Annotated in this window: 47 protein-coding genes and 1 CRISPR repeat array (2 of these 48 only partly in view); of the genes, 24 read left to right on the top strand and 23 right to left on the bottom strand. The window is 38.9% G+C overall.

All coding sequences use genetic code 11. The features are described from left to right. Positions 1-152, bottom strand: partial view of an alanine dehydrogenase gene (gene ald / locus ACE1B6_RS05620; protein WP_413256263.1) — the beginning only. The gene continues 934 nt to the left of window position 1, outside the view; 152 of the gene's 1,086 nt are visible here — the first part of the coding sequence; the start codon lies at positions 150-152; its stop codon lies beyond the left edge, outside the window. A 143-nt stretch (positions 153-295) separates the two neighbouring features. Here ald and ACE1B6_RS05615 point away from each other — a divergent pair, with 143 nt between their 5' ends. The 5 genes from ACE1B6_RS05615 to ACE1B6_RS05595 all read left to right on the top strand — a co-directional run bounded on the left by ACE1B6_RS05615 (position 296) and on the right by ACE1B6_RS05595 (position 3,871). Further along, positions 296-487, top strand: a complete 192-nt coding sequence (locus ACE1B6_RS05615) for a hypothetical protein (RefSeq protein WP_413256262.1) — start codon at positions 296-298, stop codon at positions 485-487. A 263-nt stretch (positions 488-750) separates the two neighbouring features. Next, positions 751-984, top strand: coding sequence for a hypothetical protein (locus tag ACE1B6_RS05610; protein WP_413256261.1), 234 nt, complete (start codon positions 751-753; stop codon positions 982-984). Between the two features lie 69 nt (positions 985-1,053). After that, positions 1,054-1,503, top strand: a complete 450-nt coding sequence (locus ACE1B6_RS05605; RefSeq protein ID WP_413256260.1) for a heavy metal-responsive transcriptional regulator — start codon at positions 1,054-1,056, stop codon at positions 1,501-1,503. Then, on the top strand, positions 1,481-2,602 hold the full coding sequence (locus ACE1B6_RS05600) for a WD40 repeat domain-containing protein (protein ID WP_413256259.1): 1,122 nt from the start codon (positions 1,481-1,483) through the stop codon (positions 2,600-2,602). Before ACE1B6_RS05605 ends, ACE1B6_RS05600 begins: the two co-directional genes overlap by 23 nt. Before the next feature lie 459 nt (positions 2,603-3,061). Further along, positions 3,062-3,871, top strand: a complete 810-nt coding sequence (locus ACE1B6_RS05595) for an SDR family oxidoreductase (RefSeq protein WP_413256258.1) — start codon at positions 3,062-3,064, stop codon at positions 3,869-3,871. 6 nt (positions 3,872-3,877) lie between these two features. On the opposite strand, the gene ACE1B6_RS05590 is transcribed toward ACE1B6_RS05595, so the two are convergent. Both ACE1B6_RS05590 and ACE1B6_RS05585 read right to left on the bottom strand, forming a co-directional pair. Further along, on the bottom strand, positions 3,878-8,608 hold the full coding sequence (locus ACE1B6_RS05590; RefSeq protein WP_413256257.1) for a PAS domain S-box protein: 4,731 nt from the start codon (positions 8,606-8,608) through the stop codon (positions 3,878-3,880). 105 nt (positions 8,609-8,713) lie between these two features. After that, positions 8,714-11,014 (bottom strand): response regulator, encoded by a 2,301-nt coding sequence (locus ACE1B6_RS05585; protein ID WP_413256256.1) that lies wholly within the window; start codon positions 11,012-11,014, stop codon positions 8,714-8,716. Positions 11,015-11,079: 65 nt separating this feature from the next. Here ACE1B6_RS05585 and ACE1B6_RS05580 point away from each other — a divergent pair, with 65 nt between their 5' ends. Then, positions 11,080-12,081 (top strand): S66 peptidase family protein, encoded by a 1,002-nt coding sequence (locus ACE1B6_RS05580; protein WP_413256255.1) that lies wholly within the window; start codon positions 11,080-11,082, stop codon positions 12,079-12,081. Positions 12,082-12,256: 175 nt separating this feature from the next. Here ACE1B6_RS05580 and ACE1B6_RS05575 read toward each other — a convergent pair whose 3' ends face one another. Then, positions 12,257-13,483: an RNA-guided endonuclease InsQ/TnpB family protein gene (locus ACE1B6_RS05575; protein WP_413256254.1), complete on the bottom strand. Its 1,227-nt coding sequence runs from the start codon at positions 13,481-13,483 to the stop codon at positions 12,257-12,259. A gap of 55 nt (positions 13,484-13,538) precedes the next feature. Here ACE1B6_RS05575 and ACE1B6_RS05570 point away from each other — a divergent pair, with 55 nt between their 5' ends. Beyond that, complete coding sequence (locus tag ACE1B6_RS05570) at positions 13,539-13,706, top strand: hypothetical protein (protein ID WP_413256253.1); 168 nt, start codon at positions 13,539-13,541, stop codon at positions 13,704-13,706. A gap of 16 nt (positions 13,707-13,722) precedes the next feature. Here the strand turns inward: ACE1B6_RS05570 and ACE1B6_RS05565 are convergent, their stop codons facing one another. Beyond that, on the bottom strand, positions 13,723-14,223 hold the full coding sequence (locus ACE1B6_RS05565; RefSeq protein WP_413256252.1) for a universal stress protein: 501 nt from the start codon (positions 14,221-14,223) through the stop codon (positions 13,723-13,725). 256 nt (positions 14,224-14,479) lie between these two features. Between ACE1B6_RS05565 and hemE the strand changes: the two genes are divergently transcribed. The 3 genes from hemE to ACE1B6_RS05550 all read left to right on the top strand — a co-directional run bounded on the left by hemE (position 14,480) and on the right by ACE1B6_RS05550 (position 18,833). Beyond that, complete coding sequence (gene hemE, locus ACE1B6_RS05560; RefSeq protein ID WP_413256251.1) at positions 14,480-15,544, top strand: uroporphyrinogen decarboxylase; 1,065 nt, start codon at positions 14,480-14,482, stop codon at positions 15,542-15,544. Positions 15,545-15,599: 55 nt separating this feature from the next. Then, the gene (locus tag ACE1B6_RS05555; RefSeq protein ID WP_413256250.1) at positions 15,600-17,159 is read left to right on the top strand and encodes an NAD-dependent epimerase/dehydratase family protein; all 1,560 of its coding nucleotides are present in this window, start codon (positions 15,600-15,602) and stop codon (positions 17,157-17,159) included. Between the two features lie 93 nt (positions 17,160-17,252). Further along, a complete protein-coding gene (locus ACE1B6_RS05550) occupies positions 17,253-18,833 on the top strand; it encodes a B12-binding domain-containing radical SAM protein (protein ID WP_413256249.1) in 1,581 nt (526 codons plus the stop codon). Positions 18,834-18,943: 110 nt separating this feature from the next. On the opposite strand, the gene petL is transcribed toward ACE1B6_RS05550, so the two are convergent. After that, complete coding sequence (petL, locus tag ACE1B6_RS05545; protein WP_073593173.1) at positions 18,944-19,036, bottom strand: cytochrome b6-f complex subunit PetL; 93 nt, start codon at positions 19,034-19,036, stop codon at positions 18,944-18,946. A 34-nt stretch (positions 19,037-19,070) separates the two neighbouring features. Between petL and aroB the strand changes: the two genes are divergently transcribed. Next, complete coding sequence (aroB, locus tag ACE1B6_RS05540; protein WP_413256248.1) at positions 19,071-20,180, top strand: 3-dehydroquinate synthase; 1,110 nt, start codon at positions 19,071-19,073, stop codon at positions 20,178-20,180. Between the two features lie 28 nt (positions 20,181-20,208). On the opposite strand, the gene ACE1B6_RS05535 is transcribed toward aroB, so the two are convergent. Then, positions 20,209-21,477: a GGDEF domain-containing protein gene (locus ACE1B6_RS05535; RefSeq protein WP_413256247.1), complete on the bottom strand. Its 1,269-nt coding sequence runs from the start codon at positions 21,475-21,477 to the stop codon at positions 20,209-20,211. Between the two features lie 308 nt (positions 21,478-21,785). Here ACE1B6_RS05535 and ACE1B6_RS05530 point away from each other — a divergent pair, with 308 nt between their 5' ends. The 3 genes from ACE1B6_RS05530 (at position 21,786) to ACE1B6_RS05520 (ending at position 25,574) form a co-directional block, all read left to right on the top strand. Continuing rightward, entirely contained in the window at positions 21,786-22,562 is a 777-nt protein-coding gene (locus ACE1B6_RS05530; RefSeq protein WP_459562976.1) for a class I SAM-dependent methyltransferase, read from the top strand. Positions 22,563-22,639: 77 nt separating this feature from the next. Then, positions 22,640-22,975: a cupin domain-containing protein gene (locus ACE1B6_RS05525; RefSeq protein ID WP_413256245.1), complete on the top strand. Its 336-nt coding sequence runs from the start codon at positions 22,640-22,642 to the stop codon at positions 22,973-22,975. Positions 22,976-23,264: 289 nt separating this feature from the next. Beyond that, positions 23,265-25,574, top strand: a complete 2,310-nt coding sequence (locus ACE1B6_RS05520) for a nitric-oxide reductase large subunit (protein WP_413256244.1) — start codon at positions 23,265-23,267, stop codon at positions 25,572-25,574. A gap of 105 nt (positions 25,575-25,679) precedes the next feature. Further along, positions 25,680-28,709: a CRISPR direct-repeat array (repeat unit 37 nt; unit sequence GTTTCAATCCCTGAAAGGGATTAATTGAAATTGCAAT). A gap of 256 nt (positions 28,710-28,965) precedes the next feature. Here the strand turns inward: ACE1B6_RS05520 and ACE1B6_RS05515 are convergent. The 5 genes from ACE1B6_RS05515 to ACE1B6_RS05495 form a co-directional block, all read right to left on the bottom strand. Next, positions 28,966-30,159, bottom strand: coding sequence for an adenylate/guanylate cyclase domain-containing protein (locus tag ACE1B6_RS05515; RefSeq protein ID WP_413256243.1), 1,194 nt, complete (start codon positions 30,157-30,159; stop codon positions 28,966-28,968). Between the two features lie 6 nt (positions 30,160-30,165). Further along, positions 30,166-30,507 (bottom strand): slr1659 superfamily regulator, encoded by a 342-nt coding sequence (locus ACE1B6_RS05510; RefSeq protein ID WP_413256308.1) that lies wholly within the window; start codon positions 30,505-30,507, stop codon positions 30,166-30,168. Positions 30,508-30,603: 96 nt separating this feature from the next. Next, positions 30,604-31,194, bottom strand: coding sequence for a slr1658 family protein (locus ACE1B6_RS05505; protein WP_413256242.1), 591 nt, complete (start codon positions 31,192-31,194; stop codon positions 30,604-30,606). A gap of 190 nt (positions 31,195-31,384) precedes the next feature. Then, positions 31,385-32,338 (bottom strand): GTPase Era, encoded by a 954-nt coding sequence (gene era / locus ACE1B6_RS05500; protein WP_413256241.1) that lies wholly within the window; start codon positions 32,336-32,338, stop codon positions 31,385-31,387. A 45-nt stretch (positions 32,339-32,383) separates the two neighbouring features. Continuing rightward, positions 32,384-35,113 carry an EAL domain-containing protein gene (locus tag ACE1B6_RS05495; RefSeq protein ID WP_413256240.1) on the bottom strand — a complete coding sequence of 910 codons (2,730 nt, stop codon included), beginning with the start codon at positions 35,111-35,113 and terminating at the stop codon, positions 32,384-32,386. A gap of 337 nt (positions 35,114-35,450) precedes the next feature. Here ACE1B6_RS05495 and ACE1B6_RS05490 point away from each other — a divergent pair, with 337 nt between their 5' ends. Beyond that, on the top strand, positions 35,451-36,806 hold the full coding sequence (locus ACE1B6_RS05490) for an FAD-binding oxidoreductase (protein ID WP_413256239.1): 1,356 nt from the start codon (positions 35,451-35,453) through the stop codon (positions 36,804-36,806). A gap of 65 nt (positions 36,807-36,871) precedes the next feature. Further along, positions 36,872-37,381, top strand: a complete 510-nt coding sequence (uraD, locus tag ACE1B6_RS05485; protein ID WP_413256238.1) for a 2-oxo-4-hydroxy-4-carboxy-5-ureidoimidazoline decarboxylase — start codon at positions 36,872-36,874, stop codon at positions 37,379-37,381. A gap of 275 nt (positions 37,382-37,656) precedes the next feature. On the opposite strand, the gene ACE1B6_RS05480 is transcribed toward uraD, so the two are convergent. After that, entirely contained in the window at positions 37,657-39,555 is a 1,899-nt protein-coding gene (locus tag ACE1B6_RS05480) for a S9 family peptidase (RefSeq protein WP_413256237.1), read from the bottom strand. Positions 39,556-39,758: 203 nt separating this feature from the next. Here ACE1B6_RS05480 and ACE1B6_RS05475 point away from each other — a divergent pair, with 203 nt between their 5' ends. After that, the gene (locus tag ACE1B6_RS05475; RefSeq protein WP_413256236.1) at positions 39,759-40,511 is read left to right on the top strand and encodes a tetratricopeptide repeat protein; all 753 of its coding nucleotides are present in this window, start codon (positions 39,759-39,761) and stop codon (positions 40,509-40,511) included. A 135-nt stretch (positions 40,512-40,646) separates the two neighbouring features. Beyond that, positions 40,647-41,294, top strand: coding sequence for a class I SAM-dependent methyltransferase (locus ACE1B6_RS05470; RefSeq protein WP_413256235.1), 648 nt, complete (start codon positions 40,647-40,649; stop codon positions 41,292-41,294). Between the two features lie 67 nt (positions 41,295-41,361). Here ACE1B6_RS05470 and ACE1B6_RS05465 read toward each other — a convergent pair whose 3' ends face one another. Together ACE1B6_RS05465 and ACE1B6_RS05460 are read right to left on the bottom strand one after the other, a co-directional pair. Next, complete coding sequence (locus ACE1B6_RS05465) at positions 41,362-42,210, bottom strand: 3'(2'),5'-bisphosphate nucleotidase CysQ family protein (protein ID WP_459562975.1); 849 nt, start codon at positions 42,208-42,210, stop codon at positions 41,362-41,364. A 375-nt stretch (positions 42,211-42,585) separates the two neighbouring features. Beyond that, entirely contained in the window at positions 42,586-43,449 is an 864-nt protein-coding gene (locus ACE1B6_RS05460; protein WP_413256233.1) for a sugar kinase, read from the bottom strand. Between the two features lie 238 nt (positions 43,450-43,687). Between ACE1B6_RS05460 and ACE1B6_RS05455 the strand changes: the two genes are divergently transcribed. Together ACE1B6_RS05455 and rsmI are read left to right on the top strand one after the other, a co-directional pair. Further along, complete coding sequence (locus ACE1B6_RS05455) at positions 43,688-45,985, top strand: bifunctional diguanylate cyclase/phosphodiesterase (protein WP_413256232.1); 2,298 nt, start codon at positions 43,688-43,690, stop codon at positions 45,983-45,985. After that, positions 45,948-46,796, top strand: coding sequence for a 16S rRNA (cytidine(1402)-2'-O)-methyltransferase (rsmI, locus tag ACE1B6_RS05450; protein ID WP_413256231.1), 849 nt, complete (start codon positions 45,948-45,950; stop codon positions 46,794-46,796). Before ACE1B6_RS05455 ends, rsmI begins: the two co-directional genes overlap by 38 nt. 8 nt (positions 46,797-46,804) lie before the next feature. Here rsmI and ACE1B6_RS05445 read toward each other — a convergent pair whose 3' ends face one another. Beyond that, positions 46,805-47,854, bottom strand: a complete 1,050-nt coding sequence (locus tag ACE1B6_RS05445; RefSeq protein ID WP_413256230.1) for a hypothetical protein — start codon at positions 47,852-47,854, stop codon at positions 46,805-46,807. Positions 47,855-48,119: 265 nt separating this feature from the next. Between ACE1B6_RS05445 and ACE1B6_RS05440 the strand changes: the two genes are divergently transcribed. Together ACE1B6_RS05440 and ACE1B6_RS05435 are read left to right on the top strand one after the other, a co-directional pair. After that, positions 48,120-48,446 carry a lipopolysaccharide assembly protein LapA domain-containing protein gene (locus tag ACE1B6_RS05440; protein ID WP_413256229.1) on the top strand — a complete coding sequence of 109 codons (327 nt, stop codon included), beginning with the start codon at positions 48,120-48,122 and terminating at the stop codon, positions 48,444-48,446. Positions 48,447-48,568: 122 nt separating this feature from the next. Next, entirely contained in the window at positions 48,569-49,141 is a 573-nt protein-coding gene (locus ACE1B6_RS05435) for a hypothetical protein (RefSeq protein ID WP_413256228.1), read from the top strand. Positions 49,142-49,308: 167 nt separating this feature from the next. Here ACE1B6_RS05435 and ACE1B6_RS05430 read toward each other — a convergent pair whose 3' ends face one another. Both ACE1B6_RS05430 and ACE1B6_RS05425 read right to left on the bottom strand, forming a co-directional pair. Further along, positions 49,309-50,145: a lysophospholipid acyltransferase family protein gene (locus tag ACE1B6_RS05430; RefSeq protein WP_413256227.1), complete on the bottom strand. Its 837-nt coding sequence runs from the start codon at positions 50,143-50,145 to the stop codon at positions 49,309-49,311. Between the two features lie 6 nt (positions 50,146-50,151). Next, positions 50,152-50,697 carry a thermonuclease family protein gene (locus tag ACE1B6_RS05425; protein WP_413256226.1) on the bottom strand — a complete coding sequence of 182 codons (546 nt, stop codon included), beginning with the start codon at positions 50,695-50,697 and terminating at the stop codon, positions 50,152-50,154. 117 nt (positions 50,698-50,814) lie between these two features. On the opposite strand from ACE1B6_RS05425, the gene ACE1B6_RS05420 reads away from it, so the two are divergent. Next, a complete protein-coding gene (locus ACE1B6_RS05420) occupies positions 50,815-51,690 on the top strand; it encodes an SDR family oxidoreductase (protein WP_413256225.1) in 876 nt (291 codons plus the stop codon). A gap of 3 nt (positions 51,691-51,693) precedes the next feature. On the opposite strand, the gene ACE1B6_RS05415 is transcribed toward ACE1B6_RS05420, so the two are convergent. The 5 genes from ACE1B6_RS05415 to ACE1B6_RS05395 form a co-directional block, all read right to left on the bottom strand. Beyond that, entirely contained in the window at positions 51,694-52,296 is a 603-nt protein-coding gene (locus tag ACE1B6_RS05415) for a GDSL-type esterase/lipase family protein (protein WP_413256224.1), read from the bottom strand. Between the two features lie 133 nt (positions 52,297-52,429). Further along, positions 52,430-52,825, bottom strand: coding sequence for a hypothetical protein (locus tag ACE1B6_RS05410; protein WP_413256223.1), 396 nt, complete (start codon positions 52,823-52,825; stop codon positions 52,430-52,432). A gap of 238 nt (positions 52,826-53,063) precedes the next feature. Next, positions 53,064-55,991: a DNA polymerase I gene (gene polA / locus ACE1B6_RS05405; RefSeq protein WP_413256222.1), complete on the bottom strand. Its 2,928-nt coding sequence runs from the start codon at positions 55,989-55,991 to the stop codon at positions 53,064-53,066. Positions 55,992-56,059: 68 nt separating this feature from the next. Beyond that, a complete protein-coding gene (locus ACE1B6_RS05400) occupies positions 56,060-56,851 on the bottom strand; it encodes a PD-(D/E)XK nuclease family protein (RefSeq protein ID WP_413256221.1) in 792 nt (263 codons plus the stop codon). A 23-nt stretch (positions 56,852-56,874) separates the two neighbouring features. After that, the gene (locus ACE1B6_RS05395; protein ID WP_413256220.1) at positions 56,875-57,459 is read right to left on the bottom strand and encodes a PAP/fibrillin family protein; all 585 of its coding nucleotides are present in this window, start codon (positions 57,457-57,459) and stop codon (positions 56,875-56,877) included. 121 nt (positions 57,460-57,580) lie between these two features. On the opposite strand from ACE1B6_RS05395, the gene ACE1B6_RS05390 reads away from it, so the two are divergent. After that, a protein-coding gene (locus tag ACE1B6_RS05390; RefSeq protein WP_413256219.1) for a DUF3134 domain-containing protein crosses the window boundary here: on the top strand, positions 57,581-57,671 show its 5' portion. It continues 161 nt past the right edge of the window; only the first 91 of its 252 coding nucleotides appear in the window; it begins with the start codon at positions 57,581-57,583; its stop codon lies off the right edge, out of view.

Below are 57,671 nucleotides of genomic sequence, written 5' to 3'. Positions count from 1 at the left end.
ATGTATTTTTCATCCTCAAAACCCGCACCCGCACCCGCTTGCGTCTCGACAAAAATTTCATGACCTGCTTCATGTAGCACTCGCACGCTACTGGGACTTAAACCGACGCGAAATTCCTGATCTTTTGTTTCCTTGGGAACGCCAATTTCCATTGCTACCTCTAAACTGACCCATGTTCTTAGCTTAAATCTAAGACCAAAGATCTTTCTCATCGATCGCGGAAATTTGCTAGTTATTTTGGTCTATGCTAGAAATGTAAAGATTTGTTAATAAGCGAGAGAAGGTTTGACAGTTTATGGCTAGAGGTCTTGATTCCGCAACACAACCACAACCAACCACAACTCCTAGATTGGAGGAGCCCAAATTTGGTTTTAATGAATATGCAGAACGCTTGAATGGACGAGCCGCGATGATTGGTTTTGCTCTGACTTTGCTGATCGAGTACGTCACAGGTCAGGGGTTATTATCTTGGTTAGGGCTGTATTAAAGTCAAAATTGTGATTTTTTCTGAAGTTTTCCTGAAGAATATGCTTTCTTGAAGCAAAAGTAATGGAGCATGAAGTTGGGGTGTAGGAAAGAGTAATTTTTGCTATTCCCCGACTTCATGCGAGTGAGGGATAGGAAGCGGAATAGTAAAACGCTAAGATTGAAGCAAAAGTAGATTACATAGTTGACTGATTACTTATGATGAATGCTGCTTACGTAAGGTTTTTGAGGTCAGCCTACCGCAGAGAACCGATTGTTAGTTTTATGATTACTATTGGAGCGGTGGATGCGGTGATTGGCGGGCTTGGCGATCGCGTATCCTTGCTAACTTTTGGTATGGGTATGGTAGCCTTAGCGATCGTGTTACGTTGGTTTATGGTTCAGCGTCGTCCAGCGGAAATTGCCAACGAAGCACCGCAAATTTATCTTCCACCTACTCCTTCCCAATCTCAGTTGCCTAACTTAAATATGCCGAACAAAAAACGCCCCCCACGCTGATCGAAGCAGGAGAACAGAAGAGAGAGTTTTTTCCTCAAATTTCCTAGATATTTTTATTGACCTAAAAGCATGATGAGAACTGTTTTAGGCAAACTGTACAAAATCGGAGAAGTAGCGTCCTTTAGTGGATTACCAGTAAAAACTATTCGTTATTACGAAGAACTTGGTTTACTATCGCCAGTAGTGACTCGTGCTACCTCTGGATACCGACTGTTTGATTCTCAAGTACTGAAGCGACTGGACTTTATTAAACGTGCTCAGTCTTTGGGAATGAGTTTAAAAGAGATCCAGGAATTTCTGGAAATTCACGATCGCGGTGAGTTACCCTGTCATGAAGTTAAGCAACATATTCATGCGAAACTACAAGCGATCGATCGACAAATCGCTGCTTTGGAGACTTTGCGATCGGAATTACAAGAACTTCTTTCTGGTTGGAAAGACCCAAAATCTGAAATTATAGATGAGATAATTTGCCCTAATATTCAATCACATTTGGATGAAAATTCCGAACATTGTTAGTAAAATTTTTCCCGTAGGATGTGCAGTTTTAGCTAGTCTTAGCTGTTACACAATTTTTCCCAATATCAGTCAGGCAAATATTAATACTATTGCCCAAAAACTGCCTCCTCCTCCTAATCCAGAATTTCCTGATGTACCTTTACCAAACACAGAAAGCACTTGGCAAAGAGTCAGACTTTTACATAATATTAAAGCTCATTGGGGGCCAATTTACGCTCTTACTTTCAGTCCTGATGGTAAATATCTTGCCAGTGGTGGCACTGATATTGATACCAAAATTCGCTTGTGGAATCCCATCAAGGGTAATAAAATTCGCACAATTAGTGCCCATAGTAATCGGGTTCTAGCATTAGCAATTACTCCCGATAATCTTACTATTGCTAGCGGTAGTGAAGATGCGACTTTAAATATTTGGAGTTTAAAAAATGGCAAGCTAAGCCGTAGTTTAACCCATGAATTTAGTAATATTTTATCTTTAGCTATTACTCCCGATGGACAAACTTTAGTCAGTGGGGGTTTGGATGGAATAAAATTAATTGATTTAAAAACCGAAAGGTTACTTTATAATCGCGTCCCCTTATCACAACCAATAGTTTACGCTGTGGCAATTAGTCCGAATGGGCAAATTTTGGCAACCGGAGGTAGGGATACAACTATTCAATTGTGGAATATTCAAACTAGTCAATTTTTGGGTAGTATTCCCGGACATCGTGGCGCAATTACTTCTTTAGCTTTTTCACCAGATAGTAATATTTTGGTGAGTAGCAGTTACGACCATACAATTAAAGTTTGGAACTTGGCAAATCGTCAATCTTTGACGCTTGTTGGTCATCAAAATATTGTTAATTCTGTTTCGGTGCATTCTGACGGACGGACTTTAGCGAGTGCGGGTAGGGATGGAGTGAGAATTTGGGATTTACAAAGTGGACAACAGATTCGATCGATTATGATTGATACGGATTGGGTACAAACTGTCGCTTTTAGTCCTGATGGTAATTTTCTGGCAACTGGCGCTTTTGATGGCAAACTCAAGATTTGGGAAGGAATAAATCAGAATTTTCCTGTAGAAGTGGGACAAAAAAAAGCGGGAGGAAATTAATTTTCCCTCCCGGAGCGTTTTTCTGATTTGATTTTTGTTTTTGATTTGGTTTTTGGTCTTCGGACTGTTCTTTGAGTTTCTTGCGTAACATCTGTTGTTGTTTCTTCAGTTGTCTCGCTCTCGCTGAACCACCTTTACCTTTGTTGTTTCTTCCCTCTTTGCGGGGAGATTCCCAACGCTTGAGTTGTCGAGCCATTTTGGTTGCCTATGATTTAGTTTTGTGTAATCTACACATTATAACAATTTTTAGGGGGATGGGGCGATCGGATGATTGAAACCCACATTCCGCAGATATGATGGACTACTAAGCTGTTACGCATTTAAATCACTTATTAACGAGTAGGGTGCGTCAGACGGTAAAGCTTATGTAGAAAGGAAAATATCTAAATCTGACGCACCCTACAATATGACGTTTAAATGCGTAACAGCTTAACTACAATAAAACCGAGCAATAAATTTATGACTTTTGCCAAGAAAACTTATTTAATTACAGGTGCATCTGAAGGAATTGGTCGAACAATAGCTATCAAATTAGCAGAAAAAGGTGCAAATTTAGTTTTAGCTGCACGCAATCAAGAAGCTTTGAATGAAACTGCTAATGCTTGTATTAATAGCGGGGGGAAAGCGATCGCTATTCCTACCGATGTCACTAAACCGGAAGCTTGTCAAAATCTTATAGAAAAATCGATGAAAACTTTTGGCGCTATCGATGGATTGGTGAATAATGCGGGGATTTCTATGTTTGCCAAGGTTGAAGAAGTGACAGATATTTCTATATTCGATCGCTTGATGCAAGTCAACTATTTGGGTGCAGTTTATTGCACTTACTATGCACTTCCTTATCTCAAACAATCCAAAGGTTTACTAGTAGCCATTTCATCTTTAACAGGAAAATATGGCATCCCCACTCGTTCCGGTTATGCAGCTAGCAAACACGCCATGCAAGGATTTTTCGACTCCCTGCGAATTGAGTTACGCGGTACAGGTGTTGACGTTTTGGTAGTTTCTCCTGGTTTTGTGGCTACTGAGATTAGACACAAGCTTTTAGGAACAGATGGAAAAATAATCAAAGCGACTTTATCCAACGAACAAAAGAATATGATGCCTGTTTCTGAATGCGTTGAACAAATTGTCAAAGCAATGGAAAAACGGCAAAGAGAATTGATAATGACTACTAGAGGTCGTTTTGGTTTGTGGCTAAAGTTAATCGCCCCCGACTTGTTAGATAGGATAGCTAAAACAGCGATTAGATCTCAAAAGCAAAGCTAAGATATTTTAATTTTCGGTTAATTCATAAATTTCATCAAAGCAGAAACGACGCACTAAATCAGTTAATCCATCGATTAATAGTTGATGAGATGAAGGGATTTGGCTAATTAGTTGATTAATTTTTTCGCTATCTACTTCTAAGGATGCTTGGTGCAATTCTGCTATCCATTCTGAGGGCATAATTAATAAATCTGAAGATTTAAGATCTCTGCCACTACCGACAGTTTCTTCTGGGTTTTGAGCTTCTGATTCTTCGGCGTAAATGAAGCGAACTCCGATGTGTTCGGTGAGTTTATCAAAAATTACTTGTTCCCGGAAAGGTTTGCTGACTAAATCATCGCAACCTGCGGCTAAAATGGTAGTTCTTTGTTCTTCAAAGGCGCTAGCAGTTAAAGCAATAATTTTCGGAAAAGGTGAGTTATTGTTGGCTTTTTTTCTAATTTGGCGAGTGGCTTCGTAACCGTCCATAATTGGCATTCGCATATCCATCCAAATTAGGTGAGGTTGCCAATTTTCCCAAGTTGCGATCGCTTCTAACCCATTATTAGCGGTGCGAACTTCCAAACCAACACTTCCTAAAAGTTGAGCAATTATGTCTCGGTTTTCTGAGCGATCGTCTACTACTAAAATGCGATAAGTAATTTGATTGGGAGCTATTTTTAACACTCTTCTATTGCTTAATAATGGTGCTACTTCGGAGGAGTCAGCTAAAGTAATTTGAATGTTAAAACTGAAAGTAGAACCTACTCCTAAAATACTATTAACCTGAATATCACCTCCCATTAAGCGAATGAATTGACGGCTAATAGTTAATCCTAAACCTGTGCCTTCTCTAGCTTGAGTTCCACTAGCTGTTTGCACAAAAGGTTGGAATAAATTATCGATTTCTTCTGGAGAAATACCTCTACCTGTGTCTTGAACTTCAAAGTAAAGTGTAATTTCTTCTTGGTTGATAGTATTTGCCGAGGCGCGGAGAGTCACTTCTCCTGTTTCCGTAAATTTAACAGCATTACTTAATAAGTTAATTAACACTTGTCGCAGTTTACCTTCATCGGTAAAAACGTATTGAGGTAAATCTGTAGCAATATCAAATTGTAGAGATAATTGTTTAGCTTCGGCGCGGACTTGGAACATTTCTTGCAAAGTTTGTAACAATTGATGTAAGTCGAAAGGTATGGAATGTAAAACCGTTCTTCCCGCTTCAATTTTGGACATTTCTAACACATCATTGATTAGGGTTAGTAAATGTTCTCCACTGCGGTTAATGGTGGCGAGAGATGCTTTTTGACGCGCCGTTAAAGCAGCATCTCTTTCCATTAATTGAGCAAAACCTAAAATTGCATTTAACGGAGTCCGCAGTTCATGGCTCATATTTGCTAAGAAAGTACTTTTAGCGGTGTTAGCTGCTTCAGCGGCTTCTTTAGCAACTCTTAAGGCTTCTTCGGCTTGATGTCTAGCGATACCAATAGCTGTAATTTCTCCGACTAATCTGAGCAAACTAATATCATCTGCACTCCAAATTTTGGCAAAGTTAACTACATCTGCACCGATAAATCCAATAACTTTACTAGAGTGAATTAAGGGAGCAATTATTAAAGATTTAATTGCTTGACTTTGCAACATTGTTCTTTCTGCTGTTGCTTCTGTTGGCAGTTCGGAAATTGAAGAAATATGTACTATTTGACCGTGAAAAATTTTCTGAGAAAACCAAGGTAAAGTGTTAGGATTTGCTATTCGCAAATAATTAGCTAATGGTGTAATTCTCTCTGCACGCCATTCATCTATTAGGGAAATTTGTTTTTGATCTTCTGATAATTCAAAGATACAACTACGTTCTACTTCTAGGAATTTGGCGATCGCTTCCAAGGTAAATTTAAGTGCTGTATTTACATCTTGGTCGATAAATTGACGAGAAATACAGCTAACTAAACTTTCTCTCCTCGCTCGACGTTCTAATGCTTCTTCTGCTTGTTTGCGCTCTAATTCTGCACCAGCACGGGCGGCAAAAATGCGTAAAATTAGCTCTCTTCCGGGGTCATTTTCCATTGTTTTAACATCCATTACTGCTAAGTGACCCAAGATTTCACCTAATGAATTAGTTAAAGGAATTCCTAAGTAACTTTCTGCGCCAATGGTAGTTAAATCTCGATCGCCAGGAAACAAGTCTTGAATATTTTCTGGATAGTAGCAAGTTTGACCTAATAAAATAGTTTCACAGGGCGTTCCGCACAAGTTATATTCAAAGTTTTCTCCTAATTTATTTTCTGTCCAAATTGCTAAAGTTCGGACTCTAGTTTTAGTTTCATTGGCAAATTCAGTTACTAAAGAGTAACGAACTCTTAATACAGAAGCGAGATAACGAACACAGGAATTAAAGAATTCATCGCCTGTTTTTGCTGCTGTTCCTTCGACAATTAATCTTAAGGCTTGTTCTCGATGTTTGCGATCGGTAATATCTTCGGAAATACATAATAAGTGAGTAATTCTATTTTGACTATCAAACAGCGGAAATTTCAAAATTCTGCTTAAAATTTTCTCTTGATTAGCAGTATTAATTTCCATTTCAGGAACTTCTAATAATGTGCCTTGTTCTACTACTGTTAAATCCTGTTGGCGGAAAAAGTCTGCTGATTCTTGGGGAATTAATTCATGGTCATTTAGTCCTAATGCTTGTTCTTTGGTAAATCCTAAAATCTTTTCGGCATTTTTGTTAATTAATACGTAGCGAAAATCATTATTATTATCTTTGGCAAACAGTCCTAAAGGAATGTTATTAATAATGGTATCTAGAAATTGTTGAGATTGTTTTACTTCTTCTTCTAATCTTTTGCGATCGCTAATATCGACAATCATAAATTCTAAGCAAGATTCTTCAGGATTAATTCGCGCTGAAAATAACCCCCAACTAATTCCTCCATCTTGGCGATACAATTGAATTTCAAAATTGCGAATTTCCCCATTTTGTTCCATTTGGGAGATCATCCAAGAACGATCGTTAGGATTAACATGAAATTCCCCAGCACGACGTTTACCAATTAATTCTTTAGCTGACTTATAACCGATGATTTCTGCACAGGGTTGATTAGCATCTAAAAATAGTCCGTCTGATAACCGGGAACGTCCAATTCCGACTAAGGAATTCTCAAAAATATGGCGATATTTGATTTCGCTGCGTCGTAAAGCTTCTTCGGATTGTTTGCGATCGCTAATATCCGTTACCACACCTTCTAAACAATTTTCTTCTACATTTAAACGCACCGAACATAATAACCAAAGAAGTGTGCCATCGCGACGGCGGAATTGCACTTCGTAGTTGTGTAATTGTCCGTGTTTTAGTACTCGATCGACGGCGGTTTGGCGATCGCCTTGATGAATATAAAAATCCGTAGTATATTTCTTTTTAATTACCCGATCGGGAGAACTATATCCTGTTAGTTCAATAAATTTTTGATTAGCATCTAAAATTAATCCATCTTCAATTCTAGTTAAAACAATTCCTACTTGCGAGTTTTCAAATAACCGCCGAAATCTTAACTCACTGCGGCGCAATGCTGCTTCTGCTTGTTTGCGTTCGGTGATATTTCTAGATAAGCTAAAATCTAATCCTTTGCCATCAAATTCTAAATAATAAGCAGAAACTTCTACAGGAATTATCTCTCCCGTTTTGGAAAGTATAGTAGTTTCAAAAGTCAGATTTCCTTTTTCCTTAAGTTCCTGCCAATGTTCGGGCCAAACTTCTTTAGGATAGTTAGGATCGATATCATGAACTGTTAATCCCAGCAATTCTTCTCTAGGAAATCCTAATAAGCGACAAGAAGCTTGATTAACATAGTAAATTTTTCCTTCTTCATCGCAACAACCGACATTATCAGAAATTTGATCTAAAGCAAATTGACTAAACCTTAATCTTTCTTCGGTTTTCTTCTGTTCTGTAATGTCGCGAAAACTCCAAACTCGCCCAATAATTTCTCGATCTTTCCATTGTGGTTGAGAATAACGTTCAAAAATTCGACCGTCTTTAAATTCGACAAAATCTAAAACTATTGCTTCTGGATGATTAATAAATAAATCCCAGACCTTAGCAATAAAATCTTCTGGATCTTTGGTTTGTTGAGCTAAAAACTGCAATCTTTCATCTTCTCTTCCCGGAAATAATAACTCTTCTGACATTCCCCACATTTGTAAAAATTTCTGATTATAAATTGGGGCATTGCGGGAACGATTTACTACTAAAATTCCGTCAGCAGTTGATTCTAAAGTTGCTTGTAATAAAGATAAATATTCTTGCTGTTCTTGTGATTGATTGCTTGATTGAGTTGGCGGAGTAACATCTTCAATTACTAAAATAACCGCCGGAATCTTATTGCTTACTTCTACTAAGTTACCGGATATTTTTAAATTTAATTTATTGTCACCTTGGAGAAATTCATAAACTGTTGCTTCATATTCTCCATTGATAATTTTTAGGTGAGGATAAGCGTCAGAACTTAGGGGAGTTTCCCCTTTTTCTAAAGGTAATAATTCACAGAAATTACTTCCCACAATGGAAGAACTTGCTTTTATGAGGCGAGTAAAAGCGGAATTACACCATTGTATCTGGTGATTTTTACCTAAAAAAACAACTGCATCTGCGATCGCATTTAGCGCCACTTCCATTTTACTAATAGTTGCTTGCAGTTGATTTACCGACTTTGACTTTTTACCGCCCATAATTAAGGTTCCCCATTGAAAAGTCAATCGATATTAGATCTTAAACTTTAGATTTTAAAATGGCAAATTTAAAAACACTCTCATTCTTTCCTCTGCGTCTTCTGCGTCTCTGCGTTTCAATTAGAACTTAAATTACTCTAAAAACTTACTAGCAACTTGGTAAAGAGATTGTAACGTTGTTCCCTCAGTTGGATATTCTACAATTGCGAAATTGCAATTTACTTGAAAGCGACTACCGTCTGGTGCTGAGAAAACTTGTTGGCGCAAATTAGTCAAAATATCAGTAAGACGATCGCCAGCTTCCACCTTACTTAAACCAGGCATTCCCACCACAAATTCGCCATTTCCCCAATAACCTAAAACCTCATCACCTCGAAAAGCAGATTGAAACAATTGTCCCCATCTTTGTAACACCTGATTTCCCACATTATGTCCATAATGAATATTAATTTGGTGCAGTTGGGAAACGCTAAAAATTGCCAAAGAAACAGCAAATTTATTTGTCTCCGCTTGCTGAAGTAAACTTTCCAAATCTCGACTTGATTTCAGCTGATTTAAAACTCCGGTTAGGGGATCTTTAATCGAAAGAGTTTGTAGTAACCTATTCCTTTCCAAACGATTAGTAATTCTAGTTAATAATTCCACCGCTACCACAGGTTTTACCAAATAATCATCTGCACCAGCAGCAAAAACTTGTTGAATAATTTCCACATTTTTATGAGCAGTTAAAAACAAAATTGGTAACTCTTGCCAATTCGGATCGCTACGTACTGCTTGACAAAGTTCAATCCCACTAATATGAGGCATTTCTACATCTAAAATTAGCAAATTTGGCGAGACACTATTTAACACCTCCCAAAACTTTAAAGGATCGTCTAAACCCGTGATTCGCATTCCCCAAGGTGACAACATTGGCGGTAAAGTTGCCAGAAATATAGGATCGTCATCTACCACTAATAAATTAACTGTTTGACGACGACTTTGTTGTAAAATTTGCGAAGCTAAATCCCAGATTTGAGTTGCTGTCACAGGTTTGGTTAAAAATCCTTTTCCGCCCGATCGCGCCACGGTAATTCTATCAACCAAACCATCACCAGCAGCAAGCACAATCACCGGAACTACTGGCGTTCGTTGCGCCAAATCTGCAATTAATTCTAAGCTTTTTTGCCGCTTTCCTACTTCATCAATACTCAATACTACTAAGTCAGGGGTTTTACTCTGTAACCAAGCTTTAGCTGCTTCTAGAGTTGCTACTTGTGACCAATTTTCCCCGGTTGATTCTGTTAGTTCTTGTAAACTTTTACCGAGTTCTGAGTTAGGATCGATTAATAATAACCTTGTATCGCTTGAGGGAGGTTTTAAATCTAAAGTTTCTGCTTGAGATTGTCCTTTTCCTTTTTCGGCAATTCCCTTAGCTAAATCTTCAATCAGCGATAGAATCTTAGTTTCGGAAAGTAACTGTTCTGACTCCAAAATTTGTTCAATTTCTTTCGCAATTTTGGTTCCAGTTTCCCATTCAAACATTCCTAAAACCCCAGCTAATTTATGTGCTTCTTTGCTTGCTGCTAGGCGCAATTCATTAGCTATATTTCCGGTTTTAATCGCTGTGGCTGCGGTTTGCAAAACTTCTAAACGTTCTGCCATTAAACCCTGATATTTTTGCCACATTCCCGCCATCGCTTGATTAAATTCTTCTTCTACCGATCGCGAATCATTTACGTTGACAGGGGCAGTTTTTGATTTAGTATCCTCGTTTTTTGCCTGTTCTGGATTGAGGCGATATCCTAAACCATAAACATTTTCAATCCAATTCCCTGCACCAGAGTTTCGCAATTTTTGGCGCAAACCTTTAATATGTGCTTTAACGCTTTCTTCTAATGGTGGATCGTCATAAGTCCACAGATGTTCGACAATATTAGCACGACTGAAAACTCGTGAGGGATTTCTTAAAAATAATTCTAAAAGATTGTATTCTTTGGGGGTTAAAGGTAAAGCTTTTTCTTGAAAACTTACTTCACAACTAACAGGATCTAATTTCAGTTCTCCTACTTGTAAAATTGGGGTATGAGCAACTTCTCTACGTCTTAATAATGCTCTAACTCTGGCGTGGAGTTCGGCTAAATCTAAGGGTTTAATTAAGTAGTCGTCTGCACCTGCATCTAAACCGCGAATTCGATCGCTATTCGCATCCTTAGCCGTCATTAATAAAATCGGAGTGCTGCAACCAGAAACCCGCAATTTACTACATAAACTAATTCCATCTAAGTTTGGCAATCCCACATCCATTAAAATTAAATTATAAGGTGTACTTTGGGCATATTCCCAACCTAATTCTCCATCGGCGATCGCATCTACCAAATAATGCTGACTAGTCAGAGACTCCACCAGCACATTTGTTAGCACTTCATCATCTTCAATCAACAAAATTCTCATTATTACTTAAGAGGAAATACAATTAAAAATTAATTCTGAAAATTACTCAGCTTTAGCGATTCACTATGATCAAATTTTGCCAAATTCCTGCACCTTTGCAACCCGGAGATTTACTTCAAGTTATCGCGCCTAGTGGTGCATTGCGCGAAATGTCTGCCTTGGAAAAAGGTGTGGAAATTTGGCGCGAACACGGCTACCAAATCCAAATCTGCGACGGCATCACCGAACGCTGGGGATACTTAGCTGGTCAAGACCAACATCGTCGCTATCAATTAAAAGAAGCATGGTTTAACCCAAATGTCAAGGGTATTCTCTGCGCCAGAGGTGGTTTTGGTAGCACTCGGTTGCTGGAAGATTGGAGATGGCAGGGGGGCAGAGGGGCAGAGGGGCAGAGGGGCAGAGGGGAAATGGAAATACTCCCACCTCCTCAGTCTCCAATCAAATGGTTAATCGGATTTTCTGATGTAACTGCTTTACTTTGGAGTTTGGGGAAAGAGGGAATTTCTGGGGTACATGGGCCGATGTTAACGACGATCGCAAATGAGCCAGAATGGTCAATTGAAAGGTTATTTGATTGGGTAGAAGGACGTTCCCTCAAACCCTTAAAAGGTGTAGGTTGGGGAGGAGGAAAAGTTAGCGGGGTTTTACTTCCAGCTAATTTAACCGTGGCGACTCATTTGTTAGGAACACCGCTACAACCAGAATTCGACGGGGTAATTTTAGCCTTGGAAGATGTTACCGAATTTCCTTATCGTATCGATCGACAATTAACGCAATGGCGAATGAGTGGAATTTTCCCAAAAGTCAAAGGTATCGCGTTAGGCAGATTCAGCCGTTGCGAACCACCACCGAATATTCCTAGTTTAGCGATCGAAGAAGTGTTGCGCGATCGTCTCTCAGACCTCAACATCCCCATTATTTCCGATCTCCCCTTCGGTCACGACGGCCCCAATGCTACCTTACCTGTAGGAATTTTAGCCGAATTAGACGCAGATGCCGGAGTTCTGAGTTTTGGGGATGAGGAACTGGGAAGAGTTTTAACTTGTAGGGGCGAGTTTAGCAGTTAAGTCTGTACTCACAGCAGAAGATTTCACAACAAAACCCGCCCCTACATTAATTTCCCCCTGTCCCTAGTCTTCACGCTTCTGTTTCCGCCTTAATCACTTCCGCCATTTTCTGCTCTAAAAAACCTATCCAGACCTAACTAAATTTGTTAATTTGACTTGGTGTTTCCTTCCTGCTTCAACCAAGGGTGTCGGCACCAACTTGTCCACAGGCGTTAAGTTCAGGTCGAGCCGACCTTACTTTTTCAGGTGGGGCATTTTCCAAGTTGATTGAGGCATTTAAGTCTCTGTCTATTACGCTGTCACATTTCTGGCAATCAAACACTCTGTCTCTTAGTTTCATTTCCTGAATGTGACCGCAACAGGAACAGGTTTTGGATGAAGGAAACCATCGGTCAACTAACTCAACCTTGGTTCCATAATGGCTTTGCTTATAAACCAATTGACGACGCACCTCATAAAAGCAATTATCGCTAATTGCTGATGCAAGTTTGTGGTTCGCCATCATCCCTGAAACATTCAAATCCTCAATCCGAATGCAATAAGCGCGACGACTTAAATCGGTTGTCATTTTATGAACCGTATCGCGGCGAATATTGCCAATCCTGGCATGATGCCTTGCTGTTTTGATGTAATAATCCAAGGCGTTTTTGGATGCCTTAACTCCTAGTTTCTTGCTACCGAGAACCTTGTTACGATTGCGCCATTGCAATTTACTGAGCTTGGTTTTCGCCCTTTTATTAGTGACTGGCATGGTGTAACAAGTTCCATTACTAACAGTCGCCAAAGTTTTTACCCCTAAATCAACACCAACCCGTTCGATTGGATGATAGATAGGAGGAACTTTATCAGCATCCAAAACGAAAGAAACAAACCATTTATCCGCCGTTCTGCTGACAGTAAAAGTCTGCGAACTGCAAATAAATCCGATCTTTTCCTTAAGCCTGAATTCCTTCAATCCGGGAAGTTGAATTCTTTTACCTGCTTTGATGACTACTCGATTAGTAAAAGGGATTGGTGGTTTACCTTTCTCCGGGTAAATGCCAGATGTTTTGTAAACCGTAAACGAATCACCTTTCTTTTTGGTTTTCTTTTTAGGAAACCCGCTTAATCCTTCTCGCCATCTCTTAAATGCCTTTTTCAGATCGATGAAGGCTGATTGATATACAGTAGAAGGGTATTGCTTCGTCCACGCATATTCAGGCATCTTCATAATTACTTGGGTGAAGACTTGCTTAATGGAATCAATCCTTTTGGAGTCACTGAGATTAACACCCTCAAAACTCCAACTGGCGACTAGCATCTCTAACCCAAAGTTGTAGACAAATCTCCGCAAGCCAGCAATGCCACGCATTAAAGAGGTTTCTTTGTTATTTAGTTTTAACTCTCTTTTTATGGCGTACATTACCAACCTTCAAATCTGGTATCATCGTAACACAAAGGATAGCCAATAACCACCCATGAAAAGTGAAAGATTGTCAATTCGTCTTTCCCAAAGAAGACATAATCGCTTAAGGCAGTACGCCGCATCTCAGGATAAGACCATTACCCAAGTAGTGTCTGACTGGATAGACACCCTGCCTGTCGATAAAAACTTCTCCAAAATAGACAAGTTTGATGAGCAATGAGCAGAAATTTGGCTATTTAATCAAGCTCTTTTTGCTGTTTATCTTGAACAATCAGTACAGAACAGGGAGAGTGATGAACAACGTAATTGCTGATGCTACCCATTAGTAATTCACTGAAGCCGGAAAGACCGCGGCGACCCATCATAATTAAATCAGCATCCCAATTTTTTGCTAAGTCGCAAATTGTCCGACCGGGGCCACCATAGTTCAGAGTATATTCCGCGGGAACTCCGGCATCGGCAGCTTCTTGCGCCCAAGATGCTAATAAATTTAAGTATTTTTGGCGGAAAAGGTCTTTTTCTTTCAAGTAAGCTTCTACTTGCTCTACCATTGCGGCGTGATATTCTAAGGCGGAAATATGTTGGGTAGCAATTTCTGTTAAACCCATTTCTTCGTCGGTGAGGACGTGCAGCAGCATTAAGGTAGAGTTATTTTGTTTTCCTAGAGAAACTGCGGTATTAAATACTTGTTGGCTAATTTCGGAACTATCCATTGCTACCAAAATTTTCTTATACATATTCAATCTCCTTTTGCGATCGAAGATAAGTTTTTTAAACTCTTGAAGCCTTGATTTTCCGAGATTTAACGATACAAGCAATTGAAATGATTAACAGCTGATAGGGTGTAGTTACCTTTCAGTTCTAATTCTAATCGCTGAGGTATCGGGAAAAGCTTTTGTAAATTCAAACGTTACAAGAAGAAATGCGAACAAATGTGTTGATGAGTGATAAGCTAGCAAATGCACTTAAAAAACTAATATAGGACGAATTTAGATGGCTGGGTCAACCCAGATTCCTTATCTGTTGCGGGCGGCGCGAGGCGAAGTTTTGTCACGTCCGCCTGTGTGGATGATGCGACAAGCTGGACGCTATATGAAAGCTTATCGCGACTTACGAGATAAATATCCCTCGTTTCGCGATCGCTCAGAAAATGTAGATTTAGCAGTGGAAATCTCCCTGCAACCTTTCCGGGCTTTCCAACCCGATGGAGTAATTTTATTTTCGGATATTTTAACTCCATTGCCCGGAATTGGCATACCTTTCGATATCGTTGAAAGCCGAGGGCCAGTAATCGATCCTCCGGTTCGCAGTTTAGAACAGGTGAAAAACCTCAAACCCTTGGAACCAGAAAGTGATTTACCGTTTATTCGGGAAATTCTCCAGATTTTACGGAAAGAAGTTGGTAATCAGGCGACGGTTTTGGGTTTTGTGGGTGCGCCTTGGACTTTGGCGGCTTATGCTATTGAGGGTAAGTCTTCCAAGGATTACACAATTATCAAGAGTATGGCTTTTACCGATCCCAGCTTGTTACATGAGTTCTTGGGTAAATTGGCAGATGCGATCGCCATTTATGTAAGATATCAGATTGATAGCGGGGCTCAAGTGGTACAAATGTTTGATTCTTGGGCTGGGCAACTAAGTCCCCAAGATTATGAAACTTTTGCCATGCCTTATCAACGGCGTGTGGTAGAACAAGTTAAGGCTACTCACCCCGATACGCCAATGATTCTTTATATTAATGGCAGTGCAGGAATTCTCGATCGGATGAGCCAGTCTGGTGTAGATATCGTCAGTGTAGACTGGACGGTAGATATGGCAGAAGCCAGAAAGAGATTGGGCGAAAATATCGGAGTACAGGGCAATATCGATCCTTGCGTTTTGTATGGTTCTCAGGACTTTATCCGCGATCGAATCTTAGATACAATTCGCAAAGCTGGCAAAAAAGGTCATATCCTGAATTTGGGTCATGGCGTTTTACCAACTACTCCAGAAGAGAATGTCGCTTTCTTCTTTGAAACTGCCAAGCAAGCTGATAAACTGCTCACGGTTCATGCCTGAAATTCTGCATTAAAATTGGGGCATTGAATTGAAGATAGAATTTCAGAGGTGAGAGGTGATAGGAGATTCTCTGCCAGGAGATACAAACAAACCAGAACAACAGGAAAGCTTAGAGTTGAATTCTCCTGAGATTTCTGTAACCGAATCTAATGACTCAAACGCAGCTGAAGTCATAACTTCAGACGCGAGTTTAGCGAGTTTAGCAGTTGAGGAAATTCAGGAAACGGGAGAGTCAAGTTCCCCGGAAATTCCCGTGGCGGAATCTGAGGCGATGGAAATTCAAGAAGCCCCGGATTTGACATCTGCTACAACTGCGGAAATTCAGGAAACGGGAGAGTCAAGTTCCCCGGAAATTCCGGTGGCGGAATCTGAGGTAATTGAAATTCAAGTAACCCCAGATTTGACATCTGTTAATAGTTCCGAAACTAGGGAAATTGAGGAAAAATCAGGAGTAAAAGTTTCCCAAACAGCTAAAGTTGCTGAGGGAAAAAACTCTTCTATTGAATCTCCTTTGCCTCTCACTTCTGAAACTGCACCAAATCCAAATAAAGATTGCTTAAGAATTTTAATTACTGGTGCTAGCGGTTGCATTGGGCAATATATTGCCGAAACGCTAATTCAAGAAACAGAACACGAATTGTTTTTGTTAGTCAGAGATCCCCGAAAATTAAAAATTGATTGTGATGCTCGTCCGGGGATTAATATTGTCCAAGGAGATATGAAATATGTGTCTCGTTTGGCAAAAATGCTGAAAACAATTGATATTGCAATTTTAACAGCAGCAGCTTGGGGTGGTCAGCAAGAAGCATTGGATGTTAATGTTTTTAAAACATTACAATTGCTGAATTACCTCGATCTTAACGTTTGTCAACAGGTAATTTATTTCTCGACAGCTAGCATTTTAGATAAGCACAATCATTTACTTAAAGAAGCTAGAGAATTAGGTACTGAATACATCCGTTCTAAGTACGAAGGTTTGACAAGAATATCAAAATTACCAATTGCCGATCGCATTACCACCCTATTTCCCACTCTAGTGATCGGAGGAGATGAAAAACATCCTTATTCCCATGTTTCTTCTGGTTTACCAGGAATAAAAAAATGGATTAATTACATCAGATTTTTCAAAGCTAACGGCAGTTTTCACTTCATTCATGCTAGAGATATTGCCCAAGTAGTTTTTTACTTGTTAAAAAATCCCCCAAATCGCGAACAAAGAAATTGGTTTGTGTTAGGAAATCAACCCACAACTGTAAATCAGGCAGTAGAAGAAGCTTGTGAATATCTACAAAAACCAATTTTATTCCGGCTGAATCTTTCCCCGTGGTTAGCTGATATTTTCATCTCTTTATTCCGTATTCAAATGGCAGCATGGGACAGATTTTGTCTGGAATATCGCCATTTTACCTACACAAATCCGATTAATCCAGCTACCTTTGGTCTACCAGTTTACTGTTCCACAATCAAAGATGTGCTAAAAACTAGTGGTGTTAGTCAACCAGAGCAAATTACACCAAACCGAAGTAACTACAATTCATCTCAAAGCATCGGAAATAAAGTCAAAGATTACAGACAAGCTTTTAGCGATCGAGAATTTGAATCCAGAGATCAATAAAGCCTGTCAGTAGTAACGACTTCAGTCGTTCTTTGTGTAAATCTAAAATATAAAGTCTAAAATCAAAAGACCTGAAGTGAGGAGAAAGATTGCATGAAGGTATTGTTAGTGTATCCCCTGTTTCCGAAAACTTTTTGGTCATACGAGAAGATTTTAGCATTAGTCGATCGCCAAGTCCTCTTACCACCGTTGGGATTAGTCACAGTAGCGGCTATTTTACCGCAGGAATGGGAATTTAAGTTGGTCGATCGTAATATTAGAACTGTCAGCGAAGCCGAATGGGAATGGGCAGACTTAGTAATTATATCGGCAATGATCGTCCAAAAAAGCGACTTTATTGCCCAAATTAAAGCCGCAAAAAAACACGGTAAAAAAGTAGCAGTTGGCGGCCCTTATCCCACCAGTTTACCAGAAGAAGCCCAAGCAGCGGGAGCAGATTATTTAATATTAGACGAAGGGGAAATCACCCTACCAATGTTTGTGGAAGCAGTTAAAAACGGCGCAGAAAATGGAACTTTCCACGCCAATGGCGAAAAACCAGATGTTACTTCCACACCGATTCCTCGCTTTGACTTACTGGAATTTGATGCTTATGATTCCATGTCAGTTCAATTCTCAAGAGGTTGTCCTTTTCAGTGCGAATTTTGCGACATAATTGTGTTATATGGTCGTAAACCTCGAACCAAAACGCCAAAACAACTGTTAGCTGAATTAGATTATCTCTACGAATTAGGTTGGCGGCGAGGCGTGTTTATGGTTGATGATAACTTCATTGGCAATAAACGGAATGTGAAATTGTTGCTTAAAGAATTGAAAGTTTGGCAAGCAGAACATGGTTATCCTTTCCGATTTAATACTGAAGCTTCCATAGATTTAGCCCAAGATCCAGAATTAATGGAATTGATGGTGCAATGCTATTTTGATGCTGTATTTTTGGGCATTGAAACCCCAGATGAAGCCAGTCTCAGTTTAACCAAAAAATTTCAAAATACCCGCAATCCCTTAACAGAATCAGTGGAAAAAATTATCCAAGCTGGATTGCGCCCGATGGCAGGATTTATTATTGGGTTTGATGGGGAAAAAGCTGGTGCAGGTCAGCGAATTGTCGAGTTTGCTGAACAAACAGGAATTCCTACAGTTGTATTTGCAATGCTGCAAGCTTTACCGAATACAGCTTTATGGCATCGTTTAGAAAAAGAGGGACGTTTACGCAACCAAGATGGCAATATTAATCAAACAACTTTGATGAATTTTATTCCGACTCGCCCTTTAGAAGATATTGCTAGAGAGTATGTGGAAGCTTTTTGGGATTTGTACGAAGCGGAACAGTTTTTAGATCGGAATTATCGCTGTTTCTTAATGTTAGGTGCGCCGCAAGTGAAAGCGAAATTTAAAATGCCTAGTTGGTTAGATTTACGGGCGTTATTAATTGTAGTTTGGCGACAAGGCATCAAACGGAAAACTCGCTGGAAATTCTGGCATCACCTGTTTAGTATTATCAAGCGTAATCCCGGAGTTTGGGAACATTACTTAACTGTTTGTGCTCACAACGAACATTTTTTGGAATATCGTCAAATTGTCCGGGATGAAATTGAAAGACAGTTAAGTGAGTTTCTGGCAGAAGAGAAAAAATTATTATCTGCAACTGCCAAAAAAACAGCGTTAGCTAGTTAAACTACGTTGCTAATGGTGTTAATTGAGATTAAGATTAGGTACGTTATTGGGCTTTAGCGATCTACCTCGATAAGAACGCTAGAGTGCAACAACGTACCGATTTCTCAATTTTAGATGAGCTTGGTGGCTCTAAGAGCAAAAAACAAGCCAAGGGCTACTCCATAAGCGCCAAGCAAAATCACCGCGTAAGATACTACTGCCATTTTTATTCCTCGTATTTGGGTCAGGATTTAGATAATGCAATCCGTTATTGATGTTAATTTACCGCAGAATCGTTATGAAATAGCGATCGCCCCCGGAAGTTTAGACAATTTAGGCAATTGGATGAACGGGAAGGAAAGCAAACCCCTGCATTTGGGCGAAAAAGTCTTGGTAGTTTCCAACCCGGCAATTTTTAAGCGTTACGGAGAAAGAACCATTGCATCTCTCACCAATGCTGGTTTTGAGGTGTTTTCCGTTAACCTCGCTGCTGGGGAACAATACAAAACCCTAAATTCTATCCAAAAAATCTACAATGCTGCTTTGGAAAACCGTCTGGAACGTAGTTCAACTATAGTCGCTTTGGGCGGTGGCGTAATTGGTGATATGGCGGGTTTTGCGGCTGCTACTTGGTTAAGAGGAATCAATTTTGTTCAGGTACCTACTAGTTTGTTAGCAATGGTAGATGCCTCAATTGGTGGGAAAACTGGAGTCAATCATCCCAAGGGAAAAAATTTAATTGGGGCGTTTTATCAACCGAAATTAGTATTAATCGATCCGCAAGTTTTGAAAACTTTGCCACCGCGAGAGTTTCGCGCCGGAATAGCCGAAGTAATTAAATATGGGGTAATTTGGGATGCTGATTTATTTACTAAATTAGAAGGATGTGAAAGATTAGATCAACTGCGTTATTTGAGTGAGGAAATGTTGCAAGCTATCTTGACTCATTCTTGCCAAGCTAAGGCAATTGTGGTGGGAAAAGATGAAAAAGAATCGGGTTTAAGGGCTTTATTAAATTACGGTCATACTATTGGTCATGCGGTGGAAAGTTTGACTGGTTATAAAGTGGTAAATCACGGTGAGGCTGTAGCAATTGGTATGGTAGCGGCAGGTCAAATTGCTGTAGATTTGCGGATGTGGACTAAGGAAGCGACGGAACGGCAAAATGAGTTAATTCAAAAAGCAGGTTTACCGAAAAAGTTACCTGTTGGTTTAAGTATTGACGAAATAATTGACTGTTTGCAAACTGATAAAAAGGTGAAGTCGGGTAAAGTTCGGTTTGTTTTACCGCGGCGCATTGGTGACGCGACAGTAACAGATCAAGTTCCGCCAGAGGTGTTGCGACAGGTGTTGTTGCAAATGCAGTAATTTATCAATTTGTCCTCTAGTCCCCTAGTTAAAAATCAAGATGAGATAAGTTAAGTTGTTCTGGGTTAGAGTAAGCTACAACCCGATCGCGTCCCAGTTCTTTTGCTTGGTAAAGTGCGCGATCGGCACTGGTTAAAAGTGTGATGGGGGAAGTGTTATTGCTAGGAATCATACAAGCAACTCCTAAACTTAAAGTCACGATTTTACTCACTTTGGAGCTATGGTGGGCAATTTCCAATTCTTTAATTTTTATCTGGATTTTTTCACCTAAATAAAGTGCTCCTGATAAAGAAGTATTGGGTAAAATAATTGCAAATTCTTCGCCGCCGTATCGTGCTACTAAATCACCAGGACGTTTGGTTGTTCGCTCAAGTATTTTGGCAATTTTTTGCAGACATCTATCACCTGCTAAATGTCCAAATGTGTCGTTATAAAATTTAAAGTAATCGACATCGCAGAAAATCAATGAAAGTGGCGATTTTTCTCTTCTAAGCCTTAGCCATTCTTGTTGTAAATGTTCGTCAAAGCGGCGGCGATTGGCTACTTGAGTTAGTCCATCTATGTGGGCAAGATTTTCTAATTCTTGGTTGGCAATTTTTAATTGGTGATAAAGTTCGGCTTGTTGAATGGCGATCGCCACTTGTGTAGCTAGTTCTTGTAATAAATCTATTTCTAATTGTTGCCATTTCCTGGGATTTGAACAGTGATAAGCAACTAATAATCCCCACAATTTTTGACCTTTTAAAATTGGTACTACTAAGCTAGCTTTAACTTGGAATTGTGCTAATAACTCAAGATGACACTGGTTTAAACCTGCGGTGTCAATATCTGCTATTGCCTGAATTCGACCATTTCTATAAGGTTCGCCGCCAGTTTCTATAAAATACGTATCTTGAATGTTTGTTCCTAGTGCTGGTGTGAATCTAGGGGCGACAGATTCGACAATAATAGTGCCACTCCAATCAGGTTCAAAACGATAAATAAATACTCTGTCAGTATTGAGAAATTTTCTGACTTCGGCTACGGTGGTATTGAGGATTTCTGTGGAATCAAGGGATTGACGAATATTTTGCGCGATCGCTGCGATCATCCGTTCTCGCTCAGTTTGCTGTTTTAAGGCTTTTTCTGCCTCCCGCAGTGCCGCTTCTACCTGCTTGCGTTCTTCTATTTCTGCTTGTAATAATTGATATGCACGCTGGAATTTAGTTGCATTACGGTGATGTAACCAAGTTACTAAAAAACTACTTAGGAGAAGTATGGTAAAAGTTATTACTAGTATCAGATGGAGGCAGGACATAATTGTTAACTGTAATCAGACTTTTCTTTTTTAGTAAAGGAGATTTTTGGGGTTATAACTGTTACATGGATAACGCTATTAAACTATATTATTACTGCAAAATATTCATAAAAAGCTTACTTCATCTAAAATTTAAATAAAGTTAGGTAGTTGTTGATTATTAGATAAAGTTATTATTAATACTCTCAGTAATACTACTGTGATTAATGAAAGATCGGCAGAGAAATCGGAAATTTGATCTAAGTCAAAGATATTGTTGGGAAGTTTTGTCAAACTGAAGCTAAGACTGAGAGAACAGGATGGCTAAGATGACTCAAACAACGATTAATTTAGAAACAGCGCCGGGGCATCAGGTGTTAGCGGCAGCAGGTAAGAAAATTTTACGTCCGGGGGGAAAATGCGCTACAAAACAACTATTTCAATGGGCAAATTTTCAACCTGATGAGACTGTTTTGGAATTAGCTTCTAGTTTTGGATATAGCGCGATCGCACTTGTTCAACGTTTTGGGGTTAAAGTAGTCGGAGTAGAAAAAAATTCTGCTAGTGTTGCCCGTGCCCGTGCAAATATTCAGGCTGCTGGTTTGAGCGATCGAATTACAATAATTGAAGGAGATATTTTCCAATTAGAAGCAATTCCCGGACAATTTGATTATGTATTTGCCGAAGCAATCTTATCAATGCAATCTGCTCCCGGAAAAGCCAAAATTCTCAGTGGAATCTATGCCAAACTAAAACCAGGCGGTAAATTTCTGTCTCATGAAATGTTAGCTGATAATAAAGAAACAGAAATTCATGAACAACTAGCCAGAGTCATCAAAAGTAATACATCGCCTTTATCTCAGGCAAATTGGATTGCTACTTATGCCAATGCAGGATTACAAATTAAACAGCATGAAACTGGCGGTATGGCATTACTAAACCTGTGGCGAATGATTCAAGATGAAGGATTATTTAGTACCGCTAAAATTCTCTGGAATGTGGTTACAAATTCACAAATTCGCCAACGAGTTCTCGCGATGCGCCGCATTTTTCAAAAATACCAACAAGATTTAGGTTACATCGTTTTAGTCGCTGAAAGAAATTAACTAGTAGAAATGGTGCGTAATAGCTTAACTCACCCTACAGTTCTAGGAATCTCATCAATTACCAAAGGGAAAAAACTATGACTTCTACAAATTTGGCAACCTCATCTTTTGTGACGGAAATCAAAGACCAAATTGAATATCCAGAAGGAGGAGTTTTAAGTAAGGTTTTGCTCAAAGATAACAACTGTCAGTACACGCTGTTTTGTCTTGCAGGGGGTACAGAAATTTCCGAACATACTGCCACTCGCAATGCTACGGTTAATGTGATTGAAGGTAAGGGAATTCTCACTTTGGAAGGGCAAGATATTACTTTAGAGCCTGGTGTATTTGTCTTTATGACTGCTCATGCTCCTCATGCTTTGAAAACCTCGGAGAATTTAGCATTTTTACTCACGCTTTCTGAGGCAAAATAACAGTCATTACTTAACCAGCAATAAACACAAAGAGTAAATAAATTTAACATTTTTTTACTAGGGAATCCAGTTTCTATAATATTGCTGGGTTCTTTTTTTATGCTTGCAAATAAGTATTTATTCTTAAAGTAAATTAGTTGAATTTCAGAGAAATTAAAAAATACTAAAAAAGTTATGTTTGTTACTATTCGATCGCCTAAAGTTGTTTGAATACAGTCAATTTTTGTCTGTTAATTCTGTAACAATTCAATAAAATTTCAGCTAGTTTCTTACTTTTGGAGGATGAGCTATGGTCAATAGTACTATAGTTGATAGTGGTACGAAAACCGCTAGAAAAACGCGCCAGCTAAGCCTTCCGGCTTGGTTAGTGTTAATTTGCATTGTGGCTTTTTCTGTTTTGTTAGGTGCAGGTGCAATGATTCGGAAAAATGCTCCACCTGTACCAGAATTAATTAAATCACCTCAGCAAGAGATAGTAGTAACTCAGGCGGAAATTCAAGCTGGGCAGGAAATTTATTTAGCTCGTGGTGGGCAACATATTGGTAGTGTGTGGGGACATGGTAGCTATTTAGCACCTGATTGGACAGCTGATATTTTACATAAATGGGGTTTGGCAACGGCGGGAATTTTATATAACCAAAATCCTGAATTTTCTCAAGGGGATTTAGAAGCTTTGCCTGCGCCAGAAAAAGCGAGTTTAGCGGCGAGAGTCAGCGAAGAATTTAAAACCAATCGCTATCAATCAGAAACGCAGGAACTTATCCTAACAAATGCCCAAACTCAAGGGTTGAAACAAGTCTTTAAAGACTATCATGAACTGTTAGCTCATGGCTCTTCTGTTCACTCAATTCCTAATGGTTGGTTTAAAAATGATACGCAAATTCACAATGTTACAGCTTTCTTTGCTTGGACGGCTTGGGCGGCAGCGGCGAATCGACCGAATGCACCTTTTTCTTATACGGCAAATTGGCCTCATGATGATTTAATTGGTAATGATGCACCGGGGCAGTTTTTGATTTGGTCGATCGTTTCTGTGATCGTATTAATTGCCGGAATTGGTGCTTTTGTTTTTGTTTATTTGGCTCAAGAAGAAAGTGATGAAATTCAGCCTGTACCCGCACGTCCAGCAGTGAGAATTCCTACGCCTAGTCAAAAGGTAACATCGCTATATTTTGGGGTGGCGATGGTGCTGTTTTTGGTTCAGATTTTAATGGGGATGTTTACTGCTCATTATGCGGTAGAAGGTGAAGGTTTTTACGGGATTCCTTTAATTGATTTTCTGCCTTATGCGGCTTCGCGGACTTGGCATTTACAGTTAGCGATTTTTTGGATTGCTACTTGTTGGTTAGCGGCTGGGCTTTATTTTGCGCCTCGTTTTGGTGGTTTTGAACCGAAGTTTCAAGCTTGGGGAAATAGTATTCTCTTAATAGCTTTGACTGTGATTGTTCTCGGTTCAATGGTTGGTTCTTGGGAAGCGGTAACGGGGGTTTTGGATGTTAAAAATAGTTTTTTGTGGGGACACCAAGGTTATGAATATATTGAGTTAGGTAGAGTTTGGCAAGTTCTGTTAATTGGCGGGATGATTTTCTGGTTGTGGTTGATGTATCGGGCGTTTAAACCTGCTTTAGATAAGGAGAAAAGTCCGACTGGTTTAAGTCACTTTTTCTTGTATAGTGCGATTACAATTCCGCTGTTTTATTCGGTGGGTTTAATGTATACAAATCACACGCCTTTGAGTATTGCGGAGTATTGGCGTTGGTGGGTTGTGCATTTGTGGGTTGAGGGTTTCTTTGAGGTTTTTGCTACTGTTGTTATTGCTTATTTATGCAGTGAGTTGGGTTTTTTGAAGAAGTCTTCGGCTTTGCGGGCAACTTATTTGACGACGATTTTGTATTTGGGAAGTGGGGTAATTGGCACTTTGCACCATTTGTATTTTTCGGGTACTCCGTCTTTTGTTGCGGCGATAGGTTCGGTTTTTTCGGCTTTGGAAGTTGTGCCTTTGACTTTAATTGGTTTTGAGGTGTTGAAAACTTTAAAACTCTCTAAAGAGGCGGAAGGTTTTTATCGTTGGCCTTTACGCTTTTTTATTGCTACTTGTTTTTGGAATTTGATTGGTGCTGGGGTGTTTGGTTTTTTGATTAATCCTCCCATTGTACTCTACTATTCTCAGGGTTTAAATACTACGCCAATTCATGCTCATGCGGCTTTGTTTGGGGTTTATGGTTGTTTGGCTTTGGCGTTGATGTTGTTTGCTTTTCGGGAGTTTGTGCCGGAGGATGCTTGGAATGAATATCTGTTGAGATTTGCGTTTTGGATGATTAATATTGGCTTGGTGATTATGTTAGTTTTTGGGTTGATTCCTAATGGTTTTTATCAGTTGGCTGAGTCGATTAATCATGGTACTTGGTATGCGCGAAGTGCGGAGGTGATTACTAGTCCTTGGATGCGTTGGACGGTGTGGTTGAGAATTCCGGGGGATATTATTTTTGCGGTTGGTACTTTGGCAATGTTTGTGTTTACTTTAAGGGCAATTATTGCGGTGTTTCGCTTTCCGGTTAAGACTTCTCAGCCGGAGTTAAAGGTGAGTGACAGTGTTTGATCGATCGCATTTCTCATACAATATTTCTTAGTTAAGGGGGAAGGGATAAATGAAGAATTTTCTCTTTCCCTTTCCCTTTTTACCTTAGCTTTGACGCTTCGTTTTGTTTCAATCCCTGAAAGGGATTAATTGAAATTGCAATTCGGTCAAGATTAGGCGGTAATAACTTTATTCAAAGTTTCAATCCCTGAAAGGGATTAATTGAAATTGCAATCAATTTAATTTGCTGAATATCAGCGGGGGAAATAGTGTTTCAATCCCTGAAAGGGATTAATTGAAATTGCAATCAGATAATTGGGAGTCAGAGCGAAGGAAATTTTATGTTTCAATCCCTGAAAGGGATTAATTGAAATTGCAATCGAGATTAAAATCCCTGCGGAAATTTGCGCTGCTCGTTTCAATCCCTGAAAGGGATTAATTGAAATTGCAATGTGTAAGTTTCTCCTTCTAATAATAGCTGATTAAGATTTGTTTCAATCCCTGAAAGGGATTAATTGAAATTGCAATCCGCCTGACTTGGTGAGCAGCCAATAAAGAAATTGTTTCAATCCCTGAAAGGGATTAATTGAAATTGCAATTTTATTTGGCGTTTGCTCCCTGGCCTATTCACAAGGGTTTCAATCCCTGAAAGGGATTAATTGAAATTGCAATTATCAAGAGGTGCTCGATTTACTTGAATACCTCCCCATTAGTTTCAATCCCTGAAAGGGATTAATTGAAATTGCAATTTGATTTATCTGATGTGGATCAGGAAGAGGACGAAGTAGAGTTTCAATCCCTGAAAGGGATTAATTGAAATTGCAATTTGTTACAATTACAAAAATCCACCTTTTTGGAAATCTGTTGTTTCAATCCCTGAAAGGGATTAATTGAAATTGCAATGGTATAGCGGGTAATCGGTACGAAATGACATTCTTTGTTTCAATCCCTGAAAGGGATTAATTGAAATTGCAATTAATCCAAGCTGATAAACAGGCATTTGAGGATAGTTTCAATCCCTGAAAGGGATTAATTGAAATTGCAATGATTTCTCAATAGTTGCTCCTTTCTCTCCTGGAAGCACGTTTCAATCCCTGAAAGGGATTAATTGAAATTGCAATTCCTTCCCTTAGATCACGCACAAAAGCTGATTGAGGAAGCATACGTTTCAATCCCTGAAAGGGATTAATTGAAATTGCAATTGGTTTGGGGAAAGTTCTCAAGAATAAGTTTGCATCTACCGTTTCAATCCCTGAAAGGGATTAATTGAAATTGCAATGGGACTAGATGTTGCTGATTGGATTGAAGATTACAGCTTGTTTCAATCCCTGAAAGGGATTAATTGAAATTGCAATCATTGAGCCTAGTTTCTAATCTCTTTTTGTGCGCTCCGTTTCAATCCCTGAAAGGGATTAATTGAAATTGCAATGCAGATTAAGCTAGATGCTGCACAGCGAGTGAAAGCTAGTTTCAATCCCTGAAAGGGATTAATTGAAATTGCAATCCTCCCCATCCACCTGCCGAAAGTTGTATTGGTTCGTTTCAATCCCTGAAAGGGATTAATTGAAATTGCAATCCCAGTCCTACGAATCGGGTAATGGTGAAGATAATCGCGTTTCAATCCCTGAAAGGGATTAATTGAAATTGCAATTACCACTTTTTCTAAAATTGCACTCGCAAGCGATCGGCTAAAGTTTCAATCCCTGAAAGGGATTAATTGAAATTGCAATTATCGGGTCGAGTAAATTTTTTGAACCCGGTTTAGTTAATGTTTCAATCCCTGAAAGGGATTAATTGAAATTGCAATTCGAGTATCCTTCAGCCACTAAAACAGTATCGATCGCAAGCGTTTCAATCCCTGAAAGGGATTAATTGAAATTGCAATTTCTAGCATAGTCACCGCACTGTATTTATCTTTTACTAGTTTCAATCCCTGAAAGGGATTAATTGAAATTGCAATTAAATTGATTTACAGAGGTAAGCAGTCATTGCCTCTAGTGCGTTTCAATCCCTGAAAGGGATTAATTGAAATTGCAATACGGTTCCACACTTGTCTTCTCCCACACCAAAAACAGTTTCAATCCCTGAAAGGGATTAATTGAAATTGCAATCATTGCAATCAGCAGTTCCCAAAGCTTAGTGGTAGTCATGCGTTTCAATCCCTGAAAGGGATTAATTGAAATTGCAATTATTTACAGGAGTTTTAATCTGTGGCAAGTGTAGCACCAGTTTCAATCCCTGAAAGGGATTAATTGAAATTGCAATATTTTAATGTTAAATCATTTGTACTAAATATAAGTTTCAATCCCTGAAAGGGATTAATTGAAATTGCAATTAGGAAACCGAGTGATTGCTTTTGCCGAAGATTACGGTAGTTTCAATCCCTGAAAGGGATTAATTGAAATTGCAATCGTGGATTACCTGAACATTGCATTAGAGATTTAATGGAAGCGTTTCAATCCCTGAAAGGGATTAATTGAAATTGCAATCGGGTTAATCGTAGTAAGAGCCATAAAATCACCTCAAAAGTTTCAATCCCTGAAAGGGATTAATTGAAATTGCAATGTGTTACGCGCGTGCGCGTGTGCGATCCTTGATTTGTTTCAATCCCTGAAAGGGATTAATTGAAATTGCAATGTAGATTTGCCTTTGCCTCCACCTGAGCAGTTAATTGATGTTTCAATCCCTGAAAGGGATTAATTGAAATTGCAATTCTAACGTCTAATTTTTTGTTTGGTGTCGGATTTTGTTTCAATCCCTGAAAGGGATTAATTGAAATTGCAATATTAATTGAAGAAGCGATCGCACAAGCTGCCAAAAAGCGCGTTTCAATCCCTGAAAGGGATTAATTGAAATTGCAATCTTATATCCTTTCTGGCCCTCAAGAATTTGTGCAAGAAGAGTTTCAATCCCTGAAAGGGATTAATTGAAATTGCAATTAGGCGATCGTCCAGAAGATGAAGCAGCTAGCCGCTGTTTCAATCCCTGAAAGGGATTAATTGAAATTGCAATTTAAATTTCAGGTTAAAAGGTTCCTAAGTAAAAGGTTTCAATCCCTGAAAGGGATTAATTGAAATTGCAATTGATTCGCTCGGTTTCCTCGATCACGAACTCTTGCGGTTTCAATCCCTGAAAGGGATTAATTGAAATTGCAATAGCAAGACCCCAGAAACCTTAGTATATTTAATTTTCAAGGTTCAGTTGCGCGAATCAACTATAAAGATACAATTTTAGCGATTATCTTGTCAAGGAGAGAAGAGAGGGAAAAGCCACAAACGCAAGCAGAGAGAGGATTTCAGAATTTGCGCGGAACCGATCGCCACGCCAAAAAACTCAAACACTGACTTAGCAAAGACTTCAGCCACCAAAAGTCAGCCGGGAAAAAAAACACCTACCTATCCGCGCTTAAACCTCAATCCTTAACTTTGCGACCTAGCAACCAATAAGTAGTCATTAAACCTCTGCCTTTAATGGGAATGATCCCGCGTTCTTGAAAGTAATAATTTTCTTTTAAACAATCGTAAACGGTTTGCGTAACTTGAATATAACCCGCTTTGCCTTGGGATTCCATGCGACTAGCGATATTAACAGTATCGCCCCATAAATCATAAGCTGATTTGCGTTTACCGATCACTCCAGCAACAACTGGACCTGTGTGAATTCCAATTCTCAGGGTAATTGGTTCATTATTTGGAGTAAAGAAGTTGCTAATTTCTTGCAGCATATCTAATGCCATATTTGCGATCGCTTCCAGATGATCGACTCTTGGTTTGGGTAATCCACCGACTACCATGTAAGCATCGCCAATAGTTTTAATTTTTTCTACTTTATGTTTGTCTGCTAAAGAGTCAAAGGTAAAGAAAATATTGTTGAGCAATTCTACTAATTCTTTAGGAGAAATTTGGTAAGAAATAGCAGTGAAGTTGGCGATATCGGCAAATAAAACTGTGACTTCAGAAAAGCTATCTGCGATCGTTTTTTCACCGCGTTTTAAACGTTCGGCAATTAGTTGAGGTAAAACATTTAATAATAAACGTTCTGAGAGTAATCTTTGTTGACGAAGTTCGGCTTCAGCAATTTTGCGATCGCCAATATCGTGAACGCTTCCTTCATAATGTAGCAAAGAACCATCAAGATCGTAAATCGCCCGGACATTTTCCGAAATCCAAATTTTGCTGCGATCTTTGCGATAAACTTCTGATTCAAATTCGGTAACAGAATCAAAGCCATTCAGATAAGCTCGGAGTTCATCCCAACGCTGAGGTTGGACATATAATTCTTGTCTAACATCAGTGATTGTTTCAATTAATTCTGTCACTGATTCATAACCATACGTTTTTGCTAATGCCAAGTTAGCATCTAAATACTTACCTTCTGGGGAAATTACAAAAATACCTTCAGCAGCATTTTCAAATATACTTCGATATCTATATTCTGTCTGGCGCAATTGATTTTCGATTAAATCACCATGTTCAATAGCTGTAGCTAGGGAAATTTCTAAATCGATATTTTTTTGCTTCAATTCACTAATTTCTTGGCGAAGTTTTTCCATCTCCGCCAAGAGAGGAGATTCTTGATGATTAGCGATCGCTCCGTCATCTCCCATTTTGCATCAAATAAATTCTAGTTTAATTCCTGGCATCAACCGTTGTAAATTTTTTAAAGATTTGGTTTGCCAAAGTATCTTTTCTGAACCTTGTAATACCAGATTTACATTACCTTTTTCTCGCACCTTGATGACAAACATGGAAAGCATACTAATTCCCGAACTGTTGAGAAACTCTAACTCTTGCAAGTTAATTGTAAAGTTTGGCGTTTTCTCAATCACTGTCATTAATAATTCCATGACAGGTCGATATTCTTCCATTCCCGCTAATCGTAAGAAGCCGCGGAAAAACACAGTTGATGTTTCTGTATCGTGCCAAATTTGGTAGTCGTCTGTTTTAATTTCCAGCAATTATCTACTCCTTGCCAACTTAATAGTATTTACTTGCTGTTTGTTGAATTTCATTGCTTGTTGAGTTAGTAAATTATACATTAGTGATTTAGCTTAGATATTAAAACGTGCTATCACACTTACATGAACTATTGTCGAATCTGGGGGTAAATGGTCGAATTTCCAACCTAAGCGGGCAGAATAATCGTTAACTATGGTTAATAAACCAATATTAGATTCCCCTGTTCCCATTGCGGTTTTTTCCAGTTGGCGAGTATACAATTCATCGGGATCGGAATTTAACAGTTCGCGGATAAAGTTTTGATATTTTTCTACAGTGGTTTGCTGAGAATAATTAGTTACTTGAAAAATTAACTCTTGCTCATACAAATATAAGGTAATAGTAATTGGTAAATTAGCTGAGCGATCGCTATACTTAACCGCATTTTCTAAAAGTTCATTAGCAATAAAACTAACTATACTTTTAACTGTATTTTTCCGATTAATTTTGTTCTCTGAACTAGCATTACCAGGGAAAAAAGCTGCGAAGTAATCACCTAAAAAGTCAGCCGATATCCCATTATGCTCCCAGCGACGCTTCCGCGCCGCAGAGCTAGGGGAAAAATTTAGTGTAAGATACTCATTACTTACAGGGATTTTTTCTAAGAATTCCCCAAATATCTGAACTTTGGAAGATAAAGTCATAGTTTATTCAGATTTTGCTAGCTTCAGGAAAATATTATACCTAATATTATAATTCTACTAATTTTTTCAACATTTTGAAAAAATTTTTCTCGGTAGGCTGTTGCGCTTCAGTGCGAAAGAAAGGCACTGAAGCGCAACAACTTACCTTTTATGGGATGACTTTAGGGATACAGGCTACTTTTTTCTGCGATTATTCTTCGACTTTATAACCGAATTCAGCCAAACGTAGGCGAGATTGTCGCCATTTCGGTTGCACTTTCACAAATAATTCTAAATAGATTTTTCCAGCAATTAACTTTTGCATTTGTTCTCTAGCGGCGCTACCAATTGCTTTTAGCATTCCGCCACCTTTGCCGATTAAAATCCCTTTTTGCGAATCACGTTCAACGTGGATTACTGCCCAAACGCGAGTAATTGTTGGGGTTTCTTCGACTTTTTCCATTGTCACTGCTACTGAGTGAGGAACTTCTTCGCGAGTTAGTAACAAAATTTGTTCGCGAATTAATTCGCTCATAATAAAACGTTCTGGTTGATCGGTGACTAAATCAGGGGGATAATAATAAGGGCCAGGTTCTAATTTACTAATTAGTAAGTCTTGGAGTGTTTCGACTCCTGCGCCAGTTAGGGCGGAAAATTTGACTAAATGCCAATTAAAAGTGTTAGCTATTTGGCTGTAACTATCATCAATTAGTTGAAAATCTGTGGGTTGGAGGTCTGATTTATTCAATCCTAAAATTACGGGAGTTTTGGTTTTTTCTAATAGTTCAACAATAAAACGATCGCCTCCTCCCGCCTCTTGGGAAGCATCCACCAAAAACACTAATACATCTACTGATTGAATTGCAGATTGGGCATTTTGGACTAAAACTTCTCCTAAGCGATGATGCGGTTTATGAATACCGGGAGTATCAACAAAAATGATTTGGGCTTTGTCTGTAGTTAAAATTCCCCGCAGACGATTGCGAGTTGTTTGGGCTACTGGCGAAGTGATGGCAATTTTTTGTCCAACTAATAGATTCATTAAGGTAGATTTACCCACATTGGGACGACCAATAATGCCGACAAAACCGGATTTAAACCCAGGTGGTGCTTGGGGGATGGTAAATATTTCTGATTGTGGGAAAGTTTCTTCTTGGTCGTTCATTTGCTCATCAACCTTGGTAATTGCCTTGATTTTAATTTATGCTTATTAAGCCAAACGATCGGGAGGTAAGCCATCTGGCTTGAGTAAGGTTTTAGTTTGATTCTTGAGAATTTCGGTAGCAGCTTTAGCCGTGAGAGGCGGACTAAACAAATAACCTTGGATACCATCACAATCGATCGATCGCAAAAATTGTAATTGTTCAGCTGTTTCTACTCCTTCCGCAATTAATTTTAAGTTTAATGCGTGTCCTAAATCAATGATCGCGCTAATAATTGCTGCATCTTTAGAGTTACACATTAAGTCGTTAATGAATGAGCGATCGATTTTCAGTTTATCTAAAGGAAACCTTTTCAGCGACCACAGGGAAGAGTAACCCGTGCCAAAATCATCCATAGAAATATGAATTCCCATATTTCTTAAAGAATGCAGCACTCCAATTGTAAAATCTATATCTTGGATGGCAATAGTCTCAGTAATTTCGATTTCTAAACACTCTGGATTTAAGCCTGTTTCATTAATTGCTTTAGCAATAGTTTTTACCAAATCTGGTTGCTGAAATTGTCGAGCAGAAAGATTAACTGCAATGCGTATTGGAGGTAAACCAGCCTCTTGCCAAATTTTGTTTTGTTCGCAGGCTGTGTTTAATACCCATTCGCCAATTTGAAAAATTAATCCGGTTTCTTCAGCAACCGGAATAAATTGATCTGGGCGAATTAATCCTTTTTCCACAGATTGCCAACGAATTAATGCTTCCATCCCCATAATTTCGCCTGTATTTAAGTCTAACTGGGGTTGGTAATGTAATAAAAATTCTTCTCTTTGTAAGGCTTTGTACAAGTTATTTTCTAGCACCATGCGTTCTAGGGCTTTATTGCCGATCGCCGGAGTATATACTTGATAGTTATTCCGCCCTTTTTGCTTAGCTTTATACATAGCAGCATCGGCATTTTTCAGCAATGTTTCTGCATCTTCGCCATCGTAGGGAGCAAAAGCAATTCCAATACTAGCTTTTACATAAAATTCTTGACCTTTAAAATCAAAAGGAGCACTAATTACGTGCAGAATTCGCTCGACAATATTAACTGCATTTTCTGTACTCTGAATCACGGGTAGCAAAATGGTAAATTCATCTCCTCCCCAACGAGCTACTAAATCTCCTTCCCGCAAACAAGCTTGCAATCTTTGGGCAACTTTTTGCAATAATTCATCGCCTGTTGCATGACCAAGAGTATCATTAATGTTTTTAAAATAATCTAAATCAAGAAATATTACTGCTAGCATTTTGCCACCTTGATGCTGGTGGGCTAATTCTAAAGAAAGGCGAGTATTAAAGAGCAATCTATTAGGTAAACCTGTAAGTGAATCATGGGAAGCTTGATGTTTAATAGTATCTTCCACACGCTTTTGCAGCACCGCCATATAAAGATGTAATCCCAAAGCTTGCGCTAACTTTATTTCATCTTGACTCCATTCTTTAGTTTGTCCTTTTTTAATGTCTAGCCAAGCTTGAAAAGATTTCCGCGGACGAGAATTTCTTTTGTCTTTTTTGATTCTTCCCGCCCATAATGTTTCTGTCTGAATCTCATTTCTAAAGATAGTAAGACAGCCAACACATTGTTGATGATATCGCAGTGGAACCACCAACAAAGAGCGAATTTCAGTTGATTTAAAAGCGGAAATTAATTCTTGAAATTGAGGCTCTTGGTAGATATTTGTAATAATATAAATCTGGGAAACTGGATGTTTACTATCAGGATAATCTAAAGTTATTACTTCAGGATATTCCCGGGAATTATTTGACAAAAAATTGGCTTTTACCGGGGGATCTATGACTCCCCAATTTGGAGGAATAAAAGAGCTATCTATAAATTCTGTTGACTCAGTTTTTGCCGATTCAAGAATTCTTCGCCACCAAGGTGTTTCTTCAATTTCTATTAGATTTACTTGTTCGCCACAGGTGAAAATTTGTGCGGATTGCCCCATGCAATCGGGGGTAATATATAATCTGCCTCCCGAACCATTAAGAACTTTAACTGCTTGCTCAAGGACAGTTTGGCGAATTTTTAAAATGTTGATTGGTGAGTGTAAAATTTGGCTAATTTGATTAATTGTTGCTTCGTGTTCTGCTTGATTGCGGGTGCGAGTTAGGAGATTAGATTGGGCGATCGCGATCGATAATTGATCGACTAACAATTGAATAATTTTTAACTCTCTTTCCGAATAGCGCCGCGCTTTTGCATGGTGAGAAACTAACAAACCCCAAAGTTGATTTTGGTGCAAAATTGGTACAGTTAACGAAGAACGCACCCCCATTGTAGACAGATATTCTAGATGACACTCATCTACTGGACAGTAACGAATATCTTCCGAAATTAAACTTTCTCCTGTCTGCGGACAATCTAATTGACTGAGAATTTTTCGCCCAGCAGCTACATCAACAATTACCCTTTGACGAGCTTTCAAAAATAACTGACGTGCGTGGGGAGGAATATCATCCGCGGGAAAACGCAACCCCAATAAAGAAGGTAAACGACAACCGTAGATAGACTCTGCAATTACTTCCCCACTTCCATCAGTATGAAATGAATAAATTTTTACTCTATCTGTACTTAAAAAAGCTCGAATCTCCTCAGCCGTCGTTGTCAAAATTTCTGGTAACTCTAAGGAACGACGGATTTTAGTAGCAATTCGATTTAGCAAGCTCTCCTCTGCACTGAGTGAAGCAGCTTCTACTTCTTGTAAGTTAGATGTTGTTTTACCTTCTTGTTGAGCCATGCTCTTAATCTAATTACTCCGATAAGCTATGATGTTACTCTTATCTGGTTGTCAGTATTTTCCTCTAGCTTGTATCCTAAAAAACTGAAAAATTTTTTATATATCTCTGTATATAATTTTACTTTATTTTTTCGATCGATTTAGGAAATTAGAGTTATTTTATTTAAATTTACATTAATTAAATAAATACCCAGAAAAATTTATGCTAATCCGCGTAAATTCGTGGTCAACTGGAAAATGTCGGCTAATTTCTCATGCTACAGCCAATAAATTGCTGGCAAAGCGCGATATTTACTGAAAAAGGCATTTTAATATTGAGAAAAGACAATTTACGGTTATGACATCCACTCCAATAACACCAAATGACTGGGATACTTCCACTTTATTTCCTGAAATTGAGACCATTACCGATCCAGTGCAGGTAACTAAGCTTTCTCAGGATTATCATACTTTTAGTCCTATATTACAACCGAAGCTAGCTGGAAAAACAGGAGATGTAGTAGTTCGTCCGGTGAATGAAGCTCAAGTTATCCAGGTAGCAGCAGCTTGTGTCAAGTATAAAATACCACTAACCGTGCGCGGTGCGGGAACAGGGAATTATGGGCAATGTGTACCTTTACATGGTGGTGTCATCCTTGACATGACGCGAATACAGGAAATTTTGTGGGTGAAGCCGGGGGTAGCCAGAGTAGAGGCGGGAGTAAAACTGGCGCAGTTAGATAAAAAAGCCAGAGAAATTGGCTGGGAAATGCGAATGGCACCTTCTACTTATCGAACTGCAACAATTGGAGGTTTTATTGCTGGGGGAAGTGGGGGAATTGGTTCAATTAATTATGGCTTACTTGGCGATCGCGGTAATCTTTTAGCATTAAAAGTTATCACAATGGAAGACCAACCCCGTGTAATTGAATTGCGGGGAGATGATGTGCAAAAAGTCAATCATGCTTGGGGCGTTAATGGTATTATTACCGAGTTAGAAATTCCCTTAGCAGCAGCATATCCTTGGGCAGAAATCATTGTAACTTTTCATGATTTTATGACTGCTGCCAAATTTGGGCAAGCTTTGGCTGATGCTGATGGGATGATTAAAAAGTTAATTTGTATTACAGCATGGCCGATACCTAGTTATTTTGTGGCTTTGCGATCGTACCTTCCAGACAACACCCACGCCGCCCTATTAATGGTATCAGAAACCAGTTTAGAACCCTTACAAGATTTAGTTGCAGAATTTGGCGGCAAAATTACATATCAAAAATTAGCCCAAGACGCAGGAAAAGGTTTTCATCTTGCCGAATTTACCTGGAATCATACAACTTTGCACGCTCGCAATGTCGATACTTCTTTAACATATTTGCAAAGCGTTTTTCCCCCCGATAAAAGCCTCTCCTTAGTTGAAGAATTATATCATCATTTCGGTGACGAAGTAATGATGCACTTGGAATTTTTGCGCGTTGGTGGTATTGCTGTTCCTGCTGGCTTACAAGTAATTCGTTTCACCACAGAAGAACGCTTGAACGAAATTATTCACTATCACGAAGCAAGGGGAATTTTCGTTCCGAATCCGCACGTCCATATTTTAGAGGACGGTGGCAGAAAAACTGTAGATGTCGCCCAAGTCAAATTTAAAGAAATGGTCGATCCTTACGGTTTAATGAATCCTGGTAAAATGCGCGGTTGGATGGAACGTGCTTAAATTAATCTAGATCTCCGACTTCTTCAAGAAGTCGGAGATCTCAGCAACTAGATGAGGAATCAACTATGGAATACACACTTTCTCAACTCAATGAAATGAATCAAGAAGCTTTTACTGAAGCTTTAGGAGAAATCTTTGAAGATTCACCTTGGGTAGCAAAAAACGCTTGGCAAAAACGCCCTTTCGCTGACTTAGCCGCCCTATATCAAACTATGGTAGAAGTTGTCCAAACAGCCAGCAAAGAACAACAATTAAGCGTAATTCGCGCCCATCCCGACTTAGGAACTCAAGCAAAAATGGCAGAAGCTTCTGTAAAAGAACAAGCTGGTGTAGGTTTAGATCTATTAACGCTGGAAGAATATGAACGCTTTAATTCGCTGAATGAAACTTATAAAGAGCAATTTGGTTTCCCCTTTATTATTGCGGTGAAAAATCACACCAAAGATAGTATTTTAACTGCTTTTGAACATAGAATTAAAAATTCGCCGGAAGTAGAAGTGGCACAGGCATTAACCGAAATCACCCAAATTGCCAAATTTCGTTTAAATGATTTAATTATTGCCCCAGGTACTTAGCATTCCCAAACTGATATAGATATTCAAGGTTTCCCGATCGAAAAATCAACTTCATCTTCTACTATATTTCTCCGGTTTTTTACCTGCTTGTTTGAGTATTTTAGATTTTAGGTAAGGTGGGACATTGCCCAATACTGCTCGGTTAAGAGTAGGGGCGAAGCATTCGGGCGACAATTTATGACTCAAACCCTAGATTTTCTGTCCGAATGCTTCGCCCCTACAAAGGCAAAAAATGCTTAACCGAGAAGTATTGGGACATTGCCCACCCTACTAATTTATTTAATCACAGCAGAATGTCCCTGGATATTAGTTGCTGATTCAAACCTACCGCCTAAATGTTTGGCGAGAAACTCTTCAGCAACAGCGTAAAAATGTAAGCGATTTTCGGGACGGGCAAAACCGTGACCTTCATCAGTGTAAAGCACATATTCTACAGGTAAATTTGCTTTGTTCATGGCTGCAACAATTTGGTCACTTTCTGATTGTTTTACTCTGGGATCGTTAGCACCTTGACCAATTAGTAAAGGTTTTTGAATTCGATCGCAAAAGAATAAAGGCGATCGCGATTGCAAAAACTCCGCTTCCGTCTCCAAATTACCAATCCGATGATACATTTGTGCCTTAATTGGTTCCCAATAAGGAGGAATAGTTTGCAGCAAAGTAATCAAATTACTAGGGCCAACAATATCCACCCCACAAGCAAACACTTCCGGCGTAAAAGTTAAACCAACTAATGTGGCATATCCACCATAAGAACCGCCCATAATGGCAACTTTTTCTCGATCGGAAATACCCTTTTCCACCAACCAATTGACAGCATCAATTAAGTCATCGTGCATCTTAGCAGCCCACTCCCGATTAGCAGCATTTACGAAGTCTTTGCCGTAACCAGTAGAACCGCGGAAATTCACTTGCAAAACCGCATAACTGCGGTTCGCTAACCATTGGGCTTCCGGGTCATAACCCCAAGTATCCCTAGCCCAAGGGCCACCATGAACTAATAGAATAGTGGGCAAATTCTCAGCCGCAATATTGACCGGAGTAGTTAAGTAACCATGAATGGTTAAACCATCTCTGGCTTGATAAGAAATTGGTTGCATTGCTGCTAACTGCAATCCTTCTAATTTCGGCTGATTACTAAACAGAAAAGTGCTAGTTTTTGTTTCCCGATTATAGGCGTAATAGTAAACCGGGCCATCATCATTCATGTAAGCAACTAGCCAATTTTTATCAGCTAAATCCCGACTGCTGATAAAAAACTCTCCCGCCATAACTTTAGCAATTTCTGCAAAATCTCCGGCAATACTTTCGTCTAAAATTTGCCATTCCTGCTTATCTTTGTAAAAAGAAACTGCTTGAATAACTCGCGTTATCGGTTGCACCATTACCCCACCAATATCATATTGTGGGTCTTGGGCAATTACATTTTCTTGACGATTAGCAAGATCGAAAGCAATTAAACGTTGGGCATTGGCATCATGATTGCCTTCAATGTAAAGGGTTTTGCCATCAGCAGAAAAACCCACAGCGCCACCTTCTTCATCGGGGCTCCAATGACGCAATGTTTCCCAAGATTTATCAGTGTTTTCTCGAAATAATAATTCGGAACCGCCATCAGCTGTGCTGGCAGTTGCGGCGCGAATTTGGAACTCAGCATCAGCTGTCCAACTAACAATATTACCGGGGTTTTTGGTGTCAAAATCTACCGCACCATTTTCTAAATTAATGCGAAAAACATCGAAGGTTTGCGGGTCGTTTAAGTTCATTCCCACTAATACTAAATTGGGGAATTTGGGGTCGAGTTCAATTGGTTGTGCTTTGACACCTTGAAATGGCGTTAAATCTCGGACAATTTTCGATTTAATATTCACTAAGTAAAGGTGAAAATTCTCGTCGCCGTCCGAGTCTTGCATATACATTAGCTGGTCAGCGTGATAAGTCCAGAAGAAAATCCGAATCCCCCGCTTTTTGTCTGCGGTAATGATTTGGTCGTCTTCTTGTCCGATCGTTCGCAACCAAACTTGCAAAATGTTATTCTCGTCAGGAGCAATATACGCCAAGTATTTGCCATCTGGTGAAAGTCGGGGGCTGGTTTTTTCCGGGTTGCCAAATAGAATTTCACGGGGAATTAACGGTGGCAAATTTGCCTGGATTTTTTCTGTGGTTGATTGCATTGTGATTTAGTACCTTTGATTACACTATTTTTATTTTGCATATAACATTAATAACTCATCCAATAGGCAGAACTTGACTAAGGAAAAGTAATATGTTAAAAGGCAATGCAGTATCGTCAAAAATTATCAGTTCCAGTGCAAGCTGACCTTCCTCAACTTAAACTGGAACTATTGCTAATTGTGGAGGAGTCAGCATCAGGATTATGAAAGTTAACAACCGTGTCAATAAGAAATTAAATCAGCCTCTCATTTGGATGGCTGTGGGCATTTTAGCTGGTTGGGGAGGATCGGCTTTGATGTTAGCTCAACCTAGCTTTGCACAAGCGGATAGTTTGCGAGTTCAACCAGGTGGAACGCCAAGACAAATTCAACCTCGCTCTTCTGCAACTCCAGGTGATTATGAAGTCAAGGAAGATAAGTTACAAAAATGCGTTGTCAATGCTACTGATAATAAGAAAAATTGCACAGATGTTGTCTCTGGTTATGGGCAAATGGTCAGTTATGGTACTGACCTTTATAGCCAGGGAAATATCGCCGATGCGGAAAAGATTTTTAGACAATTAACTACTTCTTTTCCCAAGGAACCAACTCCTTTTTTAAGGTTAGGAATCATTTTGGAGCGCCAAGGTAGAGGAGAAGAAGCGATCGCCGAATATCGTAAAGCGATCGAACTTAATCCGAAACACGCTGTCGCTCGCAACTCTTTGGGTGTCGCTTTAGCTAAGCAAGGTCAATTATCAGATGCGATCGAACAATGGAATGAAGCTTTAAAAATTAATGCTGAATATCCCGACGCTTTAACTAATTTAGGACTAGCCTTTTTACAACAAGGTAACAAAGATGAAGGCGTTGCTAATCTAAGAAAAGCCAGAGAATTATTCATCAAACGCAAGGAATTTTCCAAAGCTAAACAAGTTGAAGAAATCCTCCAACAAGTTGATTCCCGCGCAACTTAAGAAAACAGCAGTAGAGAGGTAGGGAACTAGGAAGAGTTAAAGATGTAAATAAAGGATCTTCCCCATCTCCCCTACCTGCTTTCGTTACATTTATTTATAATTACTAAGTAGGTGCTGTTTTATAACTTTAAACTCATGCTACTGCGACCTAATCAACGCACAAAGTTAGATGATACAGATGATTCTCTGTTTTACTCTTTTCCTCGTTTTGTGACTCATGTCGATGATGGGTTTATTCAGCAATTAACTGATTTGTATCAAGAAAGGTTAAAACCTAATACTCGCATTTTTGATATGATGAGTAGTTGGGTTTCGCACTTGCCAGATGCGATCGAATTCGCTCATGTGGAAGGTCATGGAATGAATGAGGAGGAACTAGCACGTAATTCTCGCTTAAATCATTACTTTGTGCAAGACCTCAATCAAAATCCAAAATTACCTTTACCAGATCGAGATTTTGATGCAGTTCTTAACTGTGTTTCTGTGCAGTATTTGCAATATCCAGATGCTATTTTCTCAGAAATTCATCGCATTCTCAAACCTGGTGGAATCGCAGTTATTAGCTTTTCTAACCGAATGTTTTACCAAAAAGCTATTACTGCATGGCGCGATAACTCGGAAATTGGTCGAGTGGAATTAGTCAAACGCTATTTTACTTTAGTTCCTGGTTTTAGCGAACCGGAAGTAATTATTCGTGCTTCCACTGTTCCCAAAATTTTACAGTTAATGGGTGCTGGTGGTGGCGATCCTTTTTATGCAGTAATAGCAACACGAATTAATTAATTTGTAGGGTGCGTATAGCCTGTAGCATTTTAGAAAACGCTGCGCTAACGCACCGCTACCTTAATTTTTAAGCGTCTATTTTTTCGAGAATTTCTTTTGTTTGATTACATAATTCTTGATGACAGTAACCATTGCTAGCAATTAAGCAACCCCACTGATTTACATCTCCGCGATTATAATTTAGGGGAGAGCCATCTAAATAAGTAAACTTTCCTCCAGCTTCAGTGAGAATTAATTCTGGTGCGGCAATGTCCCAATCTTTGGGGGCAGATTTCCCGGAAATGGAAATGTAAACATCGGCTCTTTGTTCAATGATCGTGGCAATTTTGCAACCAACACTGCCAACGTATTGTTTATTTTTACAGGGTAATTCTTCCAACAACTTATTAAATCTTTCATCTCGGTGAGTGCGACTGACTACTAATGATAAATCTGCAATATTTTGGCGTTGAGAAACTGTAACGCGAGTAGGATTTCCTTGGCGGTTTTCCACAAATGTTCCGCTGCCTTTAAGGGCATAATATAATTTTTCTGCTTCGGGCCAAACTACTACCGCACCTACAGGACGATTTTGATAAACTAAAGCAATTTGTATGGCATATTCGCCTGTTTGTTCAATAAAATCTCTAGTGCCATCTAAGGGGTCAATAATCCAAATCCAGTCTTGGGATAATGGGGGAGACATGACTCCTTTTGATTGGAATTTATATGTTTCTTCTGTGAGATAACCAAAGTCTTGGTTGCCAAAACTGGCTTGTAAATTATCGAGAATATATTGGTTTGTTACTATGTCGGCTGCTGTGACTGGCCCTTCTTTTTTCTCTTGGATATTTAAGTCGCCGCGATCGGGTTCGCCCCGGTAATAAGAGCGCAAGATATCCGCTGCGCCCCAACCTACTGATTTGGCGATCGCCATCACTTCTTCTAACCCTTCAAATTGGTCTTTTCCTAAAGTTTTCAACACTACTAAACTTCCTTATAATTTTGGCAGTTGTTTATTGATGCTATCCTTTGGTGTCAGCCAGTTGAGTGCAAGCTAATCCTGAGTTTGTTTCATTAACCAAGATTTTACTAGATAATATACCGTTTCTCGTTTGGATGCGGTACATTTGGGGGCGGGTTTTGATTGGTATATCTTTCACTCAGCAAGGATTTCAGCTAAACCCGCCCCTACAATATGTATACCTCACCATTATGAGAACTGCTATAGACAAAACCGGAATTTATTTAACTGAGATTTTGTCTTTCTTATTTATGCTTTGCTAGCAGTACATATCTGCTACAATCGTTACTAAATTTTTTGAGACATCCACTGTCTTGTGCCAAAATATTGACAAGATTTCGCCGCAACTTTAGCCGCCTCTTGCAAAGCCGGGAGAAAATCTTGGTGGAAAATATAATGGCAAAAGGCTCCATGAAAAATATCTCCTGCACCTAAAGTATCTATTGGTTTGATTGGGGGAACTTCTATGGTTCCAGCTATGCCTTTCGATAGATATTTAATTGGTTTTTCTCCTTGGGTAATGGCAATATTAGGAATACCTAATGCCGCTAGGTAAGCGATTACTTGATCTGTTGTTTCACAACCAGGGGGATGGAAGTTAGCTGAACATATTGCATAGTTTACTAATGGTAACAACTCCTCAAATCCAGGTTTCCAACTGCCACCATCTACTACTAGGGGAATATTTTTGCCAGGGGCGAGTTCGGCAATTTTTTTACTGATTGCCATTTGATGACCATCGATTAAAATAATGTCTATATCTTGTAAGATGTCAATAGGAATATTTGACTCGGCTACTTGGGTTTTAGTGGCATTGAGCGAAATTACGGCGCGATCGCCTGTAGAATTAGTCACTAAAATAGAAGATACTGGCGGTGCATCTATTCGAGTTGAATCTAAATCCTGAATTTTTACACGATAATTTGCTAAATCAGAGCGAATTAAATGAGTAATTGGATGCTGTCCCACTAAGCCTAAAATTTTGGCTTTATTCTCCCAATAACTAAAGCTTACAGCGGCATTTGTTGCTGGTCCCCCGGCGGTTACAGTATAATCCAAGGCAACAATTTTTTCATTTACACCGGGCAGACTTGACGTTAAATAAACTAAGTCTAATGTCACCAATCCCACAAAAAGTCCCTGTTTTCCCATCGCTTTACTTCTGACTCAGCTATTAGAATTTAACATCAATCTAGAGAATATTAGTTAATCTTTAATTAAATGAAAGATTGGGGAAAGTACTTAGTTAACGATCGCTCTATATAATAAGTAATGTTGAAAAAATTTAAATTTTAAGTAAGACGATAAATTTTCCCATCTTCGCAAATATTATTTGTAAAATTGGTATAAGGAGAAAAATTTACGATAATTTTAAACAGAGAAATTGTTTATGCAAGAAATATTCAAAAATTTGTTTTTTTCAGAAAATTTTGTTCCGCACGGACACTGCTATTTGTGGAATCCTGGTTTAGTTTGGTTGCACGTACTATCAGACGGACTGACAGCATTAGCTTACTATTCAATTCCGTTCATGCTGATCTATTTTGCCTACAAGCGACATGATTTACCTTTTAAAAGTATTTTCTTCTTATTTGGCGCTTTTATTATTACTTGTGGCACAACTCATCTGTTAGAAGTTTGGACATTGTGGCATCCTGTTTATTGGCTTTCTGGGGGTGTGAAAGCTTTAACAGCGTTAGTTTCGATGTACACAGCTTTAGAATTATGGCCTTTAATTCCCCAAGCTTTAGCATTACCTAGTCCGGCAGAATTAGAAGCTGCTAACCAAAAGTTAGCGGCAGAAATTATCGAAAAACAACAAGCTGAAGCAGCACTGAAACAGCGAGAAGCACTCTTTCGCTCACTTTTTGAAGGGGCGAGTATTGGGATTGAAATTATTGATTTGACAGGGAGGACGATCGCTGTTAATCCAGCATTGCAAAAGATGTTAGGTTACGACGAAAAAGAGTTACATAATTTCACTTTTACAGAAAACATTGTCCCACCAATATTGCCTAACGAAGAAGATAACAACGAAGATTCAACACAAAAAAAACGTTATTTGTTAAGGAATAGACAGGCATTAACTGAGAGCGATCGCTATCAAGAAGAAAAGCGTTACCTTTGCAAAAATGGACAGATGATTTGGTGTCGAGTTCATGCTTATTTAGTGCGCGACGACCAAGGTAGACCTCAATTTTATATTCGCATGGTCGAAAATATTACCGAACGCAAACAAGCATTGATCGAATTACAGCAATATCAGGAACGCTTAGAAGATTTAATCGGAGAACGTACAGCTTTACTAACGCAGGTTAATCAACAACTTTCTTGGGAAGCGAGTCATGATGCCCTGACAGAATTAATTAATCGTCAAGAATTTAGAAAACGCTTAGAAGAGGGTTTAGGAACAGCTAAAACCCAAAATCAAGAACACGCAATGTGTTATTTGGACTTAGATCAATTTAAGATTGTTAATGATACTTGTGGTCATGCTGCGGGTGATGAACTGTTGCGTCAAGTGAGTGATTTATTACAACAACAAGTTCGTCAAACTGACGTTCTCGCTAGACTGGGCGGGGATGAATTTGGCTTATTACTTTATAACTGTTCTATTCAGCAAGGACAAGCTGTTGCTCAATCACTTTTAGAAAGTATTCGGGAATTTAATTTTATTTGGGATAATCAAATTTTTACGATTGGAGTAAGTATTGGTTTAGTGAAAATCAATGCCGAAAGTAAAAGTATAGAAAGTGTAATGAACATGGCTGATGCTGCCTGTTACCAAGCTAAAAATAATGGGCGAAACTGCATCTATACTTACGAACCCGATCGAGTAGAAACAGCACAAATCACTTTAGCTGAACAATGGTTGCAGAAAATTAATCAAGCAATTTCTGCTGAGAAAACCGATAATTTAGCTCAAAATCAATTCCGCTTATACGGTCAACAAATCTTTTCTCTAGATTCTCAGCAAACAGGATTAAAATTTCAGGAGATTTTGTTGCGCTTGGTAGATGAAAATGGGGAAATAATTCCGCCAATGGCTTTTTTACCTGCGGCAGAACGTTATGATTTAATTACTTTGATCGATCGCTGGGTAATTGATACAGTTTTTGAAATATTGCATCAGCAGAATCAGGAAGTAGAAAGCCATTATTTATATGCGATTAACTTATCCGCTTCTAGCGTCAAGGATGAGGGATTAGTTGATTTTCTGAAAGCACAACTGGACACCTATCAAATTCTCCCTCAATCTGTCTGTTTTGAAATCTCAGAAAGCGTGGTAATTTCCCATCTCAATGTAGCAACGAAGCTGATAGAATCCTTGAAATCTTTGGGATTTAAGTTAGCTTTAGATGACTTTGGTAGCGGTCTTTCTTCCTTGAGTTACTTGAGACAAATACCTGTGGATTACTGGAAAGTAAATGGCAATTTTATTAAGGAAGTCAAAGATGATCTAATCTCTTATGAAATGGTGAATATGATTAACCGAATTGCCCATATTTTAGGAATCAGAACGATTGCGAAATTTGTGACAGATAATAGTATCATGCTAAAAGTAAAGGAAATGGGAGTAGATTATGGTCAAGGTTATGGAATGGCTGCACCCCGCCCTTTAGTAATTAATTCTCAATTATTAAAACTTTATGGGAATACTGTACTTGGTAGCAACACCGATCGGTAATTTAGAAGATATGACTTTTCGGGCAATTAAAGTTTTACAAACTGTCGATTTAATTGCAGCAGAAGATACGCGCCATACAGGAAAGTTGCTGCAACATTTTCAAATTAAAACGCCACAGTTGAGTTATCATGAGCATAATCGTCAGCAAAGAATTCCTCAATTACTGTCACAATTAAGTCAAGGAAAGACGATCGCACTAGTCACAGATGCCGGAATGCCGTTAATTTCCGATCCGGGATATGAGTTAGTTAAAGCTTGTGTCGCACAGGGGATTTCAGTTGTACCGATTCCCGGTGCAAATGCAGCAATTACGGCTTTGAGTGCGGCTGGATTAGCGACAGATAAATTTGTTTTTGAAGGCTTTTTACCAGCTAAAAGTAAAGAACGCCGCAGACATTTAGAAACATTAAACAGCGAAACTCGCACGATAATTTTCTACGAATCTCCCCACCGTTTGCGGGAAACTCTGGAAGATTTAGGTAACATTTTCGGCGACAGTAGAGAGATTGTGTTGGCGAGAGAGTTAACCAAAATGCACGAAGAATTTTGGCGGGGAACAATTACAGATGCGATCGCTCATTATACCAACCGCGAACCCCAAGGAGAATTTACCTTAGTAGTGGCTGGCGCGACCTTAGAAAAACCCCAACTTTCCGAAGCAGCAATTAAAGCCGAATTACAAAACTTACTCCAGCAAGGATTATCTCGTTCTGACGCTAGCCGTCAGTTAGCTCAACAAACATCACTTCCCCGCCGCCAGATTTACCAGCTAGCTTTGACCATTTCTGAATCTAATTTTGCTGAGGAATAAACTAGTTTTTAACTATCTTGAAATACCTCTTTCGAGAACATTTCTGATAAAGTGCGAAGATAGGGTAAAAATGGTGCTACTTGATCCAAAGATAAGCGATCGTGCATTTCCCAAAGGATATTATTTAACATCTCCTGCACTAAAGTCCAACTGACTTTTAACCGAGGATACAACATGACACAAAGCGGGAAAAGTTCCTGTTGTACAGAGCGAACATTATCTTCTAAAACACACAAACACAGGTAAACTTGGAACATTTCCACATCGCGAATGCTGGAAATTTTCACAATTTCCGAACGTAAAGATCCAGAATAACTTTCATAGTCAGGGTGCTGACGAATCACCCGATCGTAAACTGCAAATGCAATTCTGGTACTAATTGGTAAAAGTTGCTGAACTGCTAATAATGCCGGAGAATTTTCTTCATGATTACCCGCTGCTTCGTAAGCTGCTTGCAACGGCATATACATGTGGTCGTCCATCACCTTTAAATAAGGTGCAAATAAAGCTTGTTCCGCAGGTGAAAGCCATCCCTGAATTTTTTGTCCTGTGTAGTGAAATTGCATACTCACAAAACCGATCGCACGCGGATCTTGGCTAGTATATTTCTGCCTCACTCGACCGCAATCTTTACCCATAAGTACCGAAAGACGTTCGGGAGAAGCACCATCTGCATAAGCTTCCCAAGCTTTTTGAAACAAATTTCTCGTATCCGCAGCAATTTCCAAAGGATTAATTAATTCTGGATTAATTCCGTGACGGCGAATCTCTTCCGAAAGCAGAGTTTCCGTCAACGACCAAGCTTGAGCACTGGCTAAGGTCAAATTCTGCATTAATTTATTTGCAGTTTTTTGCCTACCGATTCCAGAATTTACTTCTGCCAGACTTTCATGTTTTGTCCGTTCCTGAACATTGTCACGGGTGACAGAAAGATAGTATTTTTTGGCCCACAGCACCGCCAAAGAATGATAATTCGATTCTAATGATTGATGTTGCGAAGCAGGAACACTACCGGACTGAACTTTAAATGATGTAGATGCCAAAGGTTGAGTCATCATTTTTGGTTTGTTTTTGTAAATATGGTTTAAAACGACTCTCTAAAGAGCTTTTATGTCTGTTTTTCTTATCCAGACGTTATTAGACTAAGTTACACCCCTCTTTGTTAGCTCTGAGTAGTTCAGCAAAAAATCATAAAACAGCGTTCGGATTTTACTGAATCTTTATACTCACAAATGCTAAAGTATGAAAAGTATGATGTATTTTTACGTAAAAGTAAAACAGTTTGTTTACGAAAATTAACTTTAGCGAAGTTACAGCCGTTTAATGAGATCTCTGTCTACTTTAATTATTTGTTTGATATTGGCAGTCTGGATGATGGCGATCGCTATTCTCTCCGTCCAAAACGCCACTCCAGTCACCCTAAAGTTTTTAGCTTACGAGTCCATTCGTCTACCCGTGGGTGTGGTACTGGCGTTTAGTGCTGCTGCGGGTGCGATCGTCGGTGCGATCGTCGCTCTTCCCCTATTCAGTCCCTCCGACACCACATCAACTAAAGATTTTCCTGAAGAAAATTACCGCACAGAAAATCGCCAGCAACAAACTACAGTCGGTGCAGATGATTGGACACAAAAAGGTTCAACAGATTGGTGAGTGAGAAAAAGTTTTGAATTTTGAGTTTTGAACAACCCAAAAAACTTTTCTTTCCTGCGAAAAATCTGATATGATAGAGCTTATTTAACGTCAAGTTATAAGCAGGGTTTACTTATAAAACCATGACATCAATTGAAGTAACTCGAATGATTCTTTTAGGAGAAATAACCACTATTTCTGCGATTTCTCCCTACGTTTTTTCCTTGGTAGGATTAGGCTTAATCATCCTGGTAATCTATATTTTGAATAAAAATCAAGTCAAAGCGGTGCAAAATATGTCGGAAAAAGCCCTGCAAATTCAGGGACAAGTTTTCGAGGATATGCAAGAACAAACGACTAACCTAAGCACAATGGCTAAGGACAAAGTAAATCAAGTTCTTGAAGAATATAAACGATTTCTTCCTTATGCCGAACAACTAGGGTTAAAGGTCGAAAGTTTTAATATTGAAGCGGGAGTTTTGCCAAAAATTGAAATGACCTTGCGAGGAAGTATTGATGCGATCAAAAAAGAAACCATTGAACGGATTAAGTCAGAAAATCAAAATAACCAACTCCTCTTTGCTGTCTTAAATGCCATTTTACTCGCTAAACAATGGAATGATGTTCTCTTAGATGCTTACATTGATATCTTTAAAGATATTGTGGTTGATGTCAAGCTTGGCATTCCCCCCTCGGTGGGGATTCGCTTTCAATAGCCTACTTTAAAAAAAGGTAAGCTTTTCCGCATTTAAAACACTTATTAACGAGTAGGGTGCGTCAGACGGTAAAGCCTATGTAGAAAGGAAAATATCTAAATCTGACGCACCCTACAATATGACTTTTAAAAGCGGGACAGCCGATCATCTAACTAACTTGAATTTAGTCAATTTGTTAATAAATTATCCAATTCTTGCTGCATGAGAAAAAGAACTTTTTCATAACAGAAATCAACGTATTGGCGATCGGTTGCTGCTTCTCTTCCATAGCGATCGAAAATAATTGGCGGACAAACACGAGTTTGAATAGGTACTGGTAAAGGAAAATGTGGTAAAGGGCCAATTCCGATTCCCCAAGGTAAACCTAAATAAATCGGAAAAACCACCGGATCGATATCAAATAACCAAGGCATTCCCCACTCATGTAACTGCTGCATTTGTTTGTAAATGTCAGCCAAAACAATAAAATTTTCGTGAGCACCATGAGAAATTACCGGAACAATTGGTACTTCTTCTCGTAATGCTAATTTAATAAATCCTTTTCGCCCAGCAAAATAAATTTTATGGCGTAAACTATAGGGACGAAAAACATCTTCTGCACCACCTGGATAAACTAACACGCTAGCATTTTGGCGGAAAGCTGCGATCGCCATTTTTGGATGAGCCATCACTGCACCCACTTTTTCCGCTAACTCCGCTACTGGCAAAGCATATTTCCAAACATGAGGGTGCATTAAACCATAAACCGGACGAGAAAAACCAAATCTTTGAAACCAATCGTACATCATCATAAACATATCTGGGGCGGCTAATCCTCCATTATGAGAACCGACAAACATCACTTTTCCCGGAGGAATTTGTGACCAACCGCTAGTTTTTACCCGAAAATATTCATGGTAAAGCCATCCCCAAATCGGCATCAAAGACTTAATAAATTCTGCATCTCGCTTTTCTAAAGACCATCCCGGTCGATTTTCCCACTGATGTTTTTGAGGCTTTTTCATACTTTTTTATTTAATACGCCGATAATCCCAAGGTGCAACGAATTTAGGGTCTTTCCAAACTCCACGTAAATTTGTTTTTGCATCTGTTTCTGCTTGTTCAATAATCTCTCTACTGGGACAATATCGCAGATAAGGACGATTGACTAAAGCTAAACCTTCCCGGATTAAAACTTCTTGAATAAACTTACCATTAGGCAAACGAACTTCAGCAATTTGCCGACCGTATCTATCAGTATCGGTGATATTCAAAACAACGCGATCGCCTCCTTGGTTAACTAACTGCTGCACTCTTGATTTAGCTTTAACTCCCCAATTAAATTGGTTTTTATCCAGCAACTTTTGGCTATTTTTTTCCCTGTTAGAATGGGGAACTTCCGGCGCATCAATACAAGCAAAACGGACAGTCACACTACTTTTATCACCTTGACTAACAGCGATCGTATCCCCATCACTCACCCGCTGCACTCGGTAAGTATTTTGACTCGGAAATAAGTTACATCCGGCTAAACCTACTACTAGTGCGATCGGAATCAATTTGCGAAAGTAAATCATGTATTTATATTTACCACAAAAATAACACTACTTACACACATATTTCTATTGTGGCGAACTTTTGCAGGTACAGGTAGTAAGCGATAATTAACTTTACTTGTTAATTTGGGTCGTAGAATGAAAAGACTTTTAATTACTGGCGCTAGCGGTTTTTTAGGGTGGAACCTTTGCCAACTCGCTCAACAAGAATGGCAAATTTACGGGACTTACTTTAGCAAAGCGGTAGAAATTCCTAACGTAAATTTAATTAAAATTGATTTACGAGACTTTCAGCAACTCAAAAACCTATTTCAGCAAATTAAACCAGCAGCAGTTATTCACACCGCAGCACAATCTAACCCCAACTTTTGCCAAACTCATCCCGAAGAATCCACAATAATTAATGTAACAACTTCCAGCAATATTGCAGGTTTATGTGCCGATTATTCTATTCCTTGCGCCTTCACTTCCACCGACTTAGTTTTTAATGGATTAAATCCATCTTACCAAGAAACAGATTTAGTTTCTCCCGTCAACCTTTACGGCGAACAAAAAGTATTAGCCGAACAAGAAATGTTAGCCAAATATCCCCAAATAGCAGTTTGTCGAATGCCGTTAATGTTTGGCATTGCACCTTTAGGCGCAACTAGTTTTATTCAACCCTTTATCAAGACGCTTAGAGAAGGAAAAGCTTTAAGTTTATTCACCGATGAAGTTAGAACACCCGTTAGCGGAAAAACTGCTGCTAAAGGACTTTTATTAGCTTTAGAAAAAGTTAACGGAGTGATTCATTTAGGCGGAAAAGAAAGCATATCCCGTTATGAATTTGGTAAATTAATGGCAGAAATATTAGAACTTCCCCAAGATAAACTAACAGCTTGTTTACAAAAAGATGTCCCAATGGCAGCAGCAAGACCTAAAGATGTTTCGTTAAATAGTGACAAAGCTTTTGCTTTAGGTTATCAACCTTTGAGTTTACGAGAAGAGTTAGAACAGTTACGCGGAAAAATTTAAAACTTAACTAAACCAACCTTGCCAAGCATCCCATTTCTGCACCAAATTAGCTAACTCCAAGTAACCACCTGCGTTGGGGTGATAACTATCATTTGCTGCTACTTCCTTCAGCCAAACTTCTGATTTTTCCAAGGGAGTAAAAACATCTAGATAAGGCACATTTAGCTGCTGACAAATTATCGCTAATTCTTGAGATAAAATTCCAACTCTGCTGTTTTGTTCTACTTCGACAATAGGAGGTGGACTTACCATTAATACAGAAAATAAACTTTTGGCAATAGACAATATTTTCTGAGTATTTTCTTTAGTTTGACTCAATTCAACGCGAGGTTTGCCATTTTCAATTGTGGTATCATTTACACCGAAAGAAAAGAGGATTTTGCGATCGCAACTTTCCGGCAACCTCCGCGCCACCTCCTCAAACCAACGTCCCGAAATATCAGTACTAGTTTCCCCTCTAATTCCTAAATTATAATAAGTAATATCATGACCTTGTTCGATCGCTGCATTACAAATTCTTCCCGTCCATCCCAAACATTTAGAATCACCAGTCCCATTCACAAACGAATCACCAACAAAGCAGATTCGGACATTAGATAAACCCATATTTTATCGCAGCAAATCACCAAATTTATTTTAAAATAATCCTATTCAAAATTTAATTAGTAGGGTGCGTCAGACACTAAAACTCTGATACTCTTAAGGAGATTTACGCTCTGACGCATCCTACAACTAAAAATTAACCAGCGATCGAAACCACAGGAGTAAATTCCCTAGCGGCAACTGGTAAAATTTGAATACTACAACGGATTTCATCAGCATCGCCTGGTGCTGAATCTTCTTGCAGAAAAGCTCTAGTTACCTTACCTGTACGTTTGCGCGAAACTGTACCGCCTCCTGGTGGTACTGTAATATCTTGCACTGGCATGAATTTGTCTAAGAGAATTTTATCAACAACGTTGCCAACATCAACTCCCAAAATTTGAATTGTCTCTTGAAATTGAAATCCTAAAGTCTGTAAGAAATATTCATGAAGCTTGAAATTGACATCATATTTAATCTCAACTATCACCATATTTACGCCATTTTCAACCATATCGGTGAGAGTTAGCGTTTGGTTAGAAATACTTGCCATGATTACATCTCCTTTTAGTTGTTATGTTGTAGCAAAGAAATTAGACGAAAAGGTTTTCAACGCCTCAGTTAAGGCGCTTTTTACTAGAAGAATCCTGATAAATCAATTTTTCTTAAAAGGCGAACTTCTAGCCCGATCTTTTTCTAAATTAACTGCTCAAATTTTTCTCAGCTATTACCCTTCAGGGTACTATTTTCGTCACGCAGCTAACTTCAAGCGAGTTTCCGCAATATATTGATTACTTCGCCTCCATCCAATTTTCTCCCACATGAACATCCACTACCAAAGGAACGCTTAAAGGTAGTGCATTTTCCATTGTTTCCCGAATTTTTGGTTGTAATTCTTCCCACTCTCCAGGAGGAACTTCAAACACTAATTCATCATGTACTTGTAACAATAAACGCGCCTGATAATTGCGGAGAACTTTATGCAATTTCACCATTGCAATTTTAATAATGTCAGCACTAGAACCTTGTATTGGCGCATTAGCAGCAGCACGCAAAAGTTGCGCGTCATTTTGTCCCATATTCTTCAATTTCGCCAAATCAATTTCATCTTGCTTACTACCTTTAAAAGCGCGTAAACTACCACCTTCAAAGTTAAAATAACGCCGCCTACCTTTAATTGTTTCTACATAACCGTTGGCGATCGCTTCCCGTTTCATCCTTTCCAAATAATCAAATACTTTGGCATAACGGGTATTGAATTTTTCGATAAAATCACTAGCAACTGCTTTTTTAATGCCAGTAGAACGGGAAAATCTCATTGCACCCATGCCATAAATTACCCCAAAGTTAATTGTTTTTGCTATCCGGCGTTCATCAGAGGTAATATCTTCTTTTTCAAAGACAATTTTTGCAGTAACCGTGTGAATATCTTGATTATTTTGGTAAGCTTCCACTAACACAGGTTCCTGACTTAAATGCGCCAGAATTCTTAACTCAATTTGTGAGTAATCAGCGGAGACTAATAACCAACCTGATTCCGGCAAAAATGCTTGGCGAATTTTCCGACTAAACTCAGTACGAATGGGAATATTTTGTAAATTCGGATTAGAAGAAGAAAGCCTTCCCGTAGCTGTAGCAGTTTGGTTAAAATCAGTATGTACTCGCTGATTTTTATCCATCAATTGAGGTAAAGCATCCACATAAGTAGATTTCAGTTTAGACAAACTGCGATATTCTAAAACTGCATCAACAACTGGGTGATCTCCCTGCAATTTTTCCAAAGTTGCTGCATCCGTAGAATAACCAGTAGCAATTTTCCGCGACTTCTTTTTATCTAAGTTCAATTTTTCAAACAACAACTGACTTAACTGCTTTGGTGAACCTAAATTAAATTCCTCTCCCGCAGCTTTGTATGCGCTTTGTTCAATTCCTTGTAAATCCTGCTCCAACTTTTGCGACAATTCTTTTAAATAAGCTGCATCAACCCGAATTCCTATTTCTTCCATTCCTGCTAAAACAGGTTCTAAAGGTAATTCGATTTCTCGCAGCAAAGACTCAAGTTTGGGAACGGGTTTTAGTTCTTCTTCCAGTTTTCCAACTAACTGAAATGTGGCATAAACTTGCATTCCGCAATAATCAGCAATTACCGGAATTGCCACATCACCGATCGTTTTTCCTTTAGGAACTACACTCTCATAACTTTTGATGGTGAATCCTAAATATCTTTGGGTTAATTCACTGAGATTATGGCTATTTTCGGGATTTAAAACATAGCTAGCTAACATTGGATCGAAGACAACGCCAGCGAGATTAATTCCTTGAGTACGTAAAGCTAAGCGATCGAACTTCGCATTCTGAAAAACTTTCGGATATTTATCACTTTCTAAAATCGGACGTAAAGCTTCTAAAACCGTTTGTTTCTCTAAATTTTCCCCTGATGTGTGATTAATTGGAATATAAGCAACTTCATCTGAATTAATTCCCCAACAACAGCCTATTCCGACTAATTCCGCAGATAAAGGATCTAGATCGCTAGTTTCCGTATCCCAAGCAACTGTGACATTAGTACAACTTTTCAACTGTTTGACTAACTGGGTTAATTTTGCGGAAGTATCAATTATTTGAATCGTTACAGGTGAAGCTGATTCTTTTTGTGCAGCTAGAGTTTCTTCATAAGTGAAAAAGTCTAATTCTGCTGATTCGTCGGGAAGTTCTACCTCATTAATTGGTAAAGCTTCCGTAATAAATTCTGGTTTTTCTTCCTCAACTACACCGCCAAATGCTTGCTGTAGTTGTTTGACTTTTCCTAAGTAAGATTTAAACTCTAATTTTTCTAACAGCGGTTCTAAAACCGAAGTATCAAAACCTGTCAGTTGGCAATCTTCTAACTTAACTTCTAAGGGAACATCGACAACTATTTTAGCTAAATGTTGGGAATGATAAGCCGCATCTTTGCCAGTTTCTAATTTAGTTTTATTAGCACCTTTGATTTGCGCTAAATTAGCGTAAACATTCTCTAAAGAACCGTACTCAGTCAATAATTTTACTGCTGTTTTATCACCAATCCCTTTGACACCTGGGATATTATCAGAAGCATCCCCACATAAAGCTTTATAATCTACTACTTGTTCGGGGAGAATTCCCATTTTTTCTTTGACTGCTTCCGGGTCAAATTCTGTTAGTCCGGTAGTGCTTCCTCGCTGTAAGAAATTATTGCCTAAATAGAGAACGCTAATGCCTTTTTTAGGGTCAACTAATTGGAATAAATCGCGATCGCCTGTCAAAATCTTCACCCGATACCCCGCTGCACTCGCCTTTTCTGCCAAAGTTCCTAAAACATCATCCGCTTCATATCCCGGCGCGGTAACTATGGGTAAATTAAAAGCATCTAATAATTCGTGGAGATTTTTTAAATCGGTGATAAAATCTTCTGGTGTTTCGGCGCGATCGGCTTTATAAGTGTCATCTGCCTCATGGCGGAAAGTTGGCAAACCTAAGTCAAATGCGATCGCCATACCTTGCGGTTTTTGTGACTCAATCACCGCTAAAAGTGACTTGAGAAAACCAAAACAAGCACTCGTAGGAATACCAGTTTTTGTTTTTAAACCCCCATCTCTTCCTTTAGCAAAAGCATAAAAAGAACGAAAGGCTAAAGAGTGACCATCAACTAAGACAATCAAGGGCAAATTTTCCAATTCAGTAGCGTTAAATTTTGACATAATCATTCATTTTAGCGAACTTCTACCCTTTCGTAGTATACTCTTCGTTAAACCGACTAAAGTCGTTACTACGAACCTTCTAGAGGAACTTCTTCGATATTAGCTAAAGCGAGAATTTTCTCTTGATTTATTGTTGCTTCTTGAGTTTCCAAACTCCTTTCACATCTCACCCCAAACTGACAAAAATTACAATCCCTAGAACTTTCAGCAATTTGGGGAAACTCCTCACCCATTTTATACCTTTCTAACCAATAATTTAATTGATTCAGCAAATTAATTAAATCCTGTTTAGTTTGTTCATGCTTTTCAGTATTGTAAGCAAATCTTAAACTTTTTGGTTCTGGTTTAGATTGGACAAACCAATAGGTCATTGAGATTTCTTCCGGTAAATAATCACTCGTTTCCGCCAAAACAAACATATATAAACGAGTTTGCCAATCCTGTTCTAAAAATTGGCGTTTTTTGGGTTTCGGGTAAGTTTTCCAATCTAAAATTTCAGCTTTGTTATCAGAAGCAATTAATAAATCATAAGCTACCGTTAGCAAGTAATCTTGAAAATTGAAACTGCGAAAATGTTCGCTGTCACGGAAGTTGTTGCTGTTGGGATTAGGAGTGAGAATTTCCGGCGCAGCACTAACTAAAGCAACTACAGAATGCTGCATTTTACTATCTTCTTGCAGGAAAGATTCGATCGGCAAACCTAACTCCCGCTGTTGCATCAACAAGTGAAAATGACTACCCCAACTCAGCTTTTCTTGCTGTTCGGGAGTAGTCACAGAACCAAACTGATCTAAAAAAGTATGTTGAAACTTTCTCGGACAACTTGAAAGTATATTTAAATGTCTTTGAGATAAGCGCATAAGCAAGAAAAATTTTTCAATCTTCAGGATTTAGTTAAAACAAACAAACTACCTTCATTACCTCGACCAATTCGCATATCCTCATCTAAATAAGTAATGTCTAGCCAACCTTTTTGTTCTCGGTTAGTAATATTAAAATCAATCCCAAAATACTTTTTACCTGATTCGATTTGTTGAATAAAATTATCGGGATTTTGATAGTCGAATAACCGTTGTAAACCGCTAATCGCCCGGTCAAATCTCACGTTTACTCGACGTTCGGAAACGGGAATAAAAGTAGCAGTTACACTAATAATGCTTTCCAAAAACGGCAACCCAGAAACTTCAGCAATGTTATAGATTTTAGTATCTTTCGTGCGAACACATTGGTAAATTTGCCCAAGATTAAACAACGGCAGATTATCAATCCCTAAAAGTTCTCGGCTAGTAGTGTAAAGTAATCGCCAATTTCCTTCAAGTAAATCTGTAGCTTCCGTTGGTCTGGGAGTGGGATTGCGATCTTCTAATTGTGCTACTAAAGCCACGATCGCCAGTTTATCAGTTTCTTTTGTTAGTAAACCACGATTTTTCCCGGCGATCGCTTCTAACAGTTCCATCTTGCCAATCATCTTTCTACACCTCTTTCGCTCTATTTAACTCAAGGATACTTTTAAAAGTAGACTCGAACAGGCTGATAATTGCTAAACTCTTATTGTCTGAAATTTAGTTAAAGTAACCCTTAACGTTCCTATGGTATATAATCCTTCCTTGCGTGAAGATCCGATCGATCAACCCGCAGCTGTAATTCCCACCAGACATGAAACTTCGATTCTTGACTGGT

Origin of the sequence: Floridaenema fluviatile BLCC-F154 (assembly GCF_041929135.1) — a bacterium.
In the GTDB taxonomy this organism is placed as follows: domain Bacteria; phylum Cyanobacteriota; class Cyanobacteriia; order Cyanobacteriales; family Aerosakkonemataceae; genus Floridanema; species Floridanema fluviatile.
The sequence above is the reverse complement of the archived record's forward strand: the minus strand, read 5'-3'. Positions and strand labels throughout refer to the sequence as shown.

What these genes read in the sequence shown, in the direction of transcription:
- ACE1B6_RS05410 (WP_413256223.1), bottom strand. Translation starts at nt 52,825, where the DNA reads ATGGCAAGTATTTCTAACCAAACGCTAACTCTCACCGATATGGTTGAA.
- ACE1B6_RS05395 (WP_413256220.1), bottom strand. Translation starts at nt 57,459, where the DNA reads ATGATTGGCAAGATGGAACTGTTAGAAGCGATCGCCGGGAAAAATCGT.
- ACE1B6_RS05440 (WP_413256229.1), top strand. Translation starts at nt 48,120, where the DNA reads ATGAGATCTCTGTCTACTTTAATTATTTGTTTGATATTGGCAGTCTGG.
- ACE1B6_RS05535 (WP_413256247.1), bottom strand. Translation starts at nt 21,477, where the DNA reads ATGTCCTGCCTCCATCTGATACTAGTAATAACTTTTACCATACTTCTC.
- ACE1B6_RS05585 (WP_413256256.1), bottom strand. Translation starts at nt 11,014, where the DNA reads ATGAGAATTTTGTTGATTGAAGATGATGAAGTGCTAACAAATGTGCTG.
- ACE1B6_RS05570 (WP_413256253.1), top strand. Translation starts at nt 13,539, where the DNA reads ATGAAAAGTGAAAGATTGTCAATTCGTCTTTCCCAAAGAAGACATAAT.
- rsmI (WP_413256231.1), top strand. Translation starts at nt 45,948, where the DNA reads ATGGGAATACTGTACTTGGTAGCAACACCGATCGGTAATTTAGAAGAT.
- ACE1B6_RS05465 (WP_459562975.1), bottom strand. Translation starts at nt 42,210, where the DNA reads ATGGCGATCGCCAAATCAGTAGGTTGGGGCGCAGCGGATATCTTGCGC.
- petL (WP_073593173.1), bottom strand. Translation starts at nt 19,036, where the DNA reads ATGGCAGTAGTATCTTACGCGGTGATTTTGCTTGGCGCTTATGGAGTA.
- ACE1B6_RS05530 (WP_459562976.1), top strand. Translation starts at nt 21,786, where the DNA reads ATGACTCAAACAACGATTAATTTAGAAACAGCGCCGGGGCATCAGGTG.
- ACE1B6_RS05445 (WP_413256230.1), bottom strand. Translation starts at nt 47,854, where the DNA reads ATGATGACTCAACCTTTGGCATCTACATCATTTAAAGTTCAGTCCGGT.
- ACE1B6_RS05490 (WP_413256239.1), top strand. Translation starts at nt 35,451, where the DNA reads ATGACATCCACTCCAATAACACCAAATGACTGGGATACTTCCACTTTA.
- ACE1B6_RS05515 (WP_413256243.1), bottom strand. Translation starts at nt 30,159, where the DNA reads ATGGGAGATGACGGAGCGATCGCTAATCATCAAGAATCTCCTCTCTTG.
- ACE1B6_RS05420 (WP_413256225.1), top strand. Translation starts at nt 50,815, where the DNA reads ATGAAAAGACTTTTAATTACTGGCGCTAGCGGTTTTTTAGGGTGGAAC.
- ACE1B6_RS05455 (WP_413256232.1), top strand. Translation starts at nt 43,688, where the DNA reads ATGCAAGAAATATTCAAAAATTTGTTTTTTTCAGAAAATTTTGTTCCG.
- ACE1B6_RS05400 (WP_413256221.1), bottom strand. Translation starts at nt 56,851, where the DNA reads ATGCGCTTATCTCAAAGACATTTAAATATACTTTCAAGTTGTCCGAGA.
- ACE1B6_RS05480 (WP_413256237.1), bottom strand. Translation starts at nt 39,555, where the DNA reads ATGCAATCAACCACAGAAAAAATCCAGGCAAATTTGCCACCGTTAATT.
- ACE1B6_RS05470 (WP_413256235.1), top strand. Translation starts at nt 40,647, where the DNA reads ATGCTACTGCGACCTAATCAACGCACAAAGTTAGATGATACAGATGAT.
- aroB (WP_413256248.1), top strand. Translation starts at nt 19,071, where the DNA reads ATGCAATCCGTTATTGATGTTAATTTACCGCAGAATCGTTATGAAATA.
- ACE1B6_RS05415 (WP_413256224.1), bottom strand. Translation starts at nt 52,296, where the DNA reads ATGGGTTTATCTAATGTCCGAATCTGCTTTGTTGGTGATTCGTTTGTG.
- ACE1B6_RS05495 (WP_413256240.1), bottom strand. Translation starts at nt 35,113, where the DNA reads ATGGCTCAACAAGAAGGTAAAACAACATCTAACTTACAAGAAGTAGAA.
- polA (WP_413256222.1), bottom strand. Translation starts at nt 55,991, where the DNA reads ATGTCAAAATTTAACGCTACTGAATTGGAAAATTTGCCCTTGATTGTC.
- ACE1B6_RS05565 (WP_413256252.1), bottom strand. Translation starts at nt 14,223, where the DNA reads ATGTATAAGAAAATTTTGGTAGCAATGGATAGTTCCGAAATTAGCCAA.
- ACE1B6_RS05600 (WP_413256259.1), top strand. Translation starts at nt 1,481, where the DNA reads ATGAAAATTCCGAACATTGTTAGTAAAATTTTTCCCGTAGGATGTGCA.
- ACE1B6_RS05525 (WP_413256245.1), top strand. Translation starts at nt 22,640, where the DNA reads ATGACTTCTACAAATTTGGCAACCTCATCTTTTGTGACGGAAATCAAA.
- ACE1B6_RS05475 (WP_413256236.1), top strand. Translation starts at nt 39,759, where the DNA reads ATGAAAGTTAACAACCGTGTCAATAAGAAATTAAATCAGCCTCTCATT.
- ACE1B6_RS05520 (WP_413256244.1), top strand. Translation starts at nt 23,265, where the DNA reads ATGGTCAATAGTACTATAGTTGATAGTGGTACGAAAACCGCTAGAAAA.
- era (WP_413256241.1), bottom strand. Translation starts at nt 32,338, where the DNA reads ATGAACGACCAAGAAGAAACTTTCCCACAATCAGAAATATTTACCATC.
- ACE1B6_RS05580 (WP_413256255.1), top strand. Translation starts at nt 11,080, where the DNA reads ATGATCAAATTTTGCCAAATTCCTGCACCTTTGCAACCCGGAGATTTA.
- uraD (WP_413256238.1), top strand. Translation starts at nt 36,872, where the DNA reads ATGGAATACACACTTTCTCAACTCAATGAAATGAATCAAGAAGCTTTT.
- ACE1B6_RS05610 (WP_413256261.1), top strand. Translation starts at nt 751, where the DNA reads ATGATTACTATTGGAGCGGTGGATGCGGTGATTGGCGGGCTTGGCGAT.
- hemE (WP_413256251.1), top strand. Translation starts at nt 14,480, where the DNA reads ATGGCTGGGTCAACCCAGATTCCTTATCTGTTGCGGGCGGCGCGAGGC.
- ACE1B6_RS05505 (WP_413256242.1), bottom strand. Translation starts at nt 31,194, where the DNA reads ATGACTTTATCTTCCAAAGTTCAGATATTTGGGGAATTCTTAGAAAAA.
- ACE1B6_RS05435 (WP_413256228.1), top strand. Translation starts at nt 48,569, where the DNA reads ATGACATCAATTGAAGTAACTCGAATGATTCTTTTAGGAGAAATAACC.
- ACE1B6_RS05605 (WP_413256260.1), top strand. Translation starts at nt 1,054, where the DNA reads ATGATGAGAACTGTTTTAGGCAAACTGTACAAAATCGGAGAAGTAGCG.
- ACE1B6_RS05425 (WP_413256226.1), bottom strand. Translation starts at nt 50,697, where the DNA reads ATGATTTACTTTCGCAAATTGATTCCGATCGCACTAGTAGTAGGTTTA.
- ACE1B6_RS05460 (WP_413256233.1), bottom strand. Translation starts at nt 43,449, where the DNA reads ATGGGAAAACAGGGACTTTTTGTGGGATTGGTGACATTAGACTTAGTT.
- ACE1B6_RS05550 (WP_413256249.1), top strand. Translation starts at nt 17,253, where the DNA reads ATGAAGGTATTGTTAGTGTATCCCCTGTTTCCGAAAACTTTTTGGTCA.
- ACE1B6_RS05615 (WP_413256262.1), top strand. Translation starts at nt 296, where the DNA reads ATGGCTAGAGGTCTTGATTCCGCAACACAACCACAACCAACCACAACT.
- ACE1B6_RS05430 (WP_413256227.1), bottom strand. Translation starts at nt 50,145, where the DNA reads ATGAAAAAGCCTCAAAAACATCAGTGGGAAAATCGACCGGGATGGTCT.
- ACE1B6_RS05575 (WP_413256254.1), bottom strand. Translation starts at nt 13,483, where the DNA reads ATGTACGCCATAAAAAGAGAGTTAAAACTAAATAACAAAGAAACCTCT.
- ACE1B6_RS05595 (WP_413256258.1), top strand. Translation starts at nt 3,062, where the DNA reads ATGACTTTTGCCAAGAAAACTTATTTAATTACAGGTGCATCTGAAGGA.